Genomic DNA, 52,306 nt, shown 5'->3' on the forward strand with positions numbered 1-52,306 from the left:
CCCGCCATGGATGCCATGGCGGTTTTTTCATGTTGGGCTCGGTGGCCCTACCGCCAGGCGTCATGCGCCAGCCGGCGGGGGCGATTTCAACGTTGCTCGAAAGGCAGCTTGAGTTCGCTCAAGTCCTTGCGCGTCTCCACCAAGATCAGCGGACCTTCGTCGAGCACCACGGGCGCGGGCCGTTCACGCGGCACGTGCACTGGCTTGGGCTCGGCGGCGATGGCGGCTTGCACCGCGGCGACCTTGTCGGCGTCGGAGTTCACCCATTGCAGACCGGCCGTCGAGGCCATCTCGTTCAAGGCACCCACGGGCAGCTTGTAGGACTGGACACGTGGCAGCCTCGTTCCGCTGGCCTGCTTGGCTTGCGGGGCGGCCACGGCCTGGGCTTGCGACGGCTCTGCGGGTGGCGTCATCGCCGGGAGGGGCGCAGCAGCCTGTGCCTGGTCTTCGCCGCCCGTTGATGGTTCGCCTTGCGATTCACCGCCTCGGTTCAGCCCACCGTTGCGTTCACGGCGGTCGCGGCCATAACGGTCGCGTGAACGGCGCTCACGCGGGGCTTGGCCCGAACCGGCTTGGGCCGCGTCGTCCGTGCTCGCGTTCACAACGTCCACGGTCTCCGGCGCCACGGTCAGGGCCTGGCCTGCTTCCAGCACCTCTTGCGGGGCTCGCGCGTCCTGGTCGCCACGGCGAGGACGCTCCTGCCGTTCGCGACGCGGCTGCTCGGTGCCTTCCGCGCGTTCGGCACGCTCCTGGCGCTCCGGGCGTTCACCCCGTTCCGCTCGCTCGGGACGCTCCGCGCGCTCGCCGCGGCCATTGCGAACTTGTTCGCCCCGGTTCTCCTGACGACCGCGTGCCTCACCGTTGCCGTTGTTGCCGTTGCGGGGTGCGCGATCCTGGCGCTGTTCGCCGCCAGCGCCATTGCGGGCGTCGCCGCGAGTCTGGCCCTCACCGCGTTCAGAGCGTTCAGTGCGCTGCTCGCCACGTTCGCCGCGCGCCTGCTGTTCCTGGCGTCCGCGTCCGCCATTGCCGGCATTCGCGCCGCCGTTGGCATTGCCGCGCTGGCGACCTTCACCTCGCGCGTCTTCGCGTCGGCCTTGACCGTCTTCACGGCGACCACCTCGGCCACCATCGCGCCCACCTTCGCGGCGCACCTCCTTCTTGTCGCCGTGCGCGCGACCGGTCGCAGGTTTCGTTTCCGAACCACCGAACAGGCGCTTGATCCAGCCAAAGAAACCGCCCTCGGCATCGCTGCTGGTCGGCTTGGCGGTCTTGTGCACGGCCTGCTTGGCCACCGGGGTCACGGACTTGGGCGCCGGGCTCGGTGTGGGCAGGGGCGCGGGCGGCGCGTCCGGCAGGAAACCCTTGAGCACGGGGGTCTGCTTGTTGGTGGGCTCCTGCGAGCGGCGCGTGATGGCCGTGGGATCTTCGATCTCCTCGGCCATGGCGTAGCTGGCCTCGACGCGGTCCAGGCGCGGGTCGTCGTGCTTCAGGCGCTCCAGCTTGTAGTTGGGCGTTTCCAGCGACTTGTTGGGCACCATCAGCACGTTGAGGCGTTGCTTGAGTTCGATCTTGGTGATCTCGTTGCGCTTCTCGTTGAGCAGGAAAGACGCGACGTCCACGGGGACCTGCACGTGCACGGCCGCCGTGTTGTCCTTCTGGGACTCTTCCTGAATGATGCGCAGGATCTGCAGCGCGCTCGACTCGGTGTCGCGAATGTGGCCGGAACCGCCGCAGCGCGGGCAGGGAATGGACGCGCCTTCGGACAGCGCCGGGCGCAGGCGCTGGCGGCTCATCTCCATCAGGCCGAACTTGGAGATGGTGCCGAACTGCACGCGTGCGCGGTCCTGGCGCAAGGCGTCGCGCAGGCGGTTCTCGACCTCGCGGCGGTTGCGCGACTCCTCCATGTCGATGAAGTCGATGACGATCAGGCCGCCCAGGTCGCGCAGGCGCATCTGGCGCGCCACTTCGTCGGCGGCTTCCAGGTTGGTGCGGGTGGCGGTTTCCTCGATGTCACCGCCCTTGATGGCACGCGCGGAGTTCACGTCCACCGACACCAAGGCTTCGGTGTGGTCGATCACGATGGCGCCGCCCGAGGGCAGGGTGACGGTTCGCGCGTAGGCCGACTCGATCTGGTGCTCGATCTGGAAGCGGCTGAACAGCGGCGCGTTGTCACGGTAGCGCTTCACGCGGGCCGCGTGCTCGGGCATCACGTGGGCCATGAACTGCTGGGCCTGTTCGTACACGTCGTCCGTGTCGATCAGGATGTCGCCGATGTCGCTGTTGAAATAGTCGCGGATGGCGCGGATGACCAGCGAGCTTTCCTGGTAGATCAGGAAAGCGCCCTTGCTGGCCTTGGATGCGGCGTCGATGGCTTCCCAGAGCTTGAGCAGGTAGTTCAGATCCCACTGCAGTTCCGGCGCACTGCGGCCGATGCCCGCTGTGCGCGCGATGATGGACATGCCGTTGGGGTACTCGAGCTGGTCCAGGGCTTCTTTCAGCTCGGCGCGGTCATCACCCTCGATGCGCCGGCTCACGCCGCCGCCGCGCGGGTTGTTGGGCATCAGCACCACGTAGCGACCCGCCAGCGAGACGAAGGAGGTCAGGGCCGCGCCCTTGTTGCCCCGTTCTTCTTTTTCGACCTGGACCAGCAACTCCTGGCCTTCCTTGATCACGTCCTGGATCTTGGCCTGGCTGGGCGAGACGCCCGCGGCGAAGTACTGGCGGGAGATTTCCTTGAAGGGGAGGAAGCCGTGGCGGTCTTCACCGTAATCGACGAAGCAGGCTTCGAGCGAAGGCTCGACGCGGGTGACGACGGCCTTGTAGATGTTGCCCTTGCGCTGTTCGCGCCCTTCGATTTCGATTTCGTAGTCGAGGAGTTTTTGTCCGTCGACGATGGCCAAGCGGCGCTCTTCGGCCTGCGTGGCGTTGATCAGCATCCGTTTCATGGGATGGTTCCTTTGCATCTCAGTTCAGCACACCCGCGCGAAGCGGGAACCGCGCATGCGCGCCCTAGGCGGCTTGCGCAACGGGTGGTGATGCCGGGACTGACGCGAGGAAACGGGGAACTGCCGGGGAGTCGTCGACTCAGGGTGAGAGTCGCGACGCGGGCGTCTGGATGAAGGCGAGAGATGCCGTGGAGACGGCGGTCTGTGAGGTGGTGACCGCCAATCTGGCCGCTGTGGCCAAGATGAGCGGGCCGCGTTCTGTCGCGGGCACGCATGGCGGCTGCACCAGCGCGGGCAGCGCGTACATGACGCGCTGCAGCGGCGGCAGGAGCAGACTCAACAACACAAACATTTCGCTTTGATCCGCCCGCCTGCCCTGATGAATGGCTATTTCACGATCAGGGCGGACGGGCTGGGGTATTCCGTTCAGGGTTTCCTAACGCAGGTCTTGACCTCTGCGGATGGGGGCCACGGCGAACTCGGGTTCACGCATTTGCCCTCGTGGCGGAGGCGGCATCGACCGGCTGGCACGGCCCGAACTGCCGGTTGAGTGATGCGTGAAATAAAATTCAGGCAAATCAACCACTTACGGCGCGGCGCCAGTGAAACACATTATAGATGGCAAATCGGCGGGCGTCAGCCTTTCCACGCAAGCGGCGCGGATTGTGACGGTCGACGAGGAATCGGCGGGCCAGCGCCTGGACAATTTTCTGCTGCGCCAGCTCAAGGGCGTGCCCAAGACCCATGTCTACCGCATCATTCGAAGCGGCGAGGTGCGGGTGAACAAGGGCCGCGCCAACGCAGAGACGCGCGTGCAATCCGGCGACGCGGTGCGCCTGCCGCCGCTGCGGCTGTCCGAGCGGGCGGCGGACAAGGCCGAGGCGATGGCGCACGGGGGCGGCGCACCTGGCCGCGAATTTCCGGTGCTCTTCGAGGACGAGGCCGTGCTGGCCGTGGACAAGCCGGCGGGCGTCGCCGTGCACGGCGGCTCTGGGGTCAGTTTCGGGGTGATCGAGCAGCTGCGCACGGCCCGAGGGTATGGGCAGGCCGGCGGCGCCAAGTTCCTTGAGCTGGTGCACCGGCTCGACCGCGAAACCAGCGGCATCCTCTTGCTGGCCAAGAAACGCAGTGCGCTCAAGGCCTTGCAGGACCAGTTCCGCGAACGGGAGACCGGCAAGACCTACCTCGCCCTGGTTTCGGGCCGGTGGCCTCAGAGCAAGAAAGTGCTGGACAAGCCCTTGCACAAATACCTGTTGGAGGATGGCGAACGGCGGGTCCGGGTCGTGGCCAAGGACGACCCGGAGGGCATGCGTGCCGTGACCTTGGTGAAGGTGCGTCAGGCCTCGGACACCCACAGCCTGCTTGAAGTGACCATCAAGACGGGCCGTACTCACCAGATCCGTGTTCACCTGGCGTCCGAGGGGCACGCGATCGCGGGGGACGACAAGTACGGTGACTTTGAGCTGAACCGGGTATTGCAAAAAGGGGCATCGCCCCTCAAGCGCATGTTTCTCCATGCTTGGCGGCTACAGTTCACCCATCCGGTCAGCGGTGAGCGCATCGAACTCATGTCCGCATTACCGACCGATCTCACCCCGTACCTGCATCAAGTATTGCCCCCTGCCCATGAGTGACCGTTCCCGACGCTACGACCTGATCGCCTTCGACTGGGACGGCACGCTGTTCGACTCGACCGCGATCATCACGCGCAGCATCCAGGAGGCCGTGCGTGACGTGGGCGGCACGGTTCCAAGCGACGAGCGTGCTTCCTACGTGATCGGCATGGCGCTCAGCCAAGCGCTGGCCCACGCCGCGCCTGACGTTCCCCAAGAAAAATATCCGGAACTCGCCGCGCGTTACCGTCACCATTACCTGGCGCACGAAAACGACGTCAGCCTCTTCGATGGCGTGCTGGAGATGTTGGACGCGCTCAAGGGGCGCGGCTACAAGCTGACGGTTGCCACGGGCAAGAACCGAGTGGGGCTGGACCGTGTGCTGCAGGTCGCGCGCTTGCACAACGTCTTCGACGGCACCCGCACGGCGGACGAAACCGCGGGCAAGCCGCATCCGCGCATGTTGCTGGAGCTGATGTTGCAGTTTGGCGCCCCCTCCGAGCGCACCTTGATGATTGGCGACACCACGCACGATCTGCAAATGGCGCTCAACGCCGGATGCGACAGCGTGGGCGTGAGCTACGGCGCGCACGAGCCCGGCACCTTCCATGTCTTGAAGCCGAGGACGATCGCGAACAGCACCCGCGAACTCCACGCCTGGCTCGACGACAATGCCTGACTGCGCCTAAGTTTCATCCGTTCTATCCACGACCCTACAACACCATGAACGAATCTTCTCGCGACGAGCCGGGTTTCGGCGACATCAGTGCCAGTTCATCCTCGTCCGAAACCTCCACGGCCCCCGCGCCCTTGACCGCTCATCCCATCACCGCCGACGCCGAAGCGCCGGGCGCGTCCGATCCCAAGGGGGGGGCGGGGGCTGCCGCCAAGACCTCGAATTCCAAGGCTGCTTCATCCACTGCGTCTGCGACCGCGACCGCGGCCGAACCGGGTTGGGAGCGCGCCGTGCTGGAGAAGCTGGCTTTCGCGTCCTTGAACGAACAGCGTGCCGCGCGCCGCTGGAAGATCGCCAATCGCATGATCTTTCTGTTCCTGTTTTTGCTGATGCTCTGGCTCTTGTTTCGCCCCAGTCATCCCGGCACGGCCACGCCCCAGAAGCACACGGCCGTGGTCAGCATACGGGGGGAGATTTCGTCCGACAGCGAGGCCGGCGCTGATCTGGTGCTGGCCGCGGCCCGCGAGGCGTTCGAAAACACCGATGCCCAGGCGGTGGTGCTGCTGATCGATTCGCCGGGTGGTAGCCCCGTGCAGGCGGGCATCATCAACGACGAGATTCTGCGACTCAAGGCCTTGCATAAGAAGCCGGTTTACGCGGTGGTGGAGGAGTCTTGCGCTTCGGCTGCTTATTACATCGCCGTGTCAGCCGATCGCATCTTCGTGGACAAGGCCAGCATTGTTGGCAGCATTGGCGTGCTCATGGACGGCTTTGGTTTCACGGGGTTGATGGACAAGCTGGGTGTTGAACGCCGTCTCATGACTGCGGGTGAGAACAAGGGTTTCCTGGACCCCTTCAGTCCGCAGACCGTGTCACAGCGTGAGCACGCCCAGGCCATGCTCAATCAGATTCACCAACAGTTCATCGCCGTGGTCAAGGCCGGTCGTGGCAAGCGCCTGCAGGAGACGCCCGACACCTTCAGCGGCCTGTTCTGGACGGGCGAGCAAGCCGTGCAGATGGGGTTGGCCGACCAACTCGGCAGCCTGGGGTACGTGGCGCGCGAGGTGGTGCAAGCCGAGGCCTTGGTGGATTACACCCGAACGCCCAATGTGGCCGAGCGTTTGGCCAAGCGCTTTGGCGCGGCGGTCGGCGCTGGCGCAGTGCGGGCCCTGCAATTGCAGCCTGCACTGCGCTGAGTGGAGCGAAAGTTGGGGCGCGTCTTCAGAAATTGAAGATCGCGCTCAACGTGGTCACCGTCACGTCATTGCTTTGACGGCCCAGCGCATAGGGCCGGGTGTCACGACCCAGACGCAGGGTGAAGTCGCGGCCGGGGGCGTACTGCACGCCCAGGCCATAGTTCAAGCCGAAGTCGTCCACCGTGGCGGCGCCGTCATTGCCCTCATAAAGGGCGCTGGTCTGGCTCAGGCCCAGCTTGCCAAAGATGGCCCAGCTGTCTCGGCTGCCTAAGCCCAGCGGCAGGATGAATAGACCTGCGGCACCGAGACTGCTCAGACTGAAGTCGGTGCCCGGTGCGTCGTAATTGCTCGTGGACAGATAAGAAACTTCCACCGCGAAATTGCGGTTGAACTGCAGGCCCGCCAACAGCTGCAGGCCAGGTGCGGTATCGCTGTCGCTGCCGATCTCCGCGTGTGCCAAGCCCCCGCCCACACCCAGATAAGGCCGCGCGCTTTGGGCGTGGACCGTGTTGCTGAGGCAGGCCAGACTCACCAGCGCTGCGGAAAGGGCGGTTGCGAGCAAGGGGCGGCGCGTGCCGCGAAGGGTGTGATGGGCTTGGGTGTATTGCATCGGACCAGTCTAGCGGGCACCCTGTTTCTCAAGAAGATGTTTTTGCACGTTGCAATGATTGTTACAGCCTGCCTGGATGGCGTTTTCTCTGACCCAGTGTTCAAGCGCCAAGGCTGGCATCGACGGCGCGAGCAAATAACCCTGTAGGGTCGTGCATCCGCAGTGAAGCAAGAAGCCGCGCAGGGCCTCGCTTCCACGCTTTCGGCGATCACTTGTGGTTCAAGGTTGCGCCGGATTTTCAGCAGCGCGTAGGTGTGGAGCCCCCGCGCCTGCGGGTAGTCTTCGATGCCGAGCACGAAGCTGCGGCTCTGCTTCAATTCCTGGACGTGTCGGCGATGCATCAGACCTGGGCTGAAGTAGCCCGTGCCGAAATCGCCCTGAGACAGCGTGATGCTCTGGGCGAGGATGGCGCGCACGGTCGCGAGAACTTCCACGTCGGGGCCTCACCAGCGCAGGATCTGCCATCGTGCGGGTGTGGGTAAATCAAATGGCCGACAGATACCGGGAGCCATGGAGGCGGATCAAAGGCCGATGGCGAACACCGTGGGCAGGTCCAGGGCCCGGTGGGTTGCGTCCCCGCGTCGCTGCCGCCAGTCCTGGACCGCGGCGCTGCGCACGCAGGACTGGGGTAACGTCAGCCCGCTGGCCAGGGCCAGGCGGGTCTCCTTGCGCAGTGTCGTGAGCAAGGCTTCGAACAAGGCGATGTTGCGGTAGGGCGTCTCGATGAAGAGTTGGGTCTGGCCGGTCTTGAGTGCCAGTGTTTCCAGCTCGCGGATGCGCTGGCTGCGCGCCTCGCTGTCCTGTGGCAGGTAGCCGACGAAGGCGAAGTTCTGACCATTCAGTCCGCTGGCGGCCAGGGCCAGCAGCAGCGAAACCGGGCCGACCAGCGGAACCACTTCCATGCCCAAGGCATGCGCGGCACGCACCACCGAACTGCCGGGGTCGGCCACGGCGGGCATGCCAGCCTCGCTGAGCAAACCCATGTCCTGCCCTTGCAGGGCCGCAGCCAACAGGGGGCGTGCATCGAAACCATGGGGTGCATCGGGCCGGTGGTCTCCCTTTTTGTGCACCACGCGCGGCAGTTCGTGGATCGTCTGAGCCTGCAGTGGCGCAGCCAGGGGGTGGTGTTCGTTCACGCGCTTGAGGTAGGCGCGCGCGCTTTTGGCGTTCTCGCAGATCCAGTGCGTGAGGCGGGCGGCGGTTTGCAGGGTCGCCGCGGGCAGTGTCTGGTCCAGTGGTGTCGGACTGTCCGTGCCGAAGTCCAGCGGCGCTGGCACGAGGTAGAGCCGGCCGCGGGCGGTGGCCGCCGGCGCCGTTGCGCCCCCCGAGTTGGTTTCAGCGCTCATGCCAGCAGGGGCAAGCCGGCGGCGCGCAGCATCCGCGCCGTGCGGATCAAGGGTAGGCCGACCAGGGCAGTCGGATCGTCGCTGTCGATCGCGTCGAGCAGGGCGATGCCCAGGCCCTCGCTCTTGGCACTGCCCGCGCAGTCGTACGGTTGTTCCGCCCGCAGGTAAAACTCAATCTCGGCGTCGCTGAGCGCGCGAAAGCGCACGCGCACGGCGGCCAAGTCCAGTTGTTCGAAGCCGCTGCCCTGGCAGACCACGGCGACCGCGGTCTGGAAGATCACCGTGCGCCCGCGCATGCGGCGCAGCTGCTCCGTGGCGCGTTCATGCGTGCCCGGCTTGCCCAGGGGCTCGCCGCCCAGATCGGCCACCTGGTCAGAGCCAATGACCACGGCTTCGGGGTGGCGAGCCGCCACGGCGCGCGCCTTGGCCAGGGCCAGGCGGCGGGCCAGATCGGGCGGGCGTTCTCCAGGCTGGGGGGTTTCGTCCACGTCCGGAGCGGCGACGTCAAAGGGCAGGCGCAGACGCTGCAGCAGCTCACGCCGGTAGACCGAGGTGGAGCCAAGCAGCAGGGGGCGGGGAAGGGAAGAGGGCATGGCGCAATTCTCTTACACTGCGCCGCCAACTTTCCTTTTCGCGTCCTGTCGCTTGCCGGTCCCCGTCCATGAATGCCTATCACCCTCGTCACCTCGATGTTGCCGCCTTCGCGGGTGCGGGCGCCGTGCTGGAACGCGACGATGCTCAAGCCGACTTCGAGCGAGTGCTGGCCGAGACCGACGGACGGGGTGCGGACCGCGCCGTTCACTGGCGGGCCGAGGGCGAGCGGCAGGAGGATGCCAGCGGGCATGCGCGCCACTGGCTGCATCTGCGCGCCGAGACCGTGCTGTCGCTGACCTGCCAGCGTTGCCTGGAGCCGGTGGACATGCCCTTGGCTGTGGAACGGAGTTTCCGTTTCGTATCGACCGAAGCCCAGGCTGAGATCGAAGACGAGGAGTCGCAAGAAGATGTGCTGGCCATCAGCCGGGAGTTTGACCTACTGGCCCTGGTGGAGGACGAACTGCTGATGGAGCTGCCCTTGGCGCCCACGCACGAGAACTGTCCGAGTCAGCCCTCTTTCACCGTGGCCGATGCGGATTTCAAGGAGATTGCCGAGGACAAGCCAAATCCTTTCGCCGCCCTGGCGGCCTTGCGTCCTGGCAAGGGCGGGAAGGGCTGAGGCGGCGGGCGAACCGGCACCTGATATTGCTTTGTGGCGCTGCTGCTATAATGGCGGGCTTCGTGCGGCTGCGGGCTTTCTGCGGCGCGCCGCGCTTTGTGTCCAACCCGTTCTTACCCCTTGCGCCATGGGTGCCGTGTCTAGGCATCCTGTCCTGGGAATCCAAGGAGTCCATCATGGCCGTTCAACAGAACAAGAAGTCGCCCTCCAAGCGTGGCATGCACCGTTCCCACAATGCGCTGGGGACGCCCGGTCTGGCCGTCGAGCCGACCACTGGTGAAACCCATCTGCGCCATCACATCAGCCCCAACGGTTTTTACCGTGGACGCAAGGTGCTGAAGACCAAGTCCGAAGCCTGAGCTTCGCCTCAGTCTTTGCGGTCCGGTGCCGTTCCGGTCGCCAGGGCTCCGACTTGATGCAGACCTTTTCATCCGCGTCAGCCATGCGCAGTGCTTCCTTGTACTGCGCATTTTCATATGGGGTGCCGCTGTGCTGCGGTTCTCACTTCCGCGTGCTTGGTGGGGTACGCCCATCTTTTTCACGCGCGCTTGAAGCGCGCGCGTTCAGCTCATGATCACCCTTGCTGTGGACTGCATGGGGGGCGATCACGGCCCCCGCGTCACGCTGCCCGCGTGCCGTCGCTTCCTGGAACAACACCCTGACGCCCAATTGCTCCTGGTTGGCCAAAGCGATGCCTTGGCTGGTTTCAAGCACGAGCGCGCCCGCGTCGTTCCCGCCGCTGAAGTGGTGGGCATGGATGATCCCATCGAGGTCGCCTTGCGTCGCAAGCGGGATTCCTCCATGCGGGTCGCCATCGAGCAGGTCAAGGACGGTGCCGCCCAGGCGGCGGTGTCCGCTGGTAACACCGGCGCCTTGATGGCCATTGCCCGCTACGTGCTCAAGACGGTGGAGGGCGTGGACCGCCCGGCCATTGCGACGCAACTGCCCAACGCCAAGGGCGGTGCGACCACGGTGCTGGATCTGGGTGCCAATGTCGATTGCACGGCGGAGCACCTGCTGCAGTTCGCCGTGATGGGTTCGGCCCTGGTCTCGGTGCTGCAGCATGTCGACGGACAGCCTGATCCGAATCCGACCGTCGGCCTGCTCAACATCGGCGAGGAAGTCATCAAAGGCAACGAAGTCATCAAGCGCGCGGGTGAGCTGCTGCGCTCGGCGGCCGAGTCTGGTGATCTGAACTTCCACGGCAATGTGGAAGGCAATGACATCTTCAAGGGCACGACGGACATCGTGGTGTGCGACGGTTTTGTTGGCAACGTGGCGCTCAAGACCACCGAGGGCCTTGCTTCCATGATCGGGGGCTTTCTCAAGAAAGAATTCGCGCGCAATCCCTTGACCTGGATATCCGCGCTTTTCGCCTTGCCGGTGTTGCTTGCCTTCCGCAAGCGCATCGATCACCGCCGTTACAACGGCGCGGCGTTGCTGGGTCTGCGAGGCCTGGTCTTCAAGAGCCATGGCTCGGCCGATGAATTGGCGTTTCGCCATGCCTTGAGCCGCGCGTATGATGCAGCCCGCAATCAGCTGCTGCAGAGGGTGGAAGCCCGCATCGCGCATGCCGCGCCGCTGCTCAACAGTGTGGCGGCGACTGTGGTGACCCCCGCCTGACGCCCGCTTGGCGTCGCCCTCGGCGCCGGACATGTCGCTTGCATGAGCGGGCACATGCCATGTGCCCCAGCAAATTTGCTGGGTTGTAATGCAGGCGACGCGGTCTATCGACAACATGACGACAAGCCGAGCCCCGTGCTCAGGCGCAGAACAAACCAGAACAGATCCATGAGACTTTATTCCCGCATTACCGGCACCGGCAGCTTCCTGCCGCCACAGCGTCTGACCAATGCCGACCTCGCGGCCCGGTTGGCTGCCGATGGCGTTGAAACGTCCGACGATTGGATCGTCGAGCGCACCGGCATCCGCGCGCGCCACTTCGCCGCCGAAGGCGTGATGAGCAGTGATCTGGGCGCTGAGGCCGCGCGCCGCGCGTTGCAGGCCGCGGGCCTGGCGGCGAGCGACATCGACCTCATCATCGTGGCGACCTCGACGCCGGACATGATTTTTCCGTCGACCGCCGTCATCCTGCAGAACAAGATCGGCGCGAATGGTTGCCAGGCTTTCGACGTGCAGGCTGTGTGCAGCGGTTTCATCTATGCCCTGACCGTCGCGGATTCCATGATCCGCGCCGGTGCCGCGAGCAAGGCCCTGGTGGTGGGCGCCGAGGTGTTCTCGCGCATCATCGACTTCAAGGACCGCACGACCTGCGTGCTGTTTGGCGACGGTGCCGGCGCCGTGGTGCTGCAGGCCAGCGAGACGCCGGGCATCTTGTCCAGCGACCTCAAGGCCGACGGCAAGCATGTGGGCATTCTGTGCACGCCGGGCACGGTGGCTGCTGGTAAGGTGCTGGGCGACCCCTTCCTGAAGATGGACGGTCAGGCCGTGTTCAAGCAGGCGGTGACCGTGCTGGATGAAGCCTCGCGCGCGGTCCTGGCCAAGGCCGGCAAGACCGAGGCCGACATCGATTGGCTGGTGCCGCACCAAGCCAACATCCGCATCATGATGGGCGCCGCCAAGAAGTTGAAGCTGGCGCCCGAGAAGGTCGTGGTCACGGTGGACCAGCATGGCAACACCTCGGCGGCCTCGATTCCGCTGGCGCTGGACCATGGCGTGCGCCAAGGTCAAGTCAAACGAGGCGATACCGTCTTGCTCGAAGCCGTGGGTGGCGGTCTGACCTGGGGCGCGGTGCTGCTCACTTATTGATACGACGCGTGGCGTGGGTCTCCGGTCCGCTGGGCCTGCACGACTGTCACCACGTACAAGCTACAAGGAAGAAGATCGATGAAGTCTTTCGCATTTGTGTTTCCGGGTCAGGGCTCGCAATCGGTGGGCATGCTGGATGCCTGGGGGGATCATCCCGAGGTGGCCAAGACCTTGCAGGAAGCGTCCGCTGCCCTCGGCGAGGATGTCGCCAAGCTGATCAAGGAAGGTCCCAAGGAAACGCTGGCGCTGACCACCAACACCCAGCCCGTGATGCTGGTGGCTGGCGTGGCGGCCTACCGTGTTTGGATGGCCGAGACTGGCGTCGCGCCCGTGGCGGTTGCAGGGCACTCGCTGGGCGAGTACTCCGCGCTGGTGGCCGCGGGCGTGTTGACCTTGTCGCAAGCCGTGCCTCTGGTGCGCCTGCGTGCGCAGGCCATGCAGGAGGCCGTGCCCGTGGGCACGGGGGCCATGGCCGCCATCCTGGGCCTGGACGCGGCCAAGGTGCGTGAGGTTTGCGCCACGGTCAGCCAGGCCAGCGGGGAAGTGGCTGAAGCGGTGAACTTCAACGATCCCGGCCAGACCGTGATCGCGGGCAGCAAGGCCGGCGTTGAGCAGGCCTGCGAGGCGCTCAAGGCCGCTGGCGCCAAGCGTGCGCTGCCTCTGCCTGTCTCCGCGCCTTTCCACTCCAGCCTCATGAAGCCTGCGGCCGAGAAGCTCAAGCTGAAGCTGGCCCAGGTGGAACTCAAGACCCCCCAGATTCCCCTGGTCAACAACATCGATGTCGCGGTCGAGACGAATGCCGATCGTATTCGCGACGCTTTGTACCGCCAGGCCTATGGCCCGGTGCGGTGGGTGGAGTGCGTTCAGGCCCTCAAGGCCAGCGGTGTGACGAACATCGTGGAATGTGGTCCTGGCAAGGTGTTGGCAGGCATGGTCAAGCGCATCGACGCGGAGTTGACGGGCCTGCCGCTGTTCGATCCGGCCACCTTGGCCGAAGTGAAAGCCGCTCTGGCCTGAGCGGAGGAAGAAGCAATGAGCGACATCAAATTCGAAGGGCAGATTGCCCTGGTCACGGGCGCAACCCGTGGCATCGGCGCGGCGATCGCGCTGCAATTGGCGAGCCGTGGCGTCAAAGTCATCGGCACGGCCACGAGCGACGAGGGCGCAGCGAAGATTGGCGCCGCACTGGCAGCCCACGGTGGCAAGGGCATCAAGCTTGATGTGACCGACGCCGCCGCGGCCGAAGCCGCGATGGATGCCATCGTCAAGGAGCATGGCGCGATCCACGTGCTGGTCAACAACGCCGGCATCACGCGTGACAACCTGGCCATGCGCATGAAGGACGAGGAATGGGATGCGGTGCTGGACACCAACCTCAAGGCCGTGTTCCGCCTTTCCCGCGCGGTGATCCGGCCGATGATGAAACAGCGGTATGGCCGCATCGTCAGCATCACCTCGGTGGTGGGGGCCTCCGGTAATCCTGGGCAGGCCAATTACGCCGCGGCCAAGGCGGGCTTGGCCGGCATGACGCGCGCCCTGGCTCGCGAACTGGGCAGCCGCAACATCACCGTGAACTGCGTAGCACCTGGATTCATCGAAACCGACATGACCGCGGTTCTGCCTGAAGAACAGCAAAAGGCCCTGCTGGGCCAGATCCCGTTGGGTCATCTTGGCAAGCCCGCCGATATCGCGCACGCCGTCGCTTATTTGGCGTCTCCCGAGGCTGCTTATGTGACCGGGCAAGAACTGCACGTCAACGGCGGCATGTTCATGGCGTGAAATTTTCGTTCCCCGATCCTGGCTGTGGTCCAGGATTTGCTGTGTTTGACTAGCGAAGTCAGTGGCATTCGGTCAGGGGCCGTAACATTTACCGTCGGTGATTCGGGCTAACCCTGAATCCAGGGCGGGTAAAATCAACCTTTCCTCACAACCCTAAGGAACCCGTTTAAGGGGCATCAGAAAATGAGCGATATCGAAGCACGCGTCAAGAAAATCATCGCCGAACAACTCGGCGTCGAAGAGTCCCAGGTGACCAATGAGAAGGCTTTCGTGGCTGATCTGGGCGCTGACTCGCTCGACACCGTGGAATTGGTGATGGCCTTGGAAGACGAGTTCGGCATCGAGATCCCGGACGAAGACGCCGAGAAGATCACCACGGTGCAAGCTGCCATCGACTACGCCAAGGCGCACCAGAAGTAATCGGATCTCCGATCCGCTTCGCTTGATGAGGGTGGCGCGGTCTCGCGCCACCTCATATTTTTCCTAGATTGCACAGAAATCTATGTCCCGTCGTCGCGTCGTCGTCACAGGACTGGGCTGCATCAGCCCGGTCGGCAACACTGTGGCCGAGTCCTGGACCAACCTGCTGGCTGGCCGTTCCGGCGTTGAACTGGTCACCAAGTTCGATGCCAGCGCCCTGACCACCCGGTTCGCCGGCCAGGTTCAAGGCTTTGATCTAGAGAAGTACATCACGTCCAAGGAAGCGCGGACGATGGACACTTTCATTCAGTACGGTATCGCCGCCGCTGTCCAGGCCGTTGAAGATGCGGGCCTGAAGACTGGCGAGGCCCTGGGTGATCCCGAGGCTGAACGCATCGGATGCATGATCGGCTCGGGCATTGGTGGTCTGCCGCTGATCGAGGAATCTCACATCGAATTCCTGAATCGCGGCCCGCGCCGCTTGTCGCCCTTCTTCGTGCCGGCGTCCATCATCAACATGATCTCGGGTCATGTGTCGATGCGCTACGGCTTCAAGGGCCCCAACATGGCCATCGTGACCGCTTGCACCACGGGCTTGCACAACATCGGTGATGCCGGTCGCCTGATCGAGTATGGCGATGCCGATGTGATGGTCGCGGGTGGCTCCGAGAGCCAGATCTCTCCCCTGGGCATCGGCGGTTTCGCCGCCATGCGCGCGCTGTCGACGCGCAACGACGACCCCAAGACGGCGTCGCGCCCCTGGGACAAGGACCGCGACGGCTTCGTGCTGGGCGAGGGCGCGGGCGTTCTCGTGCTGGAAGAATACGAACACGCGAAGAAGCGTGGTGCCAAGATCTACGCCGAACTGGCGGGTTTTGGTTTGAGCGCGGATGCCGGACACATGACGGCACCGAACATGGATGGCCCTCGTCGCGCCATGTTGGGTGCGCTGCGCAATGCGGGCATCAACGCCGACCAGGTGGATTACCTCAACGCGCACGGAACTTCCACGCCGTTGGGTGACGTGAACGAAACCAATGCGATCAAAGCGGCCTTGGGTGATCACGCCAAGGACAAGCTCGTGGTCAGTTCGACGAAGTCGATGACCGGCCATTTGCTGGGGGGCGCGGGAGGCATCGAATCGGTCTTCACCGTTCTAGCCCTCCACGAACAGAAGATTCCGCCGACCATCAATATCTTCAACCAGGATCCTGAGTGCGATCTCGACTACTGCGCCAACACGGCACGGGATGCGAAGATCAACTTCGCGCTCAAGAATAATTTCGGGTTCGGCGGCACCAACGGCGCGCTGGTTTTCAAGCGCGTCTGACACGCCACGCTTCAGCCCATGCGCAACGCCCCGTCGGTGAGTTACCCGGTGGGGCGTTCGTTTTTGCGAGCGCTGCTGCACGGTGGTGCATTGGCATTCGTGGGGCTGGTCGGTGCTGCCTGGGCCATGCTGGCCCGCTCAGACGAGGTGGGGCGGTGGGGCATGGGTCTCGCCTGTCTGCTGGTGACTTTGCCATTGGCATGGGCCTTGGTCCGTCCGGAGCGAGGACGCCTGCGTTGGGACGGACAAGAGTGGTTCTGGACCGATGACGCGCAAACTGCAGTCGAAGACCTGCCGGGCCAAGTCCATGTGCGGCTGGACTGGCAAAGTGGCATGCTGCTTGAGTTCACTCCTGTGTCCTTGTCTTTGCCGTCACCAGTCGAAGGTTCCTCGGCCCAACGGCCTCCCGAGCGTTCAGGGCGTACCCGCTGGCTGTGGGTGGAGCGAGGCCAGGCACCTGCGTACTGGAATGCCCTGCGCCGTGCGGCCTGGGCGGGAGCAGGTAATCCGACGAAAGCGCCTGCATGAAGCAGGAGGGGCAAACCCGCGATCTGGACGCTGCCGCAGCGTCTGCCGGGCGGGTTGACCTGCAGCTGGTCGAACGTACCCTGGCTGGCGATGCCCGTGCTTTCGAACTGCTGGTACTGAAGTACCGGCGCCGCATCGAGCGCCTGATCGGGCGCATGGTGCGCGACGTGGATCTGGTCGAGGACCTGGCTCAAGAGACCTTTATCCGCGCCTACCGGGCCTTGCATCAGTTCCGCGGGGATGCCCAGTTTTACACCTGGTTGTACCGTATCGCCGTCAATACCACCAAGAAAACCCTGCTCGGATTGAAAAATGATCCGTTGGCCATGGGCATGGCTGCCTCCGTGGCTGGCGAAGATGGCGATGAGGATGAAACTTTTTTGACCACTCGGGAACCAACAGCGGAAGACACCCCGGAAACGCTGCTGGCGGCGCGCGAGATCGCCGCCGCGGTGCAAGGCGCGCTGGAGGCCTTGCCTGACGATCTGCGCCAGGCACTGGTATTGCGTGAATTGGATGGCCTGAGCTATGAAGAAATCGCCATCGCCATGGCGAGCCCGGTCGGCACGGTCCGTTCGCGCATCTTTCGTGCCCGTGAGGCGGTGTCGGCAAAGGTTCGACCGCTGCTGGAGCGGCAGGGTGGCAAGCGTTGGTAGGTCCGCATGGCAGGGTATGGGAGCGCCTCATGGAGCATCAAAAATTGACATCGTTGAATCCGGTTTCGCCAGAGGGCGCTCAATCTGACCTCGCCACTGGCGCAGAGGTTTCCCCGCATGCTTTGGTGTCGGTTCTGCTGGACGGTGAGTTGAAAGGGGATGAATTCGCCCAGGCATGTGCGGTCTTGGAAACCGACATCAACGCCAGGCAGCGTTGGCAGGACTATCAACTGATCGGCGAGGCCCTGCGACGAGGTGGGAACGGGGGGTGGGTGCCTGACTTGGCGGTCCGCACGCACGATGAGATTTTCTTGTCTCGCTTGCGCGCGCAAATCACGATGGAGAACCCGCCTCTTGAACTGGCCCTTGGCCGCATGGAACATCCTTCGGAACAAACCCCATCCGATCAATGGCGTCGCGCGCGCATGCGGGGCAATGACCCCTATGGAGCTTGGAGGTTTACGGCAGGCTTGTGCGCCTTGGTCGTGGTCACCATGCTGGGTTGGCAGGGCGTCACCGGTTTGCAGTCCGCTTCCCAGGCGCGACAACTGGCCCAGGCCCGCCCCGAGGCGCCTTCCGCAATTCCATCGGCCTCGGGGCGTCGCGCGACGGTTCAACAGGCCTCGGCGCGTGTCTATGCCTCGCCCATTGATCGGGTGGCCTTCACGTCCTCCGCGGTGGGGGTGGAGCAACCGTTTCTCGCCCCTCAAGCGCTGGGGCAGGATGCACCCATGGTCATGTTGCGCGACCCTCGCTTGGACCGTTTGATGGCCCGCCAAGTGGGGGGCATGGTTCGCTCTTCATCCGATGGTCGCATGACGCGTCCCCGCCTGGGTCGTCCTGGCGTGGCGGCGCAGGGGGTGTTGGTCAACCTCGAGAAGAGCCCGACCTTGCCTCGCTGACAGCCCGCCGCAGATTCTTTTCACAACTTCATCTGCATGCGCTTGGGCGTTAAAACGGCTCGCGCAGAATTCCAATTCATAACAATCTCGCATGAGGTCTTGCATGTCTCATTCTTCGCCTCGTATCTCGGTTTTTTGGCGTGTTCCGGTTCTGGTCTTCGTCTTCGTGGTGTCGGTCGCGGGCGTCCTGCCCGTGGCCATCGCGCAGAGCCGAGGGCTGCCAGATTTCACGGATCTGGTTGAACAAGTCGGACCCTCCGTGGTCAACATCCGCACGCTGGAAAAAGTCTCCACTGCCCGTGGCGGCATGAATGGCATGGATGAGGAAACGTTGGAATTTTTCCGTCGTTTCGGCCTGCCGGTGCCCCCTGGCTCGGGGCCGCGCTCCGACCGCAATCAACCGGCCCAGCCGGAGGAGCAGCGCCCGCGTGGCGTCGGTTCCGGCTTCATCCTTTCGTCGGATGGCTACGTCATGACCAACGCGCACGTGGTGGACGGCGCGGACGAAGTCTATGTCACCTTGCCCGACAAGCGTGAGTTCAAGGCCAAGATCATTGGTTCGGACAAGCGCACGGACGTGGCCGTGGTCAAGATCGAGGCCAGCGGCCTGCCCGCCGTCAAGGTGGGTGACGTGAACAAGCTGCGCGTCGGGGAATGGGTGATGGCCATTGGTTCGCCCTTTGGCCTTGAGAACACCGTGACGGCGGGCATCGTCAGCGCCAAGCAGCGGGACACGGGTGATTACCTCCCGTTGATTCAGACCGACGTGGCCATCAATCCAGGGAACTCCGGTGGGCCGCTGATCAATCTGCGCGGCGAGGTGGTCGGCATCAACAGTCAGATTTATTCCCGCTCGGGTGGGTACATGGGCATCGCTTTCGCCATCCCGATCGACGAGGCCATGCGCGTCAGCGATCAGTTGCGAGCCACGGGCAAAGTCACCCGCGGGCGCATTGGCGTGCAGATCGATCAGGTCAGCAAGGATGTTGCCGAGGCGATCGGCTTGGGCAAGCCTGAAGGTGCGTTGGTGCGGGCCGTGGAGTCGGGTTCCCCGGCGGAAAAAGCCGGTGTCGAGGCTGGTGACATCATTCTGCGGCTCGATGGCAAGGCGATCGAGAAGGTGTCCGACTTGCCCCGCATGGTGGGTGGACTGAAGCCGGGTGCTCGCGCCACGGTGACCGTGTTCCGGCGCGGTGCGCGCAAGGACTTGACCGTCACCATCGGCGAGTTCGCGTCTGAGCAGACAGCCGAGGCGGGGCCTGCAGAGGAGCCTCGCGTTGCCTCCACCGATGCACTCGGGCTGCGTGTGACGGACTTGACCGAGGCGCAGAAGCGAGATCTCAAGCTCAAGGGCGGCGTGCGGGTGGAAGCCGCCGGCAACGCGGCCGCGCGCGCGGGCTTGCGCGCGGGAGATGTGATCCTGGCCCTGGCGAATGTGGAAGTGGGATCGGTACGCCAGTTCGAGGCGGTGCTTGCCAAGCTGGATCAGAGTCGCCCAGTGCAAGTGCTCTTTCGTCGCGGTGAGTGGGCGCAGTACGCCGTGATACGCCCGCAGCGCTAATGCCCTGAATACTGGACAAAAAAACAGGGTTAAAAAGTGAATTTGGGCAGTTTCCTGGTCAGGAAACTAAAAAAAATTCCTTTTTTTTGAAGTCGAGCCGCGCGCCAGATCGAAAGTTTGTGGATGCTCACAAACTTTCGATCAACCGATTTGGGTAGAATAAGCCACTTGCATACCGCCCTTTGAGGCATAAGCAGTGAACCTGAAACCACGATACGGGATTTCCGCCGGGTGTGCACCGTTGCTCCACAGATCTCCCACAACTTGTCCAAGGCATCTCGCGCGTGAACTGTTAATAAGTTGTTTATAAATGCCTTGTTGTGACGTCGCAACGTAGGGGTAGAGCGATTTTTGGGGCTGTACGAGGGGGGCTTTTTGCCTACAATGAAGTCCCAACTATCGCAGTTGCCATAGATTGTTGGTTCAGGGCGCGTCACGACTCGACGCGCCCTTTTTTCTTGCCGTCGCATTGTTTGTGCCCTGTTAAATCAATCACTTAAGCGTTCCCTTTGATGAAGCACATCAGAAATTTTTCGATCATTGCGCACATCGATCACGGCAAATCCACGCTCGCGGACCGTCTGATTCAACGCTGCGGTGGCCTGGCCGAGCGGGAGATGGAAGCGCAAGTACTCGACTCGATGGACATCGAGAAAGAGCGTGGGATAACTATCAAGGCGCAGACCGCAGCGCTCCAATACACGGCGCGTGACGGGCAGATCTACAACCTCAATCTGATCGACACGCCAGGGCACGTGGACTTCTCCTACGAGGTCTCGCGTTCCCTTTCCGCGTGCGAGGGTGGGTTGCTCGTCGTGGACGCCTCGCAAGGTGTGGAAGCGCAGACGGTGGCGAACTGCTACACCGCGCTCGACCTTGGCGTCGAAGTGCTGCCAGTGCTGAACAAGATGGACTTGCCGCAGGCCGATCCTGAGCGCGCCAAGGAAGAGATCGAGGACGTGATCGGCATCGACGCCTCGGGCGCCATTCCCTGTTCTGCCAAGACGGGCATGGGGGTGGAAGACATTCTGGAGGCCATCGTCGCCAAGATCCCGGCGCCACGCGGTAATCCGAACGCGCCGCTGCGCGCCATGATCATTGACAGCTGGTTCGACAGCTACGTCGGCGTCGTCATGCTGGTTCGGGTCGTGGACGGCCGCCTGCAAAAGGGCGAGCGCATCAAGTTGATGGCCAACGGCTCCGCCTACGAAGCTGGCAGCCTGGGCGTTTTCACACCCGCCAACCAGCCGCGTGACAGCCTGGAGGCGGGCGAGGTGGGGTACGTCATCGCCGGCATCAAGGAACTGACGGCCGCCAAGGTGGGCGACACCGTGACGCTGGAAAAGAAGCTGCCGAACAATTTGGGGCCGGCGACCGAGGCCCTCCCGGGCTTCAAGGAAATCCAGCCGCAGGTCTTTGCCGGCCTGTACCCCACGGAAGCCAACCAGTACGACGCACTGCGAGACAGCCTGGAAAAGCTCAAGCTCAACGATGCCTCGCTGCACTACGAGCCGGAAGTGTCGCAAGCCTTGGGCTTCGGCTTTCGCTGCGGTTTCCTGGGCCTGCTGCACATGGAAATCGTGCAGGAGCGCCTGGAGCGGGAGTTTGACCAGGACCTGATCACGACCGCCCCCAGCGTGGTCTATGAGGTGCTCAGAGGCGATGGCGAGGTGCTCAAGGTCGAGAACCCTTCCAAGATGCCCGAGCAGAGCCAGATTCAGGAAATCCGCGAGCCGATCGTGACAGTGCACCTCTACATGCCGCAGGAGTATGTGGGCGCGGTGATGACACTGGCCAACGAAAAGCGTGGCATGCAGATCAACATGAACTACCACGGCCGGCAGGTGATGCTCACCTACGAAATGCCCTTGGGTGAGATCGTGCTGGACTTCTTTGACAAGCTCAAGAGCGTGAGTCGCGGCTACGCCAGCATGGACTATGAGTTCAAGGAGTACCGCGCCTCGGACGTGGTCAAGGTGGACATCCTGCTCAACGGCGATAAAGTGGACGCCTTGTCCATCATCGTGCACCGCAGTCAGTCGCAGTACCGAGGTCGTGCCGTTGCGGCCAAGATGCGAGAAATCATCAGCCGCCAGCAGTTCGACGTGGCGATCCAGGCTGCCATCGGCGCCAACATCATCGCGCGCGAGAACATCAAGGCGCTGCGCAAAAACGTGCTGGCAAAATGCTATGGCGGCGACATCACCCGCAAGAAGAAGCTGCTCGAAAAGCAGAAGGCCGGCAAGAAACGCATGAAGCAGATCGGCTCTGTCGAGGTGCCCCAGGAAGCCTTCCTGGCCATTCTGCAGGTGGAAGATTAAGAAACAACATGGTTATGCAATATCTGACTGCCTGCGTGCTGGCCGCCTTCGCGAGCTACATCGGTGCCTGGTACCTGGGTGCGATCGAGGGCAATTTCGCCTTGCTGCTGTTCCTGGCCACCTTCGTGACGGGCCTGTACTGGTTGGGGGAGCGCTTTTACTTCCTGCCCCGACGCAAGGCCGCCGCGGCCCGGCTGGAGGCCGAGGCGCGGCAGCGACGCACATTGGCGGCCGAGGGGGGCGAATCCGCCTCCGATGAGCTGGCGCAGGCGCGGGGTCGCCTGCTGGCTCAACCCTGGTGGCTGGACTGGACGGCGGGCCTGTTCCCGGTCATCGCGGCGGTCTTCCTGCTGCGTTCCTTTTTGTTCGAGCCCTTCAAGATTCCCTCCGGCTCCATGATCCCGACGCTGCTGGTCGGCGACCTGATCCTGGTCAACAAATACCACTACGGCGTTCGCCTGCCGGTCATCAACACCAAGATCACCGAAGGCAAGCCGGTGGCGCGCGGCGATGTGATGGTCTTTCGCTTTCCGCCCCGGCCCAGCCAGGACTACATCAAGCGCGTGGTGGGTTTGCCGGGTGACGAAGTGGTTTACGCCAACAAGCGCCTGACCATCAATGGGCAGGCGGTTCCCACGAACGATCTGCCTGAATTCTTTGACGAAGACGCCATGCGTTACTTCAAGCAGTATGGCGAGATCCTCGGCGCCCCGGCGCAACCCAAGCCACATCGACTGATCGTGGACACCACCCGTCGCGGCGGCTTCGCCGAGGCGGAGATTGGCAACTACCCTTTCCGGGAGGCCTGCGGCTACAACGAGGAAGGTGTGCGCTGCAGGGTGCCCGCGGGACACTATTTCGTGATGGGCGACAACCGCGATAATTCACTCGATTCGCGCTACTGGGGCTTCGTGCCGGATGAGAACATCGTGGGCAAGGCCTTCATGATCTGGATGAACTTCAGCGACTTCAAGCGCATCGGGTTCTTCGATTGAGACTCCCCCCACGGATGCGTCTCGCCATGCTGGCGAGGGCGCGGAAAAACCAGAGGCAACGTGGCTGATCTGAGCACTTTGCAGATGCGTCTGCAGGACCACCTGCAGCGCCCCTTCACCGACGCGGCACTGTTGCAGCGCGCGTTGACGCACCGCAGCTTCTGCGCCGACCACAACGAGCGCTTGGAGTTCCTGGGCGATTCGGTGTTGAACTTGGCCGTGGCCGATCTGCTCTACCAGCGCCTGCATGCGCTGCCCGAGGGCGATCTGTCGCGCATTCGCGCCAATCTGGTGAAACAGGAAACCCTGCACCAGCTGGCCATGGAGCTTGGTCTGTCCGATCTGCTGCGCCTGGGGGAGGGTGAATTGCGTTCTGGCGGGAACAAGCGCCCCTCCATCCTGGCCGATGCATTGGAAGCCCTGATTGGCGCGGTCTACTTGGACGCGGGGTACGCCGCCGCCCAGGCCTTGGTGCACCACCTGTACGAAAAGGTCGAGGTCACGCCCCAGATGCAGGCCAGCGCCAAGGACCCCAAGACCGAGTTGCAGGAGTGGTTGCAGGCGCGCAAGCTCAAGCTGCCCCAGTACCGGGTCGTGGCGACCACGGGCGCGGCGCACCGTCAGACCTTCGACGTGGAATGCGAGGTCTCTGAATTTCAGCTGACCGAGCGCGGCATTGGCGGGTCCCGCCGGGCCGGAGAGCAGGCCGCAGCGGCGGCCATGTTGCAAACCTTGAAAGCGCGGGGCGTGTCGTGAGCACATCCTCGAACCAGAACTCGCCCCGCATGGAGCGGGTATGACCATGCCTGACACGAACACGCCCGAAGTTGTACCCGCCCGACGTTGCGGATTGATTGCGATTGTGGGCAAGCCCAATGTCGGCAAGTCGACCCTGCTCAACGCCTTGGTGGGGCAGAAGATCAGCATCACCTCGCGCAAGGCCCAGACCACGCGCCACCGCATCACGGGCATTCGCACCGTGGGCCCGACCCAGTTCGTCTTCGCGGACACGCCGGGTTTCCAGACCCGCCATGGCAACGCGCTCAACCGCTCACTCAACAAGACCGTGCAGGGCGCGGTGGGCGATGTCGATCTGGTGCTTTTCGTGGTGGAGGCTGGCAGCTTCAATCAAGCCGATGAGCAGGTGCTGAAGTTGCTGGCCCAGGGCGTGCCCGTCCTGTTGATCGCCAACAAGCTCGACACCATCAAGCACCGCGCCGAACTCGCGCCCTGGCTTCAGGAGATGCAGCACCGCTTTGAACGCCTCGGCGCGAAGGCCGAGATGGTGCCGCTGTCGGCCAAGAATCCCAAGGATGTTGAGCGTTTGCTGGGCCTGTGCGAGAAATATCTGCCCGAGCAGGATTGGTGGTACAGTGAAGACGAGCTGACCGACCGCAGCGAAAAATTCCTCGCCAGCGAAATCGTGCGCGAGAAGCTCTTTCGCCTGACGGGCGACGAGCTGCCTTACACCTCCACGGTCGTGATTGACAAGTTCGAGGAAGAACCGGGCAAGACAGCCAGCCGCTTCGTCAAGATCGCCGCCACCATCATCGTCGAGCGAGATGGGCACAAGGCCATGGTGATCGGTGACAAGGGCGAGCGGCTCAAGCGCATTGGCATGGAGGCGCGCCAGGAGCTGGAGAAGCTGATGGATGCCAAGGTCTTCCTGGAGCTCTGGGTCAAGGTGCGGTCCGGCTGGGCCGACGACGAGGCCCGGGTCCGTTCCTTCGGGTATGAATAGGATCCCCCCCGTTGCTCCCCCACTTCGTGTGGGTCGGCATACCCCCTCAAGGGGGCGCACCCAGTGGTCCGGCAAAGCCGGTTCCACGGGTGCTCTGGCCTAAGAGCCACGGGCGGCTTACATGGTCACCCGGCGCATCACGGAAGAACCGGCCTTCGTGCTCCACCGCTATGACTGGAGCGAAAGCAGCCTGATCCTGGAGGTCTTCACGCGGCATCATGGTCGAGTCGCGTTGGCAGCCAAGGGCGTGAAGCGGCCGACATCGAATTTCCGCCCCGTGTTGCTGCCTCTGCAACCCTTGCGCCTGGGTTATGCGGGTGAGGGCGAGGTGCGGACTCTCAAGAGCGCCGAGTGGGCGGGGGGGCATGTCATGCCCACGGGCGAATCGCTGCTCTCGGGCTACTACCTGAACGAGTTGCTGATCCGCTTGCTCGCCCGGGACGACCCGCATCCGGCGCTGTTCGACATCTACGCGCAGGTGGTGCGCCTGCTGGCCTCCGAGCATGGCGAGGTGCTGCAGGCGGCGCTGCGGGCCTTTGAGCTGCTGCTGCTGCGCGAGGCAGGCTTGCTGCCGGCCTTGGACATGCAGACCCTGACGCTGAGTCCGCTGGACGCGCGCGCCTCGTATTGCCTTGTGCCCGAGGGGGGGCTGCGACTGGCTCAGGCCCAGGACCGCGCTCGCTTGGATGGTGCTCAATGGAGTGGCCTGCACGCGGCCTTGGCGCCCGAGGCCTCCTTCCTCGATGCCTTGCGCGCCTGTGCCGCCGTGGCGTCCGAACTCAAGCCTCAGCTGCGTGTCTTGCTCCACTACCATTGCGGCGGCGGCACGCTGCGCACCCGCCAGCTGATGATGGACCTGCAGAATCTGTGATCCCGCGCAGAACCCGCCGCCGCGCCCACTCCGATGACCGCCATGATTCCCACCACCGCCCTTTCCGTCAACGTCAACAAGGTGGCGCTGTTGCGCAACACTCGCCACCTGGACATCCCCAGCGTCACGCGCGCGGCCACGCTGTGCCTGCAGGCTGGCGCCCAAGGCATCACCGTCCATCCGCGCCCGGACGAGCGGCACATCCGCGCCCATGATGTGCATGAACTGGCGCAGTTGTTGAAGGCCTGGCCCGACCGCGAATACAACATCGAGGGCAACCCCTTCCACAACCTGATGGATTTCATCCGCGATTTGGCGGCCCAAGGCATGCGGCCCCATCAGGCCACCTTCGTGCCGGACAGTGAGGGGCAGTTCACGAGTGACCACGGCTGGCAACTGTCCAACCACGATGCGGAGGAAGCCAAGCGCCTTCGGCCCCTGATCGCCGAGTGCCATGCGCTGGGGGTGCGCGTGAGTCTGTTCATGGATGCCGATGCGCAGGCCATGGCGGCGGCGAGAGCCTTGGGCGCCGACCGCGTCGAGCTCTATACCGAGCCGTATGCCGCGGCGCATGGAGGGGGCGAACAGGCCGCGCAGCTCCAGCGTTTCGCCGCCGCTGCCCAGGCCGCGCGGGATGCGGGCATGGCCGTCAACGCCGGCCATGACCTCAACCGCGACAACCTGACGGGCTTTCTGTGCGCCGTGCCCGGCGTGAAGGAGGTTTCCATCGGCCATGCGCTGATCGCCGATGCACTGGAGCTGGGATACGCCGCCACGGTGCGCGACTACCTGCGCTGCATCCGCGACGCGGCATGAGGGCTGCGCCATGATCTACGGCATCGGCACCGACATCTGTGATGTGCGCCGCATCCGCGCCAGCTTCGAGAAGCGCGGCGAGCGTTTCGCGCGGCATGTGCTGGGCGAGGCCGAGTTGAAGGTCTGGCAGGCGCGCAGCGCGCGCTGGCCCGACCGGGGCCTGCGCTACCTGGCCACGCGCTTTTCGGCCAAGGAAGCCTTCAGCAAGGCGATCGGGCTGGGCATCCACATGCCCATGACCTGGCGCAGCTGTGAAATCCTCAACCATGCCAGCGGTCAGCCCTACATCCGCCTCGGCGGTGAACTCAAGACCTGGTTCGAGGCCCAGGGCCTGCGCGCCCACGTGACGGTGACCGACGAGACCGACTACGCGGCGAGCTTCGTCGTGGTCGAGAAAGATTGATCCCCCCAATGACAGACAGCAACATGACGCAACACGCACCCCTCATCATTGACGTGGCAGGCGGGTCCCTGACCGGCGACGACCGACGCCGCCTCGCCCATCCTCTGGTTGGCGGCGTGATCCACTTCGCCCGCAATTGGCAGAACCGTGCTCAGCTGGCCGCGCTCAACGACGAGATCAAGGACTTGCGGCCCGACCTGCTGGTCTGCGTGGACCACGAGGGCGGTCGCGTCCAGCGCTTCAAGACCGACGGATTCACCCACCTGCCCGCCATGCGGCGCCTGGGGGAACTCTGGATGAAGGATGCGATGGCCGCCACCAACGCCGCCACCGCTTGCGGCCAGGTGCTGGCTTCGGAGTTGCGCGCCTGTGGGGTGGACCTGAGCTTCACGCCGGTGCTGGATCTCGACTGGGGGCCTTCCGGTGTGATTGGCGACCGCGCCTTCCATGCCGACGCCCGCGTGGCCACGTTGCTGGCCAAGAGCCTGATGCACGGCCTGCTGCAGGCGGGCATGGCCAACTGTGGCAAGCACTTTCCCGGCCATGGTTTCGTCGCCGCGGATTCGCATACCGACATCCCCGTGGACAAACGCAGCCTCAAGGCCATCCTGGCCGACGACGCCCAGCCCTACTCCTGGCTGAACACCACGCTGACCAGCGTGATGCCCGCGCACGTCGTCTATCCCAAGGTGGATGCGCGCCCGGCGGGTTTTTCCAGCACCTGGCTCAACGACATCCTGCGCGCCCGTCTGGGTTTCACCGGCGCCATCTTCAGCGATGACCTCAGCATGGCCGGCGCGCGCGTGATCGAGGGTCGCCCGGTCAGCCCCACCGAGGCCGCCTTGGCCGCCCTGGGTGCGGGCTGTGACTTGGTCCTGCTGTGCAATCAAAGCGTGGTCGAGGGGGGAGCACCCATCGATGAACTCATCGACGGCCTGGCCGAGGCGCAGATCAAGGGCCGCTGGACGCCCTCCGAGGCCAGCGAGCAGCGCCGCCTCGACCTGTTGCCGCGCACACCCGCGCCCGATTGGGACGCCTTGATGGTGGACCCGGCCTACGTGCGTGCCTTGGAGCTGCTGCCATGAGCGCCCAGACCCCGGCGCCGTTCGCTCGCCTGCCCGAGCCGCCGTACTACGCGGTGATCTTTTCCTCGCGCCGCACGCCGGGCGAGGGCGGTTACGGCGCCATGGCGGAGCGCATGGTCGAGCTGGCGGCGCAGCAACCCGGTTTTCTGGGCGTGGAAAGCGTGCGCGGGGCCGATGGCTTTGGCATCACCGTGTCCTACTGGCGCAGCGAGGAAAACATCGCCGCCTGGCGCCGGCACGCCGAACATCGGGTGGCGCAGGAGCAGGGCCGTGCGCAGTGGTACGAGCACTACGAGTTGCGCGTGGCCCGGGTTGACCGCGCTTGGAATGGGCCCTGAATCGGCGTCCGAGGGAGTTAACCGCCCCGGTTTTGAACTGATCTCCAGGAGTTGGACGGTTGTCATCCTGCCAATAACGCGGCGTTTCTCAGACGGTATCCCACCGGGCTGAGTCCATTCGATCTGAGTTAGATGCGCTCATGGAGACGCTAGTGGCTCAACCAGGTGCGAATATTCTCTTCGGGTACTGCCCACTGCCGTACCAGCAGCTTTGCACGGCCGAAACCGGCCAAAAAAGCTCTTGGCTACCTTGAGCGTGAACCCAATTCGGTACTTCTTCATGGCCCCCCTGAAATCCCCCCCCAACTCCTGGGGAGCAATTGAAAGCAGGAGGGCGTTGCTAACCAAACAAACGAGAAGATCGTCACTGCCTTCTTGATTTCGTCTCGACAGTGTGTTGTTTCGATCTAGGGCACTCCGCTACCCGTTGAGGGAAAGCTTCGAGCAGCCAGTCCACGAATACACGAAGGCGGTGCGTCATGTGACGGGCTTGCGGGTAGACGATCTGAAACGGATAGCGCGCTGGACGCCACTCTGGAAGGATCTCTACGAGGGTGCCATCGCGAAGCGCCGTGGCTGCTGCATAGCCGAATGTCTGAATGACGCCCAGCCCTGCGACGCAGGCGGCCATGTGTGCATTGCTTTCGTTGATTCCGATGATGTGATCGACCTTGATCTCTGACTTGTCGCCGTTGCGTGCGAAGCGAAATGGGACCGGTCTGCCTGTATTGCTCGACACGTAGGAGACGAGTCGATGGCCGTTCTTGAGCTCGTCGGGATAGGCGGGCGTCCCGAACTGCTTCAGATAGCCAGGCGACGCGCAAGTGATCAGCACGGCTTCACCCAGCTGGCGAGCAACGAGCGAAGAACTCTCCATTGCACCTCCGCGGATGACGCAATCGGCGTTCTCGCCGACCATGTCAATCGATTTGTCCGACACACTCAGATCAATGCGGATGTCTGGATAGCGCGCCATGAAGTCGCCGAGTATGGGGATCAGTACATCGCGCGCGGTGGAGCCGCCAACATCTACTCGCAGATGGCCGCGAGGCTTGCCACGCGCCAGGTTGAATGCTCCATCGATGTCCTCGATGTCACGCAGTATCCTGCCGCTCTTGGCGTAGTACTCCTCGCCTTCAGGCGTCACGGTGACACGTCGAGTGGTCCGCTGCAGCAAGCGGACGCCAAGGTGCTTCTCAAGTTCTCGAACAAGCTTGCTGACTGTCGCGATAGGCATATTCAAGGAGTCTGCCGCTCGCGTGAAGCTTCCTGCTTCGATGACCCGGGCGAGGGCGCGCATCGCAAGTAATTGATCCATCAAGGTTCCTTCCTCGGCTCCGATCAAATTATCTACTTGTGTGGATAGTCATTCCATTGATTGCTATTTTTCATTCAATCCTCCGTGCCTACATTGAGCACATGCCGCGAGTGACAGTGCTTCCCAAGCGGGCACAACAGTCATCAGGCATGCCTCTCAACGTCATCAACATGGAAATGAATATGAACAAGCAACTCGCAGGAAAGATTGCCCTGGTCACCGGGGGAAGTTCGGGCATTGGCCTTGGTGCTGCTAAGGAACTGGCCGCCCAGGGCGCACAAGTCTTCATCACCGGCCGCCGCCAGGCGGAGCTGGACTCAGCTGTCGCCGAGATCGGCCCTAACGCGACGGGAATCCGCGCAGATGCTGCGGTGCTGGCAGACCTGGACACCGTGTACGCGCAGATTGCGAAGAAGGTCGGTCGACTCGACGTTCTGTTCGCCAATGCTGGTGGCGGCGACATGCTTGCGCTGGGCGCGATCACGGAAGAGCACTTCGATCGCATCTTTGGCACCAACGTCCGGGGGGTTCTGTTCACAGTGCAGAAAGCTTTGCCTCTGCTGACCAACGGTGCCTCGGTCATCCTGACCTCGTCGACGACCTCGGTGCAGGGCACGGCGAGTTTCAGTGTGTACAGCGCCAGCAAGGCCGCAGTGCGGAACTTCGCGCGCTCGTGGGCGTTGGACCTGAAGGGGCGAGGCATTCGCGTGAACGCTGTGAGCCCGGGCCCTATCCGCACGCCTGGCTTGGGTGGCTTGGCATCGGACGACGCCACACGCCAGGGCCTGTTTGACTACCTCGCTTCCCAGGTACCGCTGGGCCGCCTTGGCGAGCCTTCCGAGGTCGGCAAGGTGGTGGCTTTCCTGGCATCGGACTCCGCCAGCTACATCAACGGCATCGAGTTATTCGTTGATGGGGGCATGGCTCAAGTCTGAACTCCTTACATGGCCGCACTGCGGCCATGCCACTCAAACAAGGAAACCCATGAAATCCGCACTCGAACTTCTGAAAGCCTATCTGGACAACATCCAGAACCCCTCCGCTGCCGCCGCGCTTTTCGCGGATGACGGCATCCTGGAGTTGCCCACTGTCAACGCGCACGCCGCAGGCCCTGAGCAAATTCAGAACCTTGTAGCCGGTCTTCTCAAACGCATGCCCGATTTCCGCTTCAGGAACTTGACTGTATGGATCGATACGCCGGACAAGGTGTTTGCCGAGTACTCCGTCGAGGCCTTTGTCGTCGATACCGGCAAGCTCTACCGGCAAACCTATGCAGGTGTCTTGATCGCCGAGAACGGGAGGATCAAGCGCTTACGCGAGGCGCTGGACACTGCGGCTGCCATAGACGCGTTCAAGAGGGACTGACTGCCTTCGCTCGGTATGAACTGGTAGCGATTGCACGTGGGTTCAGGGAAGAGCGGGAATCGTGCTCGCATTCTCTGCTCCCCTCGCGTACTCCCGAACTTGAGTGATAGGTGACCTGCGAGGCGCCGGGAACCAAACATTCGAGATCAAATGAAATGATCAGGATTACCGAAAATTCGAAGTCAAGTGGAAAACAGGTTCGGTTCCGATCTCAATACCCGCTTCTAAGTCATAGATCTGGAAACGAACTTGGTTCAGCATTCAGTGCAACTCGACAGCAATTCAGACAATCGGGCGTCAGGACCCCAGCCGGCGTCGTGGCGGCAGCAAGCGCGTCTCGCCAATGGCCATCACGAAGAATTCCTGCGCGTCGATGGCCTGCTCGCGCAGCACCTGGGCCAGGGCCCGGGGCGGTTCGTCCAGCGCTTCGTCGGTCAGTGCGAACGTGCCCCAGTGCATGCCCAGCGAGCGCTTGGCGGCGAGGTCGCGGTGGATCTTGACGGCTTCCTCTGGGTTCACGTGCTGGTCGCGCATGAACCAGCGCGGTTCGTAGGCACCGATGGGCAGCAGGGCGAGGTCGAAACTGCCCCCCGCCGACGCTGATTGGCGCTCGGCATAGCGTTCACGCAGCGCGGTGAACTCGCGTGAATACGCGGTGTCGCCCGCGAAGAAGAGGTGGAAGTCCGGGCCAAACACGGCAAAGCCACCCCAGAGCGTGGCCATGCGGTCGCCCAGGCCGCGCGCGGACCAGTGCTGGGCTGGCGCCAGCACCACATCCACCATTCCGCCAGGCGCCTGCACCGGGTGGCTGTCCCACCAGTCCAGCTCCACGGCTTGGTCAGGCGCCACGCCGCGCGCGACCAGCCAGGGCTTGAGACCCAGGGGCGTGACGAACAGAGGCGCACCGCCAGTCTGTCGGTTCAGGGCCTGCACCGACGCGACGTCCAGGTGGTCGTAGTGGTTGTGCGAGGTCAGCACCAGATCGATGCGCGGCAAATCGCTCAGCGCCACGCCGGGCGGCTGGTGGCGCTTGGGGCCGACGAAGGACAGGGGCGATGCGCGTTCGGAGAAGATCGCGTCGGTCAGCAGGGTGAGGCCACTCATCTGCACCATCACCGTGGCATGGCCGATCCAAGTCATGGCGGGCTGCATGGCCGCCCCGGCCCGGGCATTGCGGTGCAGGAAGTCCAGATCCGGGGCGACCACCGGGATCGGGGCCGAGGGAGGCGCAGGCAAGGACTTGCGACTGGCCTCGATCTTCCAGCGCAGCACCTCGGCCAGGCTTTTGCCTGGAAACTCCCGGTCAACGTTCTGGAAACCCTGGGGCCGGTGGTGCGGTTTGGCCGGGTCGTAATAAGGGTTCTTTGCCATGTGTTGACCGGGGTCTGAACGGGGGGGCGTGACGATCAGCTTTCCCGCCGCAGGGCCGGGAACAGGATCACGTCCCGGATGCTCGGGCTGTCGGTGAGCAACATCATCAAGCGGTCCAGACCCACGCCGCAGCCACCCGTGGGCGGCATGCCGTACTCCAGGGCGCGCACGTAGTCGTGGTCGTAGTACATGGCTTCATCGTCGCCGCTGTCCTTGGCCTCGACCTGCGACTGGAAGCGCCGAGCCTGTTCCTCGGCGTCATTGAGCTCCGAGAAACCGTTGCCGAATTCACGGCCCGTGATGTACAGCTCGAAGCGTTCGGTCACCTCGGGATGCTTGTCGCTGGCGCGCGCCAGCGGCGAGATTTCCACCGGGTGCTCCATCACGAAGGTGGGCTGCCAGAGTTTTTCCTCGACCACTTCCTCGAAATACAGCACTTGCAGGCCCGCCAGGGACTTGCTGGAGAGCTTGTCCTTGGCCTCGGACAGGCCGAGCTTGCTCAGCGCGTTGATCAGCCAGGCCGCGTCGTCCACATGCGCGCTGCCCGCCTCGCTGTGCTTGACGATGGCCTCGCGGATGGTCAGGCGCTCGAAAGGCTGACTCAAATCAACCGGCTTGCCGCCATACGTCAGTTGCAGCGAACCCACGGCCTTTTGCGCCACATGACGGATCAGGCTTTCGGTGTAGGTCATGAGGTCCTGGTAGTCCCAGTAGGCCGCGTAGAACTCCATCATCGTGAACTCGGGGTTGTGGCGCACCGAGATGCCTTCGTTGCGGAAGCTGCGGTTGATCTCGAACACGCGCTCGAACCCGCCAACGATCAGGCGTTTGAGGTACAGCTCCGGCGCGATGCGCAGGAACATTTCCTGGTCCAGCGCGTTGTGGTGCGTCACGAAGGGCTTGGCGTTGGCGCCGCCCGGGATCGGGTGCAGCATCGGCGTCTCGACCTCCAGGAAGCCGTTCTGCACCATGTAGTCTCGGATCGAGCTGACCGCCTTGCTGCGCGCGGCGAAGCGCTTGCGCGCCTCCTCGTCCGTGATCAGGTCCACGTAGCGCTGGCGGTACTTCATCTCCTGGTCGGCCATGCCATGGAATTTGTCCGGCATGGGGCGCAGGCTCTTGGTCAGCAGGCGGATCTGGCTGACGTTGATGGAGAGCTCACCGGTCTTGGTCTTGAACACCGTGCCTTCGGCGGCCAGGATGTCGCCCAGGTCCCAGTGCTTGAAGGCGGCGTAGACCTCTTCACCGACGGCGTCTCGCGTCACGTAGAGCTGGATGCGGCCCGTGGCGTCCTGCAAGGTGGCGAAGCTGGCCTTGCCCATGACGCGCTTGAGCATCATGCGGCCGGCCACGCTGGCGCGTGGCGCCTGCTCCAGCAGCCCCTCGGGCGTCTGGCCTTCATGGGCGGCATGGATGGCGGCGGCCCGGTCGGCCGGCTTGAAGTCGTTCGGAAAAGCCACGCCCTGGCCGCGGAGGGCTTTCAGCTTCTCGCGCCGTTCGGCGATGAGCTGGTTGTCGTCTTGCGCGACGCTGGTCTGAGAGTTCGCCGGGGCGGAGGTCTGGTGTTCGGACATGGGGTAGGGGGATGGAGAGGAAGGCCGCCTCGCGGTCTCAACCCGCCATTTTATGAGAGGCTATCATCGGCCCTCGTCACCCGGGTGCGGCGCTGGTCCCGACCCGACGGAATTGTTCCTCCTCTGCCGATCGTTCATCCATGCTGTTCCAGATCGTTTCTCTCCTGCTCGAAGTCGCCGCCAGCGTGTTGGGCGGCGCCTGCCTACTGCGCTTGTACATGCAACAGCAGCGCATTCCCATGTCGGCCAGCTCGGGCAATCCGTTGGGGCGTTTCATCTTCGTGCTGACGGACTGGATCGTGCTGCCCCTGCGGCGTGTGCTGCCAGCCTTCGGGCGTTGGGACCTGGCCAGCCTGGTCGCGGCCTGGCTGATCGAGTTGGCGCAGTTTTCTCTGCTGTGGCTATTTCAGGGCCTGGCCTACAGCTACGCTGCCGTGTTGATCCTGGCCTGTTTCGGGGTGCTGCGCCTCGTGATCTCAGGCATGACGGGCCTGGTCATCATTTACGCCGTGCTCTCTTGGGTGCAGGCGCGCAGCGCCATGGCCGATTTGATCGACCGGCTGGTGGTGCCCTTGCTGGCGCCGATCCGCCGCTTCATGCCCTTGATCGGTGGCGTTGACCTGTCCCCGCTGGTGTTGCTGGTGCTGTTGCAGGTTTTCAGCATCGTGCTGGGGTATTTGCAAGGCGCCGCCTTGTTGTGACCGTCGTCCGGGTACTTCGGCCTGCGCCTTGCGGACTGACCTGAGCAGGCGGGGCAGGGGCATATCCAACGCCAGGAACGCCAGGGACCGCCAGCTCATGAAAAAACGCCAGCGTCAGCTGGCGTTTTTGTTTGCGCCGCGTTGCCCCTCGCAGGGAAAGGGCGGCGCGAGAGTCAGGGAATCCTCAGATCAGCGCGTCGGCGGGCTGACGCAGCAGCATGGCCAAGGTGCTGGCCACGGTCTTGCGCAGTTCGCGACGGTCGCAGATGAAGTCGACCGCCCCCTTTTCTTGCAGGAATTCGGCGCGCTGGAAACCTTCGGGCAGCTTGACGCGCACCGTGTTCTCGATCACGCGCGGACCGGCGAAGCCGATCAGGGCCTTGGGTTCGGCGACCACCACGTCGCCCACGAAGGCGAAACCGGCGGAGACGCCGCCCATGGTCGGGTCGGTCAGCACGCTGATGTAGGGCAGCTTCTTCTTGGCCAGGCGGGTCAAGGCCGCGTTGGTCTTGGCCATCTGCATCAGCGAGAGCAGGCCCTCCTGCATGCGCGCGCCGCCGGTGGCGGTGAAGCAGATGAAGGGCACTTTCTGCTCGATCGCCGTTTCCACGCCGCGCACGAAGCGCTCGCCGACGACGGAACCCATCGAGCCGCCCATGAAGCCGAATTCAAATGCCGCCGCCACCACGCCGATGCCATGCACCGCGCCGCCCTGCACGATGAGCGCGTCGGTCTCGCCGGTCGCTTCCATGGCTTCCTTCAGGCGTTCGGGGTACTTGCGGCTGTCCTTGAACTTGAGCGCGTCCACGGGCAGCACTTCCTGGCCGATCTCATAACGGCCTTCGTTGTCCAGGAAGAGGTTGAGCCGCGTGCGCGCGTCGATGCGGTGGTGGTGGCTGCAGGTGGGGCAGACGTTCTGGTTGTGCTCCAGGTCGGTCTTGTAGAGCACGGATTCGCAGCTCGGGCACTTGATCCACAGGCCCTCGGGCACGGTGCGGCGCTCTGCCGGATCGCTGGGCTGGATTTTCGGGGGCAGCAGTTTTTCGAGCCAACTCATGTTGGGTTCCTCTCAGATCGGAAGAGATCGGGATGAGGCGCGCCGGCTGACACCGGCAGGGGCCAAGGTGTCGCCAATCGGCGACGGGCGCGCGAGGCGGGGATTATCCCTCCAAACTGTCCAGGGCCCGGCGGATGCCCCGCAGGAAGTCCATGGCAACCGTAACGACTTGTGCATGCGGCTTGTCACCGATCAGCTGCAGGATGCGGCTGCCGATGACCACCGCGTCGGCGCTCGCACCGATGGCCTTGGCCGTCTCTGCATCCCGTATGCCGAAACCGACACCGACCGGGATCTTCACGTGCTGGCGGATGCGCGGCAGCATGGCCTGGACGGCGCTGGTGTCCAGCGCGCCCGAGCCGGTGACGCCCTTGAGCGAGACGTAATAGACGTAGCCGCTGGCGAGCCGGGCCACTTGGGCCATGCGTTCGTCGGTGCTGGTGGGGGCGAGCAGGAAGATGAGGTCCATGTCGTTCGCCTTGAGTCGGGCGGCGAAATCCGCGCATTCCTCGGGCGGGTAGTCCACCACCAGCACGCCGTCCACGCCAGCAGCAGCGGCGTCGCGCACGAAGGCCGACTCCGCTGTGTTCGACGTGGGGCTGGCCGCGCCGTGCGATCCATGCAATTGGTCATAGCGCTCGATGGGGTTGGCGTAGCCCATCAGCACCACGGGCGTGGTCTGGTTCTTGAGGCGGAATTCACGCACCATGGCCAGCACCTGCTTGAGGCCGATGCCGGCGGCCAGGGCCTTGTCGCCCGCAGCCTGGATCACCGGGCCATCGGCGCTGGGGTCGGAAAAGGGCACGCCCAGCTCGATCACGTCGGCCCCGGCTTCGACCAGGCCCGCCATCAGCGCGGGCGTGATGTCGGGGTAAGGGTAGCCCGCGGTGACGAAGGGAATCAGCGCCTTGCGTTGTTCGCTTTTCAGCTTTTCGAAGGTGGTGGTGATGCGGCTCATGCTTTGGTGCTCCCCAGGCCCGTGGTCGGGGACGGTGCGGTCGCCGCCGCGCCACCCTTCACGGTGTGCCCGCGCATGGATGGTCGGTCGTAGAAATCGGCGCCCGAAAGGTCGGCCACGGTGCCGATGTCCTTGTCGCCCCGGCCCGAGAGATTGACCAGGATGCTCTGGTCCGGCCGCATGGTTTTCGCCAGTTTCATGGCATAGGCCACGGCATGGCTGGATTCCAGCGCCGGGATGATGCCCTCGGTGCGGCACAGGTAATGGAAGGCGGCCAGCGCTTCCTCGTCGGTGATGCCCACGTACTCGGCACGTCCCGTGTCCTTGAGCCAAGCGTGCTCGGGGCCGACACCGGGATAGTCCAGGCCGGCGCTGATGCTGTGGGTTTCCGTGACCTGGCCGTCCTCGTTGTGCAGCACGTAGGTGCGGTTGCCGTGCAGCACACCGGGCGTGCCGCGCTGAAGAGACGCGGCGTGCTTGCCCGAGTCCAGGCCCTCACCGGCCGCCTCGATGCCGATCAACCGGGTCTGCGCATGGGAAATGTAGGGGTGAAAGATGCCCATGGCGTTGCTGCCGCCGCCCACGCAGGCCAGCACGGCGTCGGGTTGCGCGCCCTTGCAGCCCGCGTGCCGCAGCATGTCGGGCATCTGCACCAGGCATTCCTCGCCGATCACGCTCTGGAAATCGCGCACCATCATCGGATACGGGTGGGGCCCCGCCACCGTGCCGATGATGTAGAAGGTGTTGTCCACATTGGCCACCCAGTCGCGCATGGCTTCGTTGAGCGCGTCCTTGAGCGTCTTGCTGCCCGACTCCACCGGCACCACGGTCGCGCCGAGCAGCTTCATGCGGTAGACGTTGGGCGACTGGCGCTTCACGTCCTCGCTGCCCATGTACACCACGCACTCCAAGCCATAACGCGCGCAGATGGTCGCGGTGGCCACGCCGTGCTGGCCCGCGCCCGTCTCGGCGATGACACGCGGCTTGCCCATGCGGCGCGCCAGCAGGGCCTGGCCGATGGTGTTGTTGATCTTGTGCGCGCCGGTGTGGTTGAGGTCCTCGCGCTTGAGGAAGATCTGCGCGCCGCCCTGTTCGCGGCTCATGCGGGCGGCGTGGTAGATCGGGGAAGGACGGCCCACGAAGTGGGCCAGCTCGTAATGGAATTCCGCGAGAAATTCCGGGTCGTGCTGGTACTTGGCGTAGGTCGCCTTGAGTTCGTTGACAGCCTGGGTCAGTGTTTCGCTGATGAAGCTGCCACCGTAGGGACCGAAGTGGCCGGAGGCGTCAGGCAAGGCAGCGGCGCCCCGCAGGGCGTCGGAGTGGGAATGATCAGACATGGTGGTTCCAAACGGTTTATGCCCGCGTCGCTGTCGTGTCTTGCGCGCGCACGGCGGCGACGAAAGCCTGGATCTTCCCGGCATCCTTCACCCCCTTGGAGGCTTCGACGCCGGAGCTCACGTCCACGGCCAGCGATTTACAGCGCGGCCGCAGCAGGCGGATGCCATCGCCCACATTTGCAGGCGTCAACCCACCACTCAAGACGAGGTGAGCGTCGACGTTTGGAGGAAGCTGTGACCATTCGAATGTTTTGCCGCCGCCGCCATACCCGTCGACTTCCGCGTCGAGCAGGATGGCTTGAGCATGGGCGTAATCGTGCGCGTATTTTACGAGGTCGAATGCCTCGGTCGTAGCGCTGCCTACAGGCCGCAGGGGAATGCGGGCGGCGCGCAGGAAGGCGCGTGGGTAGGGCCGTTCGCTCGCGGCCTTGGCCAGCATCAGGCATTGCTGGGGTGTTTCGTCGCCGTGGAACTGCAGCACGGCGTTCGGGATCAGTTCGCAGGCTTGGCGCACTTGGCCGGGGGTGGCGTTGACGAAGAGCAGCACGGGGGTGACAAAGGCCGGCAGGCGGCGCGCGAGGACCGCGGCGCGGTGCGGCAGGACGTGGCGCGGGCTTTTGTCGTAAAGCACGAAGCCGGCAGCGTCGGCGCCGGCCTGGGCCACGGCGTCCACGTCTTGTTCGCGGGTCAGGCCGCAGATTTTGATTCTTGTCCTCATGACGTGATGTTAGCGGCGCGGGCCAGGCTGGGTCTTGCCCCGTAGCTAGCTTGCTTCGGTGACACGCGGGCGCGGGGGTGTGGGGGACCACTCCTCATACGATTTGCTGCGCAAATCCAAATCGTCGGGTTCCCCCACACCCCCGCACCCGCTTGGGCTACACCGCAAATTTCAGCGGCTGCTGCAATACCGCGACAAGCGCTTTTCAGATTCAAGCGCATAAGGGATACGCCGCCCGCCGATTTCGATTTGCGCAGCAAATCATATGAGGCGGGCGGCGTACCCCTCATGCGTGCTGCCGAGGTGTTGGCATGCGGATTCGAGGCATGCCGGGTGCTGACAAGCGCGTTCGCTCAAGGCAGCCAGTCAAACGCTGGCGTGCGGTCTGGTAAACCCCAGTGGGCGTCGTAGCGCGGCCCGAGGAAATAGAGCCCGTCGGGCATGAAGGTCGGCGCGGCCGCGTCCCGGCTGCGGGCGGCGACGACCTCGGCCATCCACTCCGGCGGTTTCTTGCCCTGGCCGATCACGATCAGGCAGCCCATGATGTTGCGGATCATGTGGTGCAGGAAGGCGCTGGCCTCGAATTCGAAGCGCCAGTAACAGGTCTCGGGTGCCTCGGCGCCAGCGCGTGTGCCGCGTCGGCTGATCTCCACCCGCATCAGGTTCTTGATCGGGGACAGGGCCTGGCAGGCCGCCGCCCGGAAGGAGGTGAAGTCGCGCTCGCCCAGCAGATGGGGCAGGGCCGCCTGCATCGCGTCCAGGTCCAAGGGCTGGAACACCCAGCCCACGCGACGTGCTTCCACGCTGGGCCGCACGGGGGACTGCAGCAGCACGTAAGCGTAGCGGCGGCTGGTCGCGCTGGCGCGGGAGTGAAACTCCACGGGCACGGGGTGTGCCCACTGAACCGCGATGTCGGGCGGCAGATGGGTGTTGGTGCCACGCACCCAGGCATAGGGCGTGCGCTGCGCCTGGGTGTCGAAATGCACCACCTGCATCAGCCCGTGCACCCCAGCGTCGGTGCGGCCTGCGCAGTTGGTGGTGATGCGTTCGTTGGCGAAACGGCCCAGGGCATGCTCCAGCCGGTCCTGCACGGTACGCCCCGAGGGCTGGCTCTGCCAGCCGTCGTAGGCGGCACCGTCGTAACTCAGTCCCAGGGCGACGCGCATGCCGCGGTTCTCAGGTCCGCGCTGCGGCACACCGCGCGGGCATCAACCCAGGGCCGCCAGGGCCTGTTCGGCGCGTGCCTTCATATCGCCCTCGGCCTCGGCGATGATTTCCTCGATCAGCGCGCGCGCGCCATCGGTGTCGCCAATCGCCTTGAACTCGTCCGCCAGGGCCAGTTTGGTGGCCAGCGGATCGTCCTCGGCCTCGGTGGCCGTCGGGCCCGCGCTCAGGCTGGGCGACGGTGCATCCAAGTCCAGCGAGAGGCTGCTGAGATCGAAGTCCACCGCGGGCGGCTCGGCCCGCGCGGCCGCCGGGGCCGCAGCTGTTGGGGGTGGGGGCGGGGGCGTGGGTTCGCCGAAATCCAGGTCGGCCTCCGGCGAGATGTTGCTCATCGTCTCGCCAGACTGGTAGAGGGCGTTATCGGGGTCGAGTTCGCGGCCCAGTACGCTGATCACGTCCCATTCGGGGCCGCTGCCGCCGCTGGCCTCATGGGCTTGCGCGGCGATTTGGGTGAAATTGACCAGGTCATTGCGCTTGGCGTAGATCTCGGCGAGCTTCTGGTGGATGGCCACGCGCCTGGGTTGGCGCGGCAGCGCGTCCTTGAGGATGTCTTCGGCCTGCTGGTCACGGCCATAAGACAGGTAAAGCTCGGCTTCGGCCACGGGGTCCACGTCGTCACCCGCGGGCACGGACGGTGCGCCTTGGGGATCGCCAGGCTCTTCATTGGCCTGCATGCTGTCCTGGTACTCGTCGAGCGCAGCGCGCTGTTTGCGCCGACGGTAGACCAGCAAACCGATCAGCAGGGCGGCCAAGCCCGCGCCCGCGGCGGGCACGACCGGGTTGGCCAGCAGGTCATTCACCAGTTCGTCGAAAGAAACGGTGTGCTCGGGCGTGGCGGGTGTGGCCGCCGCAGCTTCCTGGGCAGCCGCACCCGTGGCCGAGGTGACCGGCACCGAATCGCCGCCCGTCGCCGCGCTGGGGGCAGTGGCGCTTGCCGCGGGGGCAGCGGGCGCGGGGCCCGATGCGGGCGGCGTGGGCGCCGTGGCCTTGCTCAACTTTTCCAGTTCGGCGATGTTCTTGTTCAGCGCGGCGCTGCGTTCCGCAGCCTCCCGGGCTTTGCGTTCCTCGGCCAGGGCTTGCGCGCTTTGCGCCTGAACCGCTCCCTTGGACAGGGTCAGCTGGTCGGGCGTTGTGGCCGCAGGCCGGCGGTCTTGCACCTGAGCTTGCACGTTGCCACCGGTCTGGCGCTGGGCCGCGGCGGCGCGAGCGGGGGCGGCGTCGGCCAGACGGCGACGGTAATCGTCGAAGTCCAGGTTCTGGGCAATGACGAGCTGGCGGGCCTGGTTGCGGGTCACGTTCTGCGCAGTCTCGGCCCCCGGGAGGGTGATCACCGCGCCGGTGCGCAGGCGGTTGACGTTGCCGTTGACGAAAGCCTGCGGGTTGGCGCGCAGCATCGCCACCAGCATCTGGTTGAGCGAAACCTGCACATAGGCAGGCTGCTTGGCCATGTGGGCCATGGCGATGTCACTCGCGGTATCGCCCTGCTTGACGGTGACGCGCGTGCTGCGCGGGGCCGCGGTCTGACGCGATTCGGTCTTGGCCGCTGCAGGCGCGGCCGAAGCGGCTGGCGCCGGGGCCGCGGAGGCGCTTTCGCTGGCCGCCGGCTGGGGCGAGGCAGGGGTTTCTGCTGCGACGGCGGGAGCCGGCGCAGGTTCCGCCGCCGCAGTGGGGCTAGGGCTGGGGCTGGGGGCCGTCGTCCCGCCTGCGGCCGATTCGGCGGCAGCAGGCTCGGACGGTGCCGCCGATGCCACGGGGGCCGTGGGCTCGGCGGCGGGCGCGGCGTCGGGGATCGGGGTGGCGGGCGGGGGCAAGGCCGTGGTCACGGGGGGTGTGAACACGGGCGCCGCGCTTTCGGGCGCGGCGGCTGCGTCGGCCGGCTTGCTGCTCTCGGGGGCGGTGGCGGTTGGCGTGCCGCCCGGCGGGGGATCGAACAGCAAGGTGTAATCGCGCACCAGCCGGCCCGAGGCCCAGGTGGCTTCCAAGATCAGGTCGACATAGGGCTCACTGACCGCCTGCGGGTTGCTCAGGCGCAGGAAATAGCGCCCGTTCTGTTGTTGCAGGGTGATCTGCAGGCCGTTGAGCGCGGGGCTGTACTCCATGCCGCTGGCCGCGAAAGAGGACGGCGAGGCCAGTCGGGCGCGCAGGGATGCGGCGTCTTCATTGCTGATGTCCAGCAATTCGACTTCGGCGCGCAGGGGCTCACCCAGCGAGGACTGGACCACCGCGCGGCCCAGGGACAGCGCGTGGGCCGCAGCGCTGAACAAGCCGAGCGCCGTCGCGCAGGCCAGGGCCAAGGCGCTTTTTTGAAGCACGCCTGGTTGCCAGCGGGCGCGGTGGGTTTGGGCGGAAATCACGGGGGCCTCCGAGAGTCGGGCAGGGGCTAAAAATCAAAAAGTACCATAGCATCAATGACTTGGCTTGACAAGCTGAGAAGATGCTTAATCTTTGCGTTTTCTTTCGTTTTGCACCCGTGCGAACCTGGCTGGCCGCGATCGGGTGCGTTCGGCGGCCGCGAGCGGCCGCCGTCATCCAGGCGTTCAGGCCTGCAGCAGGATGCGCAGCATGCGGCGCAGCGGTTCGGCCGCGCCCCACAGCAGCTGGTCGCCGATGGTGAAGGCACCCAGGTATTCCGGGCCCATGGCCATCTTGCGCAGGCGGCCCACGGGGATGGTCAGCGTGCCGGTCACCGCCACCGGGGTCAGATCGCGGATGGTGGCTTCCTTGTTGTTGGGGACGACCTTCACCCAGGCGTTGTCGGCGGCGATCATGGCCTCGATGTCCGCCAGCGGCACATTCTTCTTCAGCTTGAAGGTCAGGGCTTGGCTGTGGCAGCGCATCGCACCGATGCGCACGCAGAAACCGTCGACCGGCACGGCCGGCGAGCCGAAGCCTTCTCCCTGGCCCAGGATCTTGTTGGTCTCGGCGCCACCCTTCCATTCTTCACGGCTGACCCCATTGCCCAGGTCCTTGTCAATCCAAGGAATCAGCGAGCCGCCCAGCGGCACGCCGAAATTGGCGGTTTCCTCGGCCGAGAGGCTGCGCTGCTTGGCGATGACCTTGCGGTCGATTTCCAGGATGGCGCTCTTGGGGTCGGCCAACAGGCTCTTGACCTCGGCGTTCAGCGTGCCGTATTGCGTGAGCAACTCGCGCATGTGCTGCGCGCCGCCGCCGCTGGCGGCCTGGTAGGTCTGGGTGCTCATCCACTCAACCAGCCCCGCCTTGTACAGCGCGCCCACGCCCATGAGCATGCAGCTCACGGTGCAGTTGCCGCCGATCCAGTTCAAGCCGCCCTTGGACAGGGCGTTCTGGATGACCGGCAGGTTCACCGGGTCCAAGATGATGACCGCGTCGTCCTTCATGCGCAGCGTGGAGGCCGCGTCGATCCAGTGGCCCTTCCAGCCCGCCGCGCGCAGCTTGGGGAAGACCTCGGTCGTGTAGTCGCCGCCCTGGGCGGTGATGATGATGTCGCAACGCTTGAGCGCGTCGATGTTGTGCGCGTCCTGCAGCGTGGTCTCGTTCTTCGCCATCGACGGGGCCTTGCCGCCCGCGTTCGAGGTGGAGAAGAACACGGGCTCGATCAGGTCGAAGTCTTTTTCCTCGACCATGCGATCCATCAACACCGAGCCGACCATGCCGCGCCAGCCGACCAGACCTACCAACTTGCTCATTACCGTGCCCTTCACAACATCAGGTTAAAAACAAACAGCGTTCCAACACACACGGCGTCGCTGTGACGCAACCATGGGAATCAGGGACTGTGGCCCGGCTCCGACTCGTCGTTCGGTGCCGGAGAGGGCGCGCGACGAGCCGGGGCGAGGTCAGCCCTTGATCGTCGTGGTTTTGGTGATGTCCGCGCGCGCGACCCCGCCGGCCAGGATGGCGGCGGTGTTCAGAGGGAACAGGCGGGCGGGCGACATGGCGGGGGATTGTAGCGGATGGGGCCGCGCTGACGCCTTGTGGAACAATCGCGGCCCACGGCTTGTTGTCCTCCCCGGCCTTACGGTCCCGCGCGAGTCGCGCAAGCCCCAGCCCCGCGCTCCTTATCGAGGTTTCATGAATTCCCCCATCTCCTTGCCTTTTCGTAAGCTGCCCGCGCGTTACGCCGCCGTGGTGATGCCCTTGTTTCTCTCCCTCATGATGTCCGGGATCATTTCCTTCATCACCACCTTGCGCAGCATCGGTTGGCAGGCCATCACCTTGCAGGGGTGGCTGGGCGCCTGGGCGCTGTCCTGGGTGGTGGCCTTTCCGACCGTGCTCTTGCTCTTGCCCTTGGTGCGTCGCCTGACGGCCATGGTGGTGCAGATGGAGCGATAAGTTGGATCGGCAAGTTGGGCCGTTATTGAGCACTTGCCCTTGACATGAACCCGTCCACCGTCCTGCGCCTGATCTCCACCCCAGACACCGCCGACGCCAACGCCTCCGAGGACTACTTCCTCGCGCCCGAGAAACTCATCACGGGCAATCCGAAGCAGACGCTCTGGATGCATTACACCGACCCTACGCGGCAGTACGTCGTCGGCCTCTGGCGCAGCGAACCGGGCAAATGGCGCGTCCGCTACACCGAGGAGGAGTACTGCCGCATGCTGGAGGGCGTGAGCGTCATCACCGACGAGGCCGGTCACGCGGTGACCGTGCGTGCGGGCGATGAATTCGTGGTGCCTCGTGGTTTCGTGGGCACGTGGGAAGTGGTCGAGACCTCCACCAAGCGTTTCGTGATCTACGAGAAGACGCCGGGCTGAAGGCCTTCCAGCTCCCGGTCCAGGCGTGGATTGCCGATGTCACTGGCCAGCAGGCGGGCCACGGTGAGGCTGGCCTCGTCGCCCAGCCGGGCCTGGTGCGCGAGCGCACGGGCCGTGAATTCGCGCATGCCCGCGCCTTCGGCGAGGGCGCGCAGTTCGGCGAGCCAGGTGGTGGTCTGGGGCAGGTGATGCGGCAGGTTCTGGGCCATGGCCACGCTGCACAGCGCGTCCAGGGTGTAGCCCTGGCCCCAGAGGTAGGCGTCGGGCAGGCGCGCGCAACGCCGCAGCGCGTCGACCAGGAGGGTGATCGCCTGTGACGTGTCGCCTCGCGCGAAAGCGACCAGCCCCAGGCCGCGCCCGGAAATCCCTTCCCAGCAAGGATCACCCAGGTGGCAGCCCAGCGCCCAAGCCTGCTCAAAGCGTTCCGCCGCGCCGGCGACGTCCCCGCGCAGCAGGTCCAGCTCGGCGCACAGCGATTGCGGCCAGGGCAGGAACGCCGTCCAGGCGCGTTGCGCCAATTGCAGGGAGCGTTGGAGCGCGCTCGCGGCCTTGTCCAGTTCCCCCGTCAGCAGCGAGGCGCGACCGGACATGGAGAGCGCGTAGGCCAGCTGGCGTGTGTCTCCCACCCCTTCGGCCAGCGTGCAGGCCTGGTCCAGCACTGCGATGGCATCCGGGTAGTGGCCGGTGTCGCTGAGCGCCGCGCCCTGCACGGTGGCGATGCGGGCCTGTTCCGCGGGGTCGTCCGCGGCCAGGGGCGCGGCACGCCGCAGCCAAAGGAGGGCACGCTCGTAGCGGCCACGCAAAAACTCGACATAAGCCAGCTCGCGGCAGGCCGCCGCCGCCAAAGCGGGCCGGACCGAGGTGGCCTCTTGGTAGACGGCCAAGGCCTCGTGCAGGGCCTCGGCGCCTTCTTCGTCGCGGCCCCGGGCGGCATGCACCAGGGCGCTGCCCAGCGCCACCCGGGCGCGGGTGCGCAGATCGGGGTCATGGCTGGCGTCGGACTCGACGATGGCGCGGCGCAGGCAGTGCAACCCGGCGTCCAGCGCACCCGCGCCGACGGCGGCTTCACCGGCTTCGAGCTGGGCCAGCGCGGCGGCCCGGCCCGTGGCGGGTTGCGCAATGGGGCGCGCGGTGGCGGTGTGGATGGCCTCGTCCAGGGCCGGGCCGGGGGTGATGCCGAGCTCACGCCGGAACAACTCGCGGCACGCGGCCGCTTGCCGCGCGGCGGCGATCCCATCGCCTGCCACGGCCAGGCAGCGCACCAGCAGCACCTGGAAGTCTTCGTCCAGCGGGTTCGATTGCACGAGGCGGCTGGCGATGTCGGCGGCTTCGGAGGCCGCGCCGGCTGCCAACCGCTCCTGAGCGGCTTCGTGCAACAGGGCGTCGGTGGCCGCGCGCAGGCGGCGGCGCTCGGTGGCCAGCCAGACCTCAAAGGCCGGGCAGTTGGGGAAAAACATGCCCTCCAGCAGGTCCCGGCCCAGGCCGGGGAGTTGCAGTGCCTGCGGCCAGGCGCCGCGCGTCACGGTTTCGATGTCCACGCAGGCGTCGGGCGGCAGCGCCAGCAGGGGGGCCTCGACCCGAGGCATTGCCGCGTCGCCGAGCAGACGGCGCAACTCGCTCAGGTTCCAGCGCAAGGCGGCCAGTGGGTCCTCGGCGTCTTCGAAGAGCAGCGACGCCAGATGGGCCCGGGTGGAAGGCCCCGGGCGGCACAGCAGGTAGGTCAGCAAGGCCCAGGCCTTGCGTCCGCGTGGCGGCGTGACGGTCCCGCCCCCGCGTTCGACGCGAGGCGGACCCAGCAGGTGGATCGAGAGGAAGGGCATGCCTAGCGATGGTCGCGCAGGCCGTGCGTCAACGCAAGCCTGCGCGACCGGACCTCATTCCGCGGTCACGGGGTCGATGATCGCCTTGACCTGGGCGACGCTGTCGGCCGGAAAGCCGCCGCGCTGGGCGTGCTCGCGCACCGCGTCACCGCTCTCGGCGTTGTAGATGCAGTACATCTTGTCGCTGGTGACGAAGCTTTGCACCCACTGCACGCGCGGGCTCATTTCCTTGAGCACGCCGCAGGATTTCTGCGAGATGGCCTGCATTTCAGCGGACCGTGTGGCACCGATGCCGGGGATGGCGCGTTCGATGACGAATTTGGGCATGTGGGAGCTCCTGTGAAAGTTGAAGGAGCCCCGACGATAGGCGGCGGGCGTGTGAGCCACCGTGTGACGCACCCGCCCACAACCCGTCGTTCAAAAAAATCAGGACAAGGCCTTGACCACCGCATCCCCCATCTGCGCCGTGCCGACCTTGGTCGTTCCGGCGCTGTGGATGTCCGGCGTGCGCAGGCCCTGGGCCAGCACCTTCTGCACGGCAGCTTCGATGCGCTGGGCGGCGGCTTCCTGGTTGAGGCTGAAGCGCAGCATCATCGCGGCCGAGAGGATGGTGGCCAAGGGATTGGCCACGCCCTGGCCCGCGATGTCGGGCGCGCTGCCGTGGCTGGGTTCGTACAGGCCCTGGTTCTTGCTGTTCAGGCTGGCCGAGGGCAGCATGCCGATGGAGCCGGTGAGCATGGACGCCTCGTCGCTGAGGATGTCGCCGAACATATTGCCGGTGACGATCACGTCGAAGGACTTGGGCGCCTTCACCAATTGCATGGCCGCGTTGTCCACGTACATGTGGTCCAGCTTCACGTCCGGGTACTGCTGGCCGACTTCGGTGACGATGTCTTTCCAGAACTGGAAGGTTTCCAGCACATTGGCCTTGTCCACGCTGGTGACCTTCTTGTTGCGCTTGCGCGCGGCCTGGAAAGCCACATGCGCGATCCGCTCGATCTCGGGGCGCGTGTAGCGCATGGTGTCGAAGGCTTCTTCCGCGCCGGGGAAGGCGCCATCGGTGGCCGTGCGCTTGCCGCGCGGTTGGCCGAAGTAGATGTCGCCCGTCAGCTCGCGCACGATCAGGATGTCCAGGCCCGAAACCAGTTCGGGCTTGAGGCTGGACGCGTGCGTGAGTTGTTCGTAGCAGATGGCGGGGCGGAAGTTGGCGAACAGGCCCAGGTGCTTGCGCAGGCCGAGGATGGCTTGCTCGGGGCGCAGGGCGCGCTCCAGCTTGTCGTACTTCCAGTCACCGACCGCGCCGAAGAGGATGGCGTCGGCCTCTTTCGCCAGCTTGAGCGTGCTCTCGGGCAAGGGGTGCCCGGCGGCTTCGTAGGCCGCGCCGCCCACGGGGGCCGTCTCCATCTCGAACTTCAAGTCCAGGGCCTTCAGCACCTTGACGGCCTCGGCGATGATTTCGGTGCCGATGCCGTCACCAGGCAGAACTGCGATTTTCATGGGGAGAGTCTCCAATATGTTTTCGGGAAAGGCCGTGGACCGGCTTTGCCGGCCCACTGGCCTTGCCCACTGCAAGGGGGGGTGGCAGAGCGACACGAAGTGCGCGCAGCCTGGGGTGTGCTTAATGATTTACATCACGTGCGCCAGCCAGGGCTTGGTCGCCAGGCGTTGCGCTTCGTAGGCCTGGATCTTGTCCTTGTGGCGCAAGGTCAGGCCGATGTCGTCGAAGCCGTTGAGCAGGCAGTACTTGCGGAAGGGCTGCACGTCGAAGGCGATCTCCTCGCCCTGGGGCTTGACGACCACCTGCCGCTCCAGATCGATGGTGAGCTGGTAGCCGGGGAAGGCCGCACATTCGTCGAAGAGCTGGGCCACCGTGGCCTCGGGCAGCTGAATGGGCAGCAGGCCGTTCTTGAAGCAGTTGTTGAAGAAGATGTCGGCGTAGCTGGGCGCGATCAGCGCGCGAAAGCCGTACTGCTCGATGGCCCAGGGCGCGTGTTCGCGGCTGGAACCGCAGCCGAAGTTCTGCCGCGCCAGCAGGATGGAGGCGCCCTGGTAACGGGGCTGGTTCAGCACGAAGTCCGGGTTGGGCTTGCGCGAGGCCGGGTCCTGGCCAGGATAGCCCGGGTCCAGATAACGCCATTCGTCGAAGAGGTTGGGGCCGAAGCCGGTGCGCTTGATCGACTTGAGGAATTGCTTGGGAATGATGGCGTCCGTGTCCACGTTGTCGCGGTCCATGGGGGCCACCAGGCCTTGGTGCACGGTGAATTTCTGCATGGTCGGATTACTTGGTCATTTCCTGGATCTTCTCGCCGGCCTTTTCCAGGCCCTTGCCGACGGAATGACCGATTTCCTTGGAGTCTTCCTTGACGCCGGACCAGGTGCTGCTGCACGCGGCCAAGACCAGGCAGGTCGCGACGGCGGCGAGGCAGACGGTGATGCGTTTCATGCGGCTGTCCTTTCGTGAGGAGGGGGTGAGCAGGGCGCCTGGGCTGAGATGCCGTGGTTCGGCGCTCAGGCGATCGTGCGAATGTCGATGAAATGGCCGTGCACGGCGGCGGCGGCGGCCATGGCTGGGCTGACCAGGTGGGTGCGTCCGCCCGCGCCCTGGCGGCCTTCGAAGTTGCGGTTACTGGTCGAGGCGCAGCGTTCGCCAGGCTCCAGCCGGTCGGCGTTCATGGCCAGGCACATGCTACAGCCGGGCTCGCGCCACTCGAAGCCAGCGGCCTTGAAGATCTCGTGCAGGCCTTCGCGCTCGGCCTGTTCCTTGACCAGGCCCGAGCCGGGCACGACCAGGGCGAGCTTGATGTTCTTGGCGACTTTTTGCCCCAGCTTCTTGATGACGGCGGCGGCCTCGCGCATGTCCTCGATGCGGCTGTTGGTGCAGGAGCCGATGAAGACCTTGTCCACGTAGATGTCGTTCAGGGGCTTGCCCGGTTCCAGCGCCATGTAGCTCAGGGCGCGCTCGATGGCGCCGCGCTTGACGGCGTCCTTTTCCTTGTCCGGGTCGGGCACGCGGCCATCGATGCCCAGAACCATTTCGGGCGAGGTGCCCCAGGTCACCTGCGGCAGGATCTGGGTGGCGTCGAGTTCGACCACGCGATCGAACTTCGCGTCGGCGTCCGAGTGCAGCGTCTTCCAGTAGGCGACGGCCTGGTCCCATTCCAGTCCGGTCGGCGCCATCGGGCGGCCCTTGACGTACTCGATCGTTTTCTCGTCCACGGCCACCAGGCCCGCGCGCGCGCCCGCCTCGATGGCCATGTTGCAGACCGTCATGCGGCCTTCCATGCTCAGGGCGCGGATGGCCGAACCGGCGAATTCAATGGTGTAGCCCGTGCCGCCGGCGGTGCCGATCTTGCCGATGATGGCCAGCACGATGTCCTTGGCCGTCACGCCCTTGGTCACCTGGCCTTCGACCTTGATCAGCATGTTCTTGGCCTTCTTGGCCAGCAGGGTCTGGGTGGCCATCACGTGCTCGACCTCGCTGGTGCCGATGCCGTGGGCCAGCGCGCCAAAGGCGCCATGGGTGCTGGTGTGGCTGTCGCCGCAGACCACGGTCATGCCAGGCAGGGTCGCGCCGTTCTCCGGGCCGATCACGTGCACGATGCCCTGGCGCTTGCTCATGAAGGGGAAGAAAGCCGCCGCGCCGTATTCCTTGACGTTCTTGTCCAGCGTGGTGATCTGTTCCTTGCTGATCGGGTCGGCGATGCCGTCATAGCCGCGTTCCCAGCCGTTGGTCGGCGTGTTGTGGTCGGCGGTGGCGACCACGGAACTGACGCGCCAGAGCTTGCGGCCGGCCTGGCGCAGGCCCTCGAAGGCCTGCGGGCTGGTGACTTCGTGCACCAGGTGCCGGTCGATGTAGAGGATGGCGGTGCCGTCTTCCTCGGTGTGGACGACGTGCTCGTCCCAGATCTTGTCGTAAAGCGTTTGTCCCATGGTGGCTACTTTGCGTGAGTCTCTGGAGAAAGGGGCATTTTATGCGGGGCGACGTCGCGGACATTCCCTCTGCGCTGGGGCCTGCTGACCGGCGTGGATTTGGCGGCATGGACTTGTGGCAAGCTCAGCGCCATGCCCATTCCTGAACACGAGGTCGAATTCACCGCCGTGCGCGCCCAAGGCCCGGGCGGGCAGAACGTGAACAAGGTGTCCAGCGCGGTCCACCTGCGCTTCGACATCCGCGCTTCGTCCCTGCCAGAGCACGTGAAGGACCGCCTGCTGGCCTGGCCGGACCAGCGCGTGAGCAAGGACGGCGTAGTGGTGATCAAGGCCCAGACCGCCCGCACCCAGGAGCAGAACAAGGCCGAGGCCTGGGCGCGCCTGGCTGAACTGGTGGCGCAGGCTTCGCACATTCCCCGGCCGCGCCGCGCCACGAAGCCGACACGGGCGTCCAAGCTGCGCCGCTTGCGCGGCAAGGCCGTGCGCGCCGAGGTCAAGGCCGGGCGCGGCAAGGTCTCGGACTGAATCGCTTACCGGCTTGCCGCTGCGGACCAGGGCCCGGCAAGCCAGGGCAGGGCGGGCCCGCCCGAGGAGATGCCGTCCCGTCAGCGCTGAAGAAAGGCCGGCACGCCGCGTCCCTGTGACGCCAGGAAAGACATCATCGGGTCCACCACAGCCCGCACCGCCGTTCGTTCGCCCACGCGGTCGCGCCAGGCCACCAGGCGAGGCGTCGCGGTCGTCATGCCCGCGCCCTTGCGGTCGGCGAACACATGGGCCATGTAGAAGGCGATGTCGGCGTAGGAGTAGGGGCCGGCCAAGTACTCGCGCGTGGCTAGCAGCGCTTCCAGGTCCTCGTAGAAACGGGCGCAGGCGGCGCAGGCCGCAACCGCCGGGGCGCTCCGCATGTCATGCTGCAGGCCGAAGAGCTTGACCACGTTCGGAAAGAAGACCTCGTCGGACTTTTGCTCCAGTTGCCGCGCGTGGGCCCGCTCGGCCACGCCTTGCGGCCACAGTGCCAGGTGCGCGGGGCCGGGGTAGCGGTCTTCAAGGTATTCGAAAATCTGCGTCGAGTCGAACAACGCCACCTCGTCGTCGACCAGCACCGGCACTTGTTGCTTGACCGGGTTGACCCGCAGCACCTCGGGGTGTTTGGGTTCGTAGGCGTCGTCGGTGGTGAAGGGCACCATGACCAGTTCGAAGGCCAGGTTTTTTTCACGGGCCGCGATCTCAACCTTCGCGCCGAACATGCTCAAGGGGCCGGAATAAATGTGGGTCTGCATGGCCCCGACTTCAACAGAAATCGGCGCTGGGCGCATCGGGTGCACACCCTGTGTGGGCGGGCCTCACGCCGCTTGCACGTCGATGGTCCAGGCGGTTTTCGCCCACGCTTGTGCTTCTTCGTGCAGCAGCCAAGCGGATTGCGGCCAAGCACGTCCCCAGCCTTCGGGGTACTCCAGCCGGACCGAGCGTAGCCCGTCCCAACTCAGCCGCAGGCCCTGCAAGTCCGGCTCGCGCCGGGCGTGGCAGAGGATGACGGCCAGGCGCAGGGCCAGCAGTTGCAGCACGAAGTCCGGGTCGTCGAGTTGCAGGCCTTCGAGCTTGCGCAGCTTGCCCCGGTGTCCCAGCACCAACTGGCTGAGGCGGTGCAGCTCGTTCATGGTGAAGCCGGCCGCGTCCGCGTTGTCGAGGATGTAGGCGCCGTGGCGGTGGTAATCGGTGTGCGAGATCGCGCTGCCGATCTCGTGCAGCTGGGCGGCCCAGTTCAGCTTGCGCAGATGCCGGGCGAGTTCGTCGTGCTCAAGGGGGGCTTGGTCCTGCACCAGCGACATCAGCAAGAACTCGGCGACCCGGCCCACGCGCTGGGCTTGGCGCTCGTCCGCCCCGAAGGTGTGCGCCAGCCGCTGCACGCTGAGGCTGCGCTGGTCGCTTTGGGCGTGTTCTCGGTCCATCAGGTCCACCAGCGCGCCGTGCCGCAGCGCGCCCTGGGCCACGTGCATCTCGTCGAGCTCCAGCAGCGAGAACACCGCGCGCAGCACCGAAAGACCACCGCCGATGACGGCGCGGCGGGCTTCCTTGATCC

Annotated in this window: 53 protein-coding genes; 30 read left to right on the top strand and 23 right to left on the bottom strand. The window is 64.9% G+C overall.

The window, feature by feature from the left end:
* Nucleotides 1-86: 86 nt before the first annotated feature.
* Together HGR_RS05765 and HGR_RS05770 are read right to left on the bottom strand one after the other, a co-directional pair.
* Entirely contained in the window at nucleotides 87-2,945 is a 2,859-nt protein-coding gene (locus HGR_RS05765) for an Rne/Rng family ribonuclease (protein ID WP_006297192.1), read from the bottom strand.
* A 139-nt stretch (nucleotides 2,946-3,084) separates the two neighbouring features.
* Entirely contained in the window at nucleotides 3,085-3,288 is a 204-nt protein-coding gene (locus HGR_RS05770; protein WP_169312674.1) for a hypothetical protein, read from the bottom strand.
* A 259-nt stretch (nucleotides 3,289-3,547) separates the two neighbouring features.
* Between HGR_RS05770 and HGR_RS05775 the strand changes: the two genes are divergently transcribed.
* The 3 genes from HGR_RS05775 to HGR_RS05785 are packed head-to-tail and all read left to right on the top strand — an operon-like array spanning nucleotide 3,548 to nucleotide 6,430.
* Nucleotides 3,548-4,579, top strand: coding sequence for an RluA family pseudouridine synthase (locus HGR_RS05775; protein WP_039852615.1), 1,032 nt, complete (start codon nucleotides 3,548-3,550; stop codon nucleotides 4,577-4,579).
* Nucleotides 4,572-5,237, top strand: a complete 666-nt coding sequence (locus HGR_RS05780; protein ID WP_006297195.1) for an HAD family hydrolase — start codon at nucleotides 4,572-4,574, stop codon at nucleotides 5,235-5,237. The genes HGR_RS05775 and HGR_RS05780 overlap by 8 nt, the downstream gene beginning before the upstream one ends.
* 44 nt (nucleotides 5,238-5,281) lie before the next feature.
* Entirely contained in the window at nucleotides 5,282-6,430 is a 1,149-nt protein-coding gene (locus HGR_RS05785) for a S49 family peptidase (RefSeq protein WP_006297196.1), read from the top strand.
* Between the two features lie 25 nt (nucleotides 6,431-6,455).
* On the opposite strand, the gene HGR_RS05790 is transcribed toward HGR_RS05785, so the two are convergent.
* From HGR_RS05790 to HGR_RS05805, 3 genes are all read right to left on the bottom strand, one after another.
* Nucleotides 6,456-7,040, bottom strand: coding sequence for a porin family protein (locus HGR_RS05790; protein WP_006297197.1), 585 nt, complete (start codon nucleotides 7,038-7,040; stop codon nucleotides 6,456-6,458).
* Nucleotides 7,041-7,561: 521 nt separating this feature from the next.
* Nucleotides 7,562-8,386, bottom strand: coding sequence for an SAM-dependent methyltransferase (locus HGR_RS05800; RefSeq protein ID WP_006297199.1), 825 nt, complete (start codon nucleotides 8,384-8,386; stop codon nucleotides 7,562-7,564).
* Nucleotides 8,383-8,979: a Maf family nucleotide pyrophosphatase gene (locus tag HGR_RS05805; protein ID WP_006297200.1), complete on the bottom strand. Its 597-nt coding sequence runs from the start codon at nucleotides 8,977-8,979 to the stop codon at nucleotides 8,383-8,385. The genes HGR_RS05800 and HGR_RS05805 overlap by 4 nt, the downstream gene beginning before the upstream one ends.
* Before the next feature lie 68 nt (nucleotides 8,980-9,047).
* Here HGR_RS05805 and HGR_RS05810 point away from each other — a divergent pair, with 68 nt between their 5' ends.
* From HGR_RS05810 to HGR_RS05905, 21 genes are all read left to right on the top strand, one after another.
* Nucleotides 9,048-9,599 carry a YceD family protein gene (locus HGR_RS05810; RefSeq protein ID WP_006297201.1) on the top strand — a complete coding sequence of 184 codons (552 nt, stop codon included), beginning with the start codon at nucleotides 9,048-9,050 and terminating at the stop codon, nucleotides 9,597-9,599.
* 176 nt (nucleotides 9,600-9,775) lie between these two features.
* Nucleotides 9,776-9,958, top strand: a complete 183-nt coding sequence (rpmF, locus tag HGR_RS05815; RefSeq protein ID WP_006297202.1) for a 50S ribosomal protein L32 — start codon at nucleotides 9,776-9,778, stop codon at nucleotides 9,956-9,958.
* Between the two features lie 211 nt (nucleotides 9,959-10,169).
* Nucleotides 10,170-11,222 carry a phosphate acyltransferase PlsX gene (gene plsX, locus HGR_RS05820; RefSeq protein WP_006297203.1) on the top strand — a complete coding sequence of 351 codons (1,053 nt, stop codon included), beginning with the start codon at nucleotides 10,170-10,172 and terminating at the stop codon, nucleotides 11,220-11,222.
* A 168-nt stretch (nucleotides 11,223-11,390) separates the two neighbouring features.
* Nucleotides 11,391-12,368 (top strand): beta-ketoacyl-ACP synthase III, encoded by a 978-nt coding sequence (locus HGR_RS05825; protein WP_006297204.1) that lies wholly within the window; start codon nucleotides 11,391-11,393, stop codon nucleotides 12,366-12,368.
* Between the two features lie 78 nt (nucleotides 12,369-12,446).
* The gene (gene fabD, locus HGR_RS05830; protein WP_006297205.1) at nucleotides 12,447-13,385 is read left to right on the top strand and encodes an ACP S-malonyltransferase; all 939 of its coding nucleotides are present in this window, start codon (nucleotides 12,447-12,449) and stop codon (nucleotides 13,383-13,385) included.
* 15 nt (nucleotides 13,386-13,400) lie between these two features.
* Complete coding sequence (gene fabG, locus HGR_RS05835; protein ID WP_006297206.1) at nucleotides 13,401-14,147, top strand: 3-oxoacyl-ACP reductase FabG; 747 nt, start codon at nucleotides 13,401-13,403, stop codon at nucleotides 14,145-14,147.
* A gap of 183 nt (nucleotides 14,148-14,330) precedes the next feature.
* The gene (acpP, locus tag HGR_RS05840; RefSeq protein WP_006297207.1) at nucleotides 14,331-14,567 is read left to right on the top strand and encodes an acyl carrier protein; all 237 of its coding nucleotides are present in this window, start codon (nucleotides 14,331-14,333) and stop codon (nucleotides 14,565-14,567) included.
* Nucleotides 14,568-14,649: 82 nt separating this feature from the next.
* Complete coding sequence (gene fabF, locus HGR_RS05845; RefSeq protein WP_006297208.1) at nucleotides 14,650-15,897, top strand: beta-ketoacyl-ACP synthase II; 1,248 nt, start codon at nucleotides 14,650-14,652, stop codon at nucleotides 15,895-15,897.
* An 18-nt stretch (nucleotides 15,898-15,915) separates the two neighbouring features.
* On the top strand, nucleotides 15,916-16,425 hold the full coding sequence (locus HGR_RS17240) for a hypothetical protein (RefSeq protein ID WP_138922414.1): 510 nt from the start codon (nucleotides 15,916-15,918) through the stop codon (nucleotides 16,423-16,425).
* Nucleotides 16,422-17,081 carry a sigma-70 family RNA polymerase sigma factor gene (locus tag HGR_RS05850; RefSeq protein WP_006297209.1) on the top strand — a complete coding sequence of 220 codons (660 nt, stop codon included), beginning with the start codon at nucleotides 16,422-16,424 and terminating at the stop codon, nucleotides 17,079-17,081. The genes HGR_RS17240 and HGR_RS05850 overlap by 4 nt, the downstream gene beginning before the upstream one ends.
* A 125-nt stretch (nucleotides 17,082-17,206) precedes the next feature.
* The gene (locus HGR_RS05855) at nucleotides 17,207-17,983 is read left to right on the top strand and encodes a sigma-E factor negative regulatory protein (protein WP_169312676.1); all 777 of its coding nucleotides are present in this window, start codon (nucleotides 17,207-17,209) and stop codon (nucleotides 17,981-17,983) included.
* A gap of 103 nt (nucleotides 17,984-18,086) precedes the next feature.
* Complete coding sequence (locus HGR_RS05860; RefSeq protein WP_006297212.1) at nucleotides 18,087-19,544, top strand: DegQ family serine endoprotease; 1,458 nt, start codon at nucleotides 18,087-18,089, stop codon at nucleotides 19,542-19,544.
* A 512-nt stretch (nucleotides 19,545-20,056) separates the two neighbouring features.
* Nucleotides 20,057-21,865, top strand: a complete 1,809-nt coding sequence (gene lepA / locus HGR_RS05865) for a translation elongation factor 4 (protein WP_006297214.1) — start codon at nucleotides 20,057-20,059, stop codon at nucleotides 21,863-21,865.
* Nucleotides 21,866-21,879: 14 nt separating this feature from the next.
* Nucleotides 21,880-22,860 (top strand): signal peptidase I, encoded by a 981-nt coding sequence (gene lepB / locus HGR_RS05870; protein ID WP_006297215.1) that lies wholly within the window; start codon nucleotides 21,880-21,882, stop codon nucleotides 22,858-22,860.
* A gap of 84 nt (nucleotides 22,861-22,944) precedes the next feature.
* Nucleotides 22,945-23,616 carry a ribonuclease III gene (gene rnc / locus HGR_RS05875; RefSeq protein WP_006297216.1) on the top strand — a complete coding sequence of 224 codons (672 nt, stop codon included), beginning with the start codon at nucleotides 22,945-22,947 and terminating at the stop codon, nucleotides 23,614-23,616.
* A gap of 46 nt (nucleotides 23,617-23,662) precedes the next feature.
* Nucleotides 23,663-24,601, top strand: coding sequence for a GTPase Era (gene era, locus HGR_RS05880; protein WP_237701375.1), 939 nt, complete (start codon nucleotides 23,663-23,665; stop codon nucleotides 24,599-24,601).
* 121 nt (nucleotides 24,602-24,722) lie between these two features.
* On the top strand, nucleotides 24,723-25,472 hold the full coding sequence (gene recO, locus HGR_RS05885; protein ID WP_006297218.1) for a DNA repair protein RecO: 750 nt from the start codon (nucleotides 24,723-24,725) through the stop codon (nucleotides 25,470-25,472).
* 33 nt (nucleotides 25,473-25,505) lie between these two features.
* Complete coding sequence (locus tag HGR_RS05890; protein WP_006297219.1) at nucleotides 25,506-26,288, top strand: pyridoxine 5'-phosphate synthase; 783 nt, start codon at nucleotides 25,506-25,508, stop codon at nucleotides 26,286-26,288.
* Nucleotides 26,289-26,298: 10 nt separating this feature from the next.
* The gene (gene acpS / locus HGR_RS05895; RefSeq protein ID WP_006297220.1) at nucleotides 26,299-26,691 is read left to right on the top strand and encodes a holo-ACP synthase; all 393 of its coding nucleotides are present in this window, start codon (nucleotides 26,299-26,301) and stop codon (nucleotides 26,689-26,691) included.
* A gap of 23 nt (nucleotides 26,692-26,714) precedes the next feature.
* Entirely contained in the window at nucleotides 26,715-27,776 is a 1,062-nt protein-coding gene (gene nagZ, locus HGR_RS05900; RefSeq protein WP_039852630.1) for a beta-N-acetylhexosaminidase, read from the top strand.
* Nucleotides 27,773-28,114 carry an antibiotic biosynthesis monooxygenase family protein gene (locus HGR_RS05905; protein ID WP_006297223.1) on the top strand — a complete coding sequence of 114 codons (342 nt, stop codon included), beginning with the start codon at nucleotides 27,773-27,775 and terminating at the stop codon, nucleotides 28,112-28,114. The genes nagZ and HGR_RS05905 overlap by 4 nt, the downstream gene beginning before the upstream one ends.
* 364 nt (nucleotides 28,115-28,478) lie before the next feature.
* Here HGR_RS05905 and HGR_RS05910 read toward each other — a convergent pair whose 3' ends face one another.
* Nucleotides 28,479-29,432 (bottom strand): LysR family transcriptional regulator, encoded by a 954-nt coding sequence (locus HGR_RS05910; protein ID WP_006297224.1) that lies wholly within the window; start codon nucleotides 29,430-29,432, stop codon nucleotides 28,479-28,481.
* Nucleotides 29,433-29,614: 182 nt separating this feature from the next.
* Here HGR_RS05910 and HGR_RS05915 point away from each other — a divergent pair, with 182 nt between their 5' ends.
* Nucleotides 29,615-30,367, top strand: coding sequence for an SDR family NAD(P)-dependent oxidoreductase (locus HGR_RS05915; protein WP_006297225.1), 753 nt, complete (start codon nucleotides 29,615-29,617; stop codon nucleotides 30,365-30,367).
* Nucleotides 30,368-30,416: 49 nt separating this feature from the next.
* Nucleotides 30,417-30,797: a nuclear transport factor 2 family protein gene (locus tag HGR_RS05920; RefSeq protein WP_006297226.1), complete on the top strand. Its 381-nt coding sequence runs from the start codon at nucleotides 30,417-30,419 to the stop codon at nucleotides 30,795-30,797.
* Nucleotides 30,798-31,094: 297 nt separating this feature from the next.
* On the opposite strand, the gene HGR_RS05925 is transcribed toward HGR_RS05920, so the two are convergent.
* Both HGR_RS05925 and lysS read right to left on the bottom strand, forming a co-directional pair.
* A complete protein-coding gene (locus HGR_RS05925; RefSeq protein ID WP_006297227.1) occupies nucleotides 31,095-32,168 on the bottom strand; it encodes an MBL fold metallo-hydrolase in 1,074 nt (357 codons plus the stop codon).
* Between the two features lie 35 nt (nucleotides 32,169-32,203).
* Nucleotides 32,204-33,742 carry a lysine--tRNA ligase gene (gene lysS / locus HGR_RS05930; RefSeq protein ID WP_006297228.1) on the bottom strand — a complete coding sequence of 513 codons (1,539 nt, stop codon included), beginning with the start codon at nucleotides 33,740-33,742 and terminating at the stop codon, nucleotides 32,204-32,206.
* A gap of 140 nt (nucleotides 33,743-33,882) precedes the next feature.
* Here lysS and HGR_RS05935 point away from each other — a divergent pair, with 140 nt between their 5' ends.
* Nucleotides 33,883-34,443, top strand: a complete 561-nt coding sequence (locus HGR_RS05935; RefSeq protein WP_006297229.1) for a YggT family protein — start codon at nucleotides 33,883-33,885, stop codon at nucleotides 34,441-34,443.
* Nucleotides 34,444-34,627: 184 nt separating this feature from the next.
* On the opposite strand, the gene accD is transcribed toward HGR_RS05935, so the two are convergent.
* The 7 genes from accD to asd form a co-directional block, all read right to left on the bottom strand.
* Complete coding sequence (gene accD / locus HGR_RS05940) at nucleotides 34,628-35,500, bottom strand: acetyl-CoA carboxylase, carboxyltransferase subunit beta (RefSeq protein ID WP_006297230.1); 873 nt, start codon at nucleotides 35,498-35,500, stop codon at nucleotides 34,628-34,630.
* A gap of 103 nt (nucleotides 35,501-35,603) precedes the next feature.
* Nucleotides 35,604-36,458 (bottom strand): tryptophan synthase subunit alpha, encoded by an 855-nt coding sequence (gene trpA / locus HGR_RS05945; protein WP_006297231.1) that lies wholly within the window; start codon nucleotides 36,456-36,458, stop codon nucleotides 35,604-35,606.
* Complete coding sequence (trpB, locus tag HGR_RS05950) at nucleotides 36,455-37,795, bottom strand: tryptophan synthase subunit beta (protein WP_006297232.1); 1,341 nt, start codon at nucleotides 37,793-37,795, stop codon at nucleotides 36,455-36,457. The genes trpA and trpB overlap by 4 nt, the downstream gene beginning before the upstream one ends.
* Before the next feature lie 16 nt (nucleotides 37,796-37,811).
* Nucleotides 37,812-38,513 carry a phosphoribosylanthranilate isomerase gene (locus tag HGR_RS05955; protein ID WP_039852619.1) on the bottom strand — a complete coding sequence of 234 codons (702 nt, stop codon included), beginning with the start codon at nucleotides 38,511-38,513 and terminating at the stop codon, nucleotides 37,812-37,814.
* A 353-nt stretch (nucleotides 38,514-38,866) separates the two neighbouring features.
* Entirely contained in the window at nucleotides 38,867-39,679 is an 813-nt protein-coding gene (truA, locus tag HGR_RS05960; RefSeq protein WP_006297234.1) for a tRNA pseudouridine(38-40) synthase TruA, read from the bottom strand.
* 42 nt (nucleotides 39,680-39,721) lie between these two features.
* Nucleotides 39,722-42,091 (bottom strand): type IV pilus assembly protein FimV, encoded by a 2,370-nt coding sequence (locus HGR_RS05965; RefSeq protein ID WP_006297235.1) that lies wholly within the window; start codon nucleotides 42,089-42,091, stop codon nucleotides 39,722-39,724.
* Nucleotides 42,092-42,274: 183 nt separating this feature from the next.
* On the bottom strand, nucleotides 42,275-43,405 hold the full coding sequence (gene asd, locus HGR_RS05970; protein ID WP_006297236.1) for an aspartate-semialdehyde dehydrogenase: 1,131 nt from the start codon (nucleotides 43,403-43,405) through the stop codon (nucleotides 42,275-42,277).
* Nucleotides 43,406-43,790: 385 nt separating this feature from the next.
* On the opposite strand from asd, the gene HGR_RS05975 reads away from it, so the two are divergent.
* Together HGR_RS05975 and HGR_RS05980 are read left to right on the top strand one after the other, a co-directional pair.
* Nucleotides 43,791-44,051: a DUF2798 domain-containing protein gene (locus HGR_RS05975; RefSeq protein WP_006297241.1), complete on the top strand. Its 261-nt coding sequence runs from the start codon at nucleotides 43,791-43,793 to the stop codon at nucleotides 44,049-44,051.
* Between the two features lie 44 nt (nucleotides 44,052-44,095).
* Nucleotides 44,096-44,476: a cupin domain-containing protein gene (locus HGR_RS05980; RefSeq protein ID WP_006297243.1), complete on the top strand. Its 381-nt coding sequence runs from the start codon at nucleotides 44,096-44,098 to the stop codon at nucleotides 44,474-44,476.
* Here HGR_RS05980 and HGR_RS05985 read toward each other — a convergent pair.
* The 6 genes from HGR_RS05985 to leuC form a co-directional block, all read right to left on the bottom strand.
* Complete coding sequence (locus HGR_RS05985) at nucleotides 44,455-46,296, bottom strand: BTAD domain-containing putative transcriptional regulator (RefSeq protein WP_006297245.1); 1,842 nt, start codon at nucleotides 46,294-46,296, stop codon at nucleotides 44,455-44,457. The genes HGR_RS05980 and HGR_RS05985 overlap by 22 nt on opposite strands.
* A 54-nt stretch (nucleotides 46,297-46,350) precedes the next feature.
* Nucleotides 46,351-46,623 carry a DUF4242 domain-containing protein gene (locus HGR_RS05990; protein WP_006297247.1) on the bottom strand — a complete coding sequence of 91 codons (273 nt, stop codon included), beginning with the start codon at nucleotides 46,621-46,623 and terminating at the stop codon, nucleotides 46,351-46,353.
* A 99-nt stretch (nucleotides 46,624-46,722) separates the two neighbouring features.
* Nucleotides 46,723-47,793 (bottom strand): 3-isopropylmalate dehydrogenase, encoded by a 1,071-nt coding sequence (gene leuB, locus HGR_RS05995; RefSeq protein ID WP_006297249.1) that lies wholly within the window; start codon nucleotides 47,791-47,793, stop codon nucleotides 46,723-46,725.
* 129 nt (nucleotides 47,794-47,922) lie between these two features.
* Nucleotides 47,923-48,567 carry a 3-isopropylmalate dehydratase small subunit gene (gene leuD / locus HGR_RS06000; protein ID WP_006297251.1) on the bottom strand — a complete coding sequence of 215 codons (645 nt, stop codon included), beginning with the start codon at nucleotides 48,565-48,567 and terminating at the stop codon, nucleotides 47,923-47,925.
* Between the two features lie 7 nt (nucleotides 48,568-48,574).
* Nucleotides 48,575-48,739: a hypothetical protein gene (locus HGR_RS17245; protein WP_006297252.1), complete on the bottom strand. Its 165-nt coding sequence runs from the start codon at nucleotides 48,737-48,739 to the stop codon at nucleotides 48,575-48,577.
* Nucleotides 48,740-48,804: 65 nt separating this feature from the next.
* Nucleotides 48,805-50,226 (bottom strand): 3-isopropylmalate dehydratase large subunit, encoded by a 1,422-nt coding sequence (gene leuC / locus HGR_RS06005; protein WP_006297253.1) that lies wholly within the window; start codon nucleotides 50,224-50,226, stop codon nucleotides 48,805-48,807.
* Nucleotides 50,227-50,358: 132 nt separating this feature from the next.
* On the opposite strand from leuC, the gene arfB reads away from it, so the two are divergent.
* A complete protein-coding gene (arfB, locus tag HGR_RS06010; protein WP_006297254.1) occupies nucleotides 50,359-50,751 on the top strand; it encodes an alternative ribosome rescue aminoacyl-tRNA hydrolase ArfB in 393 nt (130 codons plus the stop codon).
* An 80-nt stretch (nucleotides 50,752-50,831) separates the two neighbouring features.
* Here arfB and HGR_RS06015 read toward each other — a convergent pair whose 3' ends face one another.
* Nucleotides 50,832-51,506 carry a glutathione S-transferase family protein gene (locus HGR_RS06015; RefSeq protein WP_006297255.1) on the bottom strand — a complete coding sequence of 225 codons (675 nt, stop codon included), beginning with the start codon at nucleotides 51,504-51,506 and terminating at the stop codon, nucleotides 50,832-50,834.
* 63 nt (nucleotides 51,507-51,569) lie between these two features.
* Nucleotides 51,570-52,306 (bottom strand): Ppx/GppA phosphatase family protein (locus tag HGR_RS06020; protein ID WP_006297256.1); only part of this gene is annotated, 737 nt, incomplete at its 5' end.

It is taken from the genome of Hylemonella gracilis ATCC 19624 (assembly GCF_000211835.1).
Taxonomy (GTDB): domain Bacteria; phylum Pseudomonadota; class Gammaproteobacteria; order Burkholderiales; family Burkholderiaceae_C; genus Hylemonella; species Hylemonella gracilis.

Bases quoted from the DNA above. Each gene is read 5' to 3' on its own strand.
- HGR_RS05765 (WP_006297192.1), bottom strand. From the start codon at position 2,945: ATGAAACGGATGCTGATCAACGCCACGCAGGCCGAAGAGCGCCGCTTG.
- HGR_RS05780 (WP_006297195.1), top strand. From the start codon at position 4,572: ATGAGTGACCGTTCCCGACGCTACGACCTGATCGCCTTCGACTGGGAC.
- HGR_RS05785 (WP_006297196.1), top strand. From the start codon at position 5,282: ATGAACGAATCTTCTCGCGACGAGCCGGGTTTCGGCGACATCAGTGCC.
- HGR_RS05790 (WP_006297197.1), bottom strand. From the start codon at position 7,040: ATGCAATACACCCAAGCCCATCACACCCTTCGCGGCACGCGCCGCCCC.
- HGR_RS05800 (WP_006297199.1), bottom strand. From the start codon at position 8,386: ATGAGCGCTGAAACCAACTCGGGGGGCGCAACGGCGCCGGCGGCCACC.
- HGR_RS05805 (WP_006297200.1), bottom strand. From the start codon at position 8,979: ATGCCCTCTTCCCTTCCCCGCCCCCTGCTGCTTGGCTCCACCTCGGTC.
- HGR_RS05810 (WP_006297201.1), top strand. From the start codon at position 9,048: ATGAATGCCTATCACCCTCGTCACCTCGATGTTGCCGCCTTCGCGGGT.
- rpmF (WP_006297202.1), top strand. From the start codon at position 9,776: ATGGCCGTTCAACAGAACAAGAAGTCGCCCTCCAAGCGTGGCATGCAC.
- plsX (WP_006297203.1), top strand. From the start codon at position 10,170: ATGATCACCCTTGCTGTGGACTGCATGGGGGGCGATCACGGCCCCCGC.
- HGR_RS05825 (WP_006297204.1), top strand. From the start codon at position 11,391: ATGAGACTTTATTCCCGCATTACCGGCACCGGCAGCTTCCTGCCGCCA.
- fabD (WP_006297205.1), top strand. From the start codon at position 12,447: ATGAAGTCTTTCGCATTTGTGTTTCCGGGTCAGGGCTCGCAATCGGTG.
- fabG (WP_006297206.1), top strand. From the start codon at position 13,401: ATGAGCGACATCAAATTCGAAGGGCAGATTGCCCTGGTCACGGGCGCA.
- acpP (WP_006297207.1), top strand. From the start codon at position 14,331: ATGAGCGATATCGAAGCACGCGTCAAGAAAATCATCGCCGAACAACTC.
- fabF (WP_006297208.1), top strand. From the start codon at position 14,650: ATGTCCCGTCGTCGCGTCGTCGTCACAGGACTGGGCTGCATCAGCCCG.
- HGR_RS17240 (WP_138922414.1), top strand. From the start codon at position 15,916: ATGCGCAACGCCCCGTCGGTGAGTTACCCGGTGGGGCGTTCGTTTTTG.
- HGR_RS05850 (WP_006297209.1), top strand. From the start codon at position 16,422: ATGAAGCAGGAGGGGCAAACCCGCGATCTGGACGCTGCCGCAGCGTCT.
- HGR_RS05860 (WP_006297212.1), top strand. From the start codon at position 18,087: ATGTCTCATTCTTCGCCTCGTATCTCGGTTTTTTGGCGTGTTCCGGTT.
- lepA (WP_006297214.1), top strand. From the start codon at position 20,057: ATGAAGCACATCAGAAATTTTTCGATCATTGCGCACATCGATCACGGC.
- lepB (WP_006297215.1), top strand. From the start codon at position 21,880: ATGCAATATCTGACTGCCTGCGTGCTGGCCGCCTTCGCGAGCTACATC.
- rnc (WP_006297216.1), top strand. From the start codon at position 22,945: ATGCGTCTGCAGGACCACCTGCAGCGCCCCTTCACCGACGCGGCACTG.
- era (WP_237701375.1), top strand. From the start codon at position 23,663: ATGCCTGACACGAACACGCCCGAAGTTGTACCCGCCCGACGTTGCGGA.
- recO (WP_006297218.1), top strand. From the start codon at position 24,723: ATGGTCACCCGGCGCATCACGGAAGAACCGGCCTTCGTGCTCCACCGC.
- HGR_RS05890 (WP_006297219.1), top strand. From the start codon at position 25,506: ATGACCGCCATGATTCCCACCACCGCCCTTTCCGTCAACGTCAACAAG.
- acpS (WP_006297220.1), top strand. From the start codon at position 26,299: ATGATCTACGGCATCGGCACCGACATCTGTGATGTGCGCCGCATCCGC.
- nagZ (WP_039852630.1), top strand. From the start codon at position 26,715: ATGACGCAACACGCACCCCTCATCATTGACGTGGCAGGCGGGTCCCTG.
- HGR_RS05905 (WP_006297223.1), top strand. From the start codon at position 27,773: ATGAGCGCCCAGACCCCGGCGCCGTTCGCTCGCCTGCCCGAGCCGCCG.
- HGR_RS05910 (WP_006297224.1), bottom strand. From the start codon at position 29,432: ATGGATCAATTACTTGCGATGCGCGCCCTCGCCCGGGTCATCGAAGCA.
- HGR_RS05915 (WP_006297225.1), top strand. From the start codon at position 29,615: ATGAACAAGCAACTCGCAGGAAAGATTGCCCTGGTCACCGGGGGAAGT.
- HGR_RS05920 (WP_006297226.1), top strand. From the start codon at position 30,417: ATGAAATCCGCACTCGAACTTCTGAAAGCCTATCTGGACAACATCCAG.
- HGR_RS05925 (WP_006297227.1), bottom strand. From the start codon at position 32,168: ATGGCAAAGAACCCTTATTACGACCCGGCCAAACCGCACCACCGGCCC.
- lysS (WP_006297228.1), bottom strand. From the start codon at position 33,742: ATGTCCGAACACCAGACCTCCGCCCCGGCGAACTCTCAGACCAGCGTC.
- HGR_RS05935 (WP_006297229.1), top strand. From the start codon at position 33,883: ATGCTGTTCCAGATCGTTTCTCTCCTGCTCGAAGTCGCCGCCAGCGTG.
- accD (WP_006297230.1), bottom strand. From the start codon at position 35,500: ATGAGTTGGCTCGAAAAACTGCTGCCCCCGAAAATCCAGCCCAGCGAT.
- trpA (WP_006297231.1), bottom strand. From the start codon at position 36,458: ATGAGCCGCATCACCACCACCTTCGAAAAGCTGAAAAGCGAACAACGC.
- trpB (WP_006297232.1), bottom strand. From the start codon at position 37,795: ATGTCTGATCATTCCCACTCCGACGCCCTGCGGGGCGCCGCTGCCTTG.
- HGR_RS05955 (WP_039852619.1), bottom strand. From the start codon at position 38,513: ATGAGGACAAGAATCAAAATCTGCGGCCTGACCCGCGAACAAGACGTG.
- truA (WP_006297234.1), bottom strand. From the start codon at position 39,679: ATGCGCGTCGCCCTGGGACTGAGTTACGACGGTGCCGCCTACGACGGC.
- asd (WP_006297236.1), bottom strand. From the start codon at position 43,405: ATGAGCAAGTTGGTAGGTCTGGTCGGCTGGCGCGGCATGGTCGGCTCG.
- HGR_RS05975 (WP_006297241.1), top strand. From the start codon at position 43,791: ATGAATTCCCCCATCTCCTTGCCTTTTCGTAAGCTGCCCGCGCGTTAC.
- HGR_RS05980 (WP_006297243.1), top strand. From the start codon at position 44,096: ATGAACCCGTCCACCGTCCTGCGCCTGATCTCCACCCCAGACACCGCC.
- HGR_RS05985 (WP_006297245.1), bottom strand. From the start codon at position 46,296: ATGCCCTTCCTCTCGATCCACCTGCTGGGTCCGCCTCGCGTCGAACGC.
- HGR_RS05990 (WP_006297247.1), bottom strand. From the start codon at position 46,623: ATGCCCAAATTCGTCATCGAACGCGCCATCCCCGGCATCGGTGCCACA.
- leuB (WP_006297249.1), bottom strand. From the start codon at position 47,793: ATGAAAATCGCAGTTCTGCCTGGTGACGGCATCGGCACCGAAATCATC.
- leuD (WP_006297251.1), bottom strand. From the start codon at position 48,567: ATGCAGAAATTCACCGTGCACCAAGGCCTGGTGGCCCCCATGGACCGC.
- HGR_RS17245 (WP_006297252.1), bottom strand. From the start codon at position 48,739: ATGAAACGCATCACCGTCTGCCTCGCCGCCGTCGCGACCTGCCTGGTC.
- leuC (WP_006297253.1), bottom strand. From the start codon at position 50,226: ATGGGACAAACGCTTTACGACAAGATCTGGGACGAGCACGTCGTCCAC.
- arfB (WP_006297254.1), top strand. From the start codon at position 50,359: ATGCCCATTCCTGAACACGAGGTCGAATTCACCGCCGTGCGCGCCCAA.
- HGR_RS06015 (WP_006297255.1), bottom strand. From the start codon at position 51,506: ATGCAGACCCACATTTATTCCGGCCCCTTGAGCATGTTCGGCGCGAAG.